The following is a 57,671-nucleotide window of genomic DNA, read 5'->3' as shown; positions in this document are numbered from 1 at the left end:
GTCTATTCTTGCCACTTTGATCAGTAGCATTACCTTTCTTGCATATCCCGGAGAAGGTTTTAAATCAAACTGGATTTTACTGGTTCAGGCAATAATGGTTGTGATAGTTTTATCAGGACTGGTCTGGTTTGTTGTTCCGCTCTTCAGAAAAGTAATAGGAATAAGTACATATGAATATTTTGAAAAGAGATTCGGGTTTTTTGCGAGAATCTATACATCACTCGCATTTACATTTACTCACTTTACTAAAATGGGAACGGTCTTTTTTCTTATGGGGCTTGCGTTATCAAGTATGACAGGAATGGATACTCTGTCAGTAATCTGGGTGATCGGAATTGTTGTAATAGTTTTAACCATGATGGGCGGAATAGAAGCTGTAATATGGCTTGATGTAATTCAGGGTTTTATGCTAATTGGAGGAGGTTTAATTGCTCTGGCTCTTATCCTGTTTATTCCGGAGGGAGGTCCCGGTGCTGTAATTGCGAATGCTATTGAGAATAATAAGATCGGTTTCGGCCCTTATGATTTTGATTTTGCAAAGCTTACATTTTTTGTAATGGTATTAAACGGAATCTTTTACGGTATTCAGAAATATGGAACCGACCAGACAATTGTTCAAAGATATCTTACTGCCAAATCCGAAAAAGGCGCTATCAAAGCGGCTTTAATGGGTGTTCTTTTGAGTCTCCCTGTCTGGGCTCTCTTTATGTTTATCGGCACGGCGCTATTTTCATTTTATCAGGTTACCGATTTTACTCTGCCGGAAGGATTAAAAGCCGATCAGGTTTTTCCCTATTTCATTACAACTCAGGTGCCTCCCGGTTTGACCGGATTGATTTTATCTGCTCTAATTGCTGCGGCTATTTCAAGCCTTGATTCCGACTTGAACTGTCTCTCTGCAGTTGGTGTAACCGATTATTATACACGATTAAAACCTGATGCTACAGACCAGCAGAAACTGAAGGTTGGAAGATGGATTGTTTTTTTCTCGGGCCTGGCTGCTCTGATAATTGCGACTGTTTATGTCTATGCGGGCGGTGAAGGAGTACTCGGAATTGTATTTGAACTTTATGCGATCTTCTCGGGTGGTATAGCCGGAATCTTTATACTCGGATTATTCAGCAGGAGAGCAAACAAGCACGGTTTGTACATCGCTATTGTAATCTGTGTAATATTTACATCTTATGCAGTCCTTACTTCAACAAAAGTTGACGGAGAGCCGATTCTCAATCTTGGCCCCATGAATTTTCCGCATCACAAATATATGCTGGGCGTTTATACTCACTTTATAATAATTATCGTCGGCTATCTGGCCAGTCTTTTTTATAAGTCGGATGTGCCGCATGAAGAACTTACTATTTACTGGTGGATAAAAAACAGAAAAGCGATCGGGAAAGCTGATCTGTAATAGATTTTCAATTTTGTTTTTCCCTTCTCTTTCTTGGTTACTATAATCCGGGAGACTCTCCCCATCTTCCGGGTACCTCTGGAATGAGCCGGTGGATTACACCGGCTCCCTCTACCGGGAAAGTTTAAAAGAAGGATATCGATGCAATTAATAAATTCGAACTTTTTACCGGGTGCTAATCTTACGAAATGATGAATCGCAAAAAAAATATTCTTCCTAGCTGCAATAATTGTTTTCAAAAAACTTGATTGCAAAAATATTCAATCAGTTATGAATAGAAGAGAATTTGCTCAAATATCAGCGTTAGCAGCATTTGGCTTTGCTCTACCGGCTTCGCTTAATGCTTTTCATAAATCCGGGAAAAGAATAAAAGTAGGAGTTATTGGTACTTATCATTCTCATACAGAGGACAAGATAAATACACTTATTTATTTGAATGATATCTACGAACTAATTGCTGTTGCTGAAGAGGATGCTGTAAGAAGAAATAATTCGATCGGGTTTTCTAACTATGGAAAAATTAACTGGATAACTAAAAGGGAATTACTAAGCCGGCAAGATTTAAATGCAGTTCTGATCGAATCTTCGATGGATGATCTACTATCAGATGCGCTTGAAGCTGTTGAAGCCGGTAAACATATTCATATCGATAATCCGCCCGGCAGGAATCTTGAAAATCTAAAATACGTTCTGAATGAAGCCACAAAAAACGATCTGGCCTTCCAGCTCGGATATTTTACAAGATATAATAATGCTGTAATTGCATTGAAAAAATTTCTGAGTGAGGGAATTATCGGAGATGTTTTTGAAATCGATGGAGTATTCAGTAAAAAAATACCCGATTCAAGAAGAGAAAGTATTAAGAAGTATTACGGCGGATCGATGTTCTTTCTCGGCTGCTATCTTATTGAACTGGTCGTTTCAATATTCGGCTTTCCGGAATCGATAAAAACGTATTGCAGAAATTCTCTCAATCAAGCTGACGGTCTTTTAGATAATCAGCTTGCAATTCTGGAATATAAAAACTGTATAGCATCACTTCGCAGCTCGCTCCTTGAGATTGATGGCGAAACAAGAAGACATATTGATTTTGTCGGTACAAATGGAACGCTCGAAATAAATCCTTTTGAACCGGGAGAATTATATTTAACTCTCGGAAAATCATCCGGCAATTATTCTGCCGGAAGAAACCGGATTGCTCTTCCTTTACAGTCCGATCGTTATTCCGCCCAATTAAAGGATTTTGCCGCAATGATTAGAAAAGAAAAACCGGTTTATTATGGAGCTCGAAAGGAAATTGAAATTCATGAAACTCTGTTGAAAGCTTCGAATTTATTTTAAGGTAATAGATGAACTCACCAAAAATAGAATATTCAAAGAGCCAGTTGTTATCCCTGGTGGTTCTTAGAGTTCTGATAGGCTGGCATCTGCTTTATGAGGGGATTGTAAAACTATTAAATCCCGATTGGTCCGCCGAATCATTTCTACGTGATTCAAAATGGATCCTTTCAGGTTTTCTAAACTGGATTGCTGATTCCAAATTGCTTTTACAAGTTACTGATTTCCTCAATGTTTGGGGATTGATTCTAATCGGTCTCGGATTGATGACCGGTTTTTTAACCCGTACATCAACAGTCGCCGGAATTCTGTTGATCGGTTTATATTATCTGGCCGCACCGCCTCTAACCGGATTAACTTATATGCTTCCGCCTGAAGGGAGTTATATGATAGTTAATAAAAATCTGATTGAAATTGCCGCCCTGGTAATTATCCTGTTTTTCCCGACGTCGGGAATTGTTGGACTGGATCGGATAGTTCAAAAAATTAAAGGTAAGAATGATGAGTGAAGAGAAGAAACAAATTGGACTCCAGCGGCGCGATTTTATTGCGGGATTGGCAACTCTTCCGGTTGCCGGATTTTTCGGAGTTTCTTTGCTGAATCAATTAGTATTTAATAAGAAGCAAAGTGAGTTTCTGGAATCCGATTTCAATTTATCCGATATGGTTTCTGAAAGTGAGGATTATTTGCATGATTCGGAAGGTGATGTGATAAGAGTAGGAATAATCGGAACCGGCAGCAGAGGGATCAATATTCTTGAATCTCTCGGATTCACCGCAACAGGAAAAAAAAATAGTTCCTATGGCGATCTTAAAATTCATCTTGCTGGTGTCTGCGATGTTTACGACTTAGCAGCAGAGAACGCGGTTATTTTATCCCGCAGTAATTCATTTGCAAAGAGTTCCGATCTTCTTCCTCCGGCAAAAAGATATAGAAATTATCAGGAGATGCTTAACGATAAAGATATTGATGCGGTGATTATCGCTACGCCAGACCATTGGCATGCGAAAATGATAATCGATGCAGCCTCTGCCGGAAAGCACATCTATGCCGAAAAATGCCTGACCAGAAATATAGAAGAAGTATATGAGATTAAAGAATCTTTGCGAAACCGTAAAATAGTGTTTCAGTACGGACACCAGAACAGGCAGCAGTTGTCCTACAAAGTGGCAAGACAAATTATAATGCAGAATGTTCTCGGCAAGGTCACACTTCTTAAAACACATACATACCGTAATACACCGCAGGGTGCTTTCATAAGGCATCTTGGAGAGAAAATAGAACCGGAGAAGATTGACTGGCAGCAATGGCTTGGCGAAACTCCTTATTACCCGTTTACAGCAAGCAGGTATTTCGGCTGGCAGAAGTTCTTTGAATATAGCGGCGGTTTACCCGCTCACATGTTCTCTCATGAATACGATGCGATCAATCAGGTGTTCAAACTCGGCATCCCAAAGTCGGTTGTGGCTATGGGCGGAATTTATTTCTGGAAGGACGACCGCAATACTCCCGATGTTTTTCAGGCATCCTTTGAATATCCGGATCGGGAATTAATTCTTACCTATGATGCAAACCTTGCAAACACTAGCACCGGCGAATATGAACGAGGAGCTAAAGTAAAAGAGATTGTAGGTAACGACGCCTGGATGAAACTTGGTCTTAATATTTCAATTTATCCCGATAAAAATTCCGAAAAGTATAAAGAAAAAATAGAGCGGGGATTGATTGAACCCGGTTCGCCTTTTCTTTCTTTCATTCCCGGAGAAGATAAAAGCGGAGTGCAGACAATTACCTCGGCTTCCAAAAAGTTATACGCAAGCAGCGGATTGGTTTCTACCTACCGGAATGGTAAAGAGGTTGATGTAACTTATCTGCACTTTCGCGAATGGTTTGAAGGAATTAGAAAAGGAATTGTTGTAAGCGGGACATTTCAAACTGCATTCGAAGACGCGATAACTTGTCATATGGCAACAAAATCATATATCGAAAAAAGAAGAGTTGAATGGGACCCGGTAAATCAAAAGGTTATTTAATTACTAATTAAACTCTGATAAATGCGGAGAAAATTATGAAAATATTTTTAAGAACTCTGATAATATCACTTTTGGTTGTAGTTTCTAATTTCGGTCAGCAGCCTGAGGGGATAAATCATACTGTCGTTGCTATTGAAAAAGGAAAATTTCACGGATGGCCTGCTAATAACGGAATCTGGATCTGGGGGAATGAAATACTTGTCGGTCTCACCCAGACAGATTATGAGGAAACTGAAAGTCACAACATTAAAAATGATTCACCTCTGCTTAGTAAACTGGCTAGAAGCAAGGATGGCGGTAAAACCTGGACGGTTTTTGATCCGGTTAACTATGTTGGAGATAATGGTAAGAAAACAAAATTAACAGAACCAATTAATTTTTTGAAAGAGGGTTTTGCTCTTCGTGTATCAAGCGATACCTATCATGGTAATAAAGACCCTGAAGGTCAGTTCTTCTATTCTTATGACAAAGGTAATACATGGAATGGTCCGTTTTATCTGGGAGAAGTTTCAAAACTTTCGCGATTCAACGGATACATCTTAACACCGCGCACAGATTATTTAGTCCTTGACGAGAAAGAATGTTTGATCTTTATTTCATCCCGGATTCCGGATACCGGAATGTCTGATAAAATTTCTGTTATTCGTACTGCTGACGGCGGACTGACTTTTCAGTCGATTGCAGACTACGTTGTACCAGCATCCGATCCTCATCGTGCAGCCATGCCGAATACCGTTCGCATCTCGGATAACGAACTTTTAATGTCTGTAAGAAGAAGAGTAATTGCCGATAACACAAAAAACTGGCTCGATCTTTATTACTCAAATGACCTGGGAAAAACCTGGGAATTCAGAAGTAAAATAGGTGATACCGGTGCTTACAACGGTAATCCACCCTCAATTGTAAAATTGAATGATGGCCGTTTATGCGCGGTCTATGGCGATAGAAACTCTAATAGAATTGTCGGCAGGTATAGCTCTGATAACGGTAAATCCTGGACTAACGAATTCATAATACGAGACGACTTCTATACCCGTGAAAGACAGGATATGAAGGATCTCGGTTATTGCCGTGTCGTACAAAACAGCAATGGTGAAATTGTTGCCGTCTATTATTGGGCCACGAAGGAAAACCCGGAACAGCATATTGCCGCTTCTATCTGGAAGCCGTGATGTAACTATTTTACTGATAAAGAATATTGAATTAAATAATTGAAATACAGGTGATACAATGAAATTAATACCCGCATTTTTTTTAACACTAATAACCATTTTCTCATTAACGAATTTGATCTTTGCCCAGCAGGTAATGCCCCCCTCGCTGGAACAGTCATTAACAGAACCAATTAAATATACTGGTCAACTTAATCCGGATAAGAGGTTTTACGATGGCAGACTTCCACATGCAGTTGGTGTTCACCATTATCAGGTATTTCGTGCCAACAGAAGCAATCCTTCAGAACCCGGAATCACGGGATGGACATACAATCATCAGCCTTACCTTTCATACTGGAACGGTACATTCTATTTACAATATCTATCCGGACTAATCGGAGAGCATACACCTCCGACCCGTATTCTTATTACCCAATCTAAAGACGGAATCAGCTGGAGCGATCCGGTTGTCGCTTTCCCGGAATACATTCTGCCGGAGATAAATGATGACGGGGAAATAATTCCAGCCGGCACTTTCGCGGTTCATCACCAGAGAATGGGATGGTATGTTGCTCCGAACGGAAAACTCCTTACACTTGGATTTGTTGGATACTGTGCGACACCGCGGCGTTCTCCAAATGCCGGCAATGGTATCGGAAGAATTGTGAGAGAAGTTAAATCAGACGGAACTTTCGGACCTGTTTATTTTATCCGGTACAACCGACATGTAGGATGGAACGAAAAAAATACAAACTACCCGTTCTATAAAGAGAGCAAGGATAAAGAGTTTCTTGACGCATGCGAGAGTCTTTTATCCGATAAATTGATTACTCTTCAATGGTGGGAGGAAGACCGCGGTAAGGACGGATTTTTTGCAATGGATCCTTCTCAGGTTCCAGACGGAGATACTTTCTCGAAAAAATCTACGACAGCAGCCGGAGCCGGTAAAGCTTTCAATTTTTATACACGTCCCGACGGTGTAATCGTCGGTCTCTGGAAAAATCAATATGCATCTTTAAGTCCAGACAAAGGAAAAACCTGGACACCGATAGTAAAGAATGAATCGATTCTTACTACGGGGGCAAAAACCTGGGGACAGCGTACTGATGATGGTAGATATGTAATTGTTCATAATCAGTCGCCCACTAAAAGAAACCGTTTTCCCATGACCGCTCTTGTTGGAGACGACGGGCATACATTCGATAGAATATTCGGATTACGCGGAGAAGTTCCGACTAGAAGATATCAGGGGATTCATAAAAATCCCGGTGTTCAGTACTTCAGGGGAATAATTGAAGGAAACGGTAATCCTCCCGGTAATGATCTATGGATGACTTATAGTGTAAATAAAGAAGATATCTGGATTACAAAAACACCAACGCCAATTGTTGGTTCTGTTGATAATGAAGTAAATGAGAATTTTGAGAATGTTAATTCAATAAGCGACTTGAAATTATGGAGCGTTTATATGCCGAAATGGGGACCAATATCAATTATAAAGGATCCGGACTTACAAAACAGTTATTTGGAATTGCGTGATGAAGAACCATACGATTATTCTTTCGTTGAAAGAATATTTCCGTCTTCATCAAAAAAAGTGATTGAATTTAAATTCCAGGGGGAAAAAATACCCCAGGGATTTGCACCAGAAGTCGAGATTCAAGATCAGAAAGGAAACCGGCCTGTTAAATTACGGATCGATAAGGACTGGCTCTCTTTCGATATCGAAAAAGTTTCTGTTGATCCTGTAAAGATCGATCCGAAATCCTGGAATCATGTTCTCCTTGAAATTGATTGTGTGAAGGGATCGTACGTTGTAACCGTAAACGGAATAAAATATCCGGACGAAATTAAATTCGGTGAAAGCACAGGTCTTGTTGAAAGGATTATTTTCAGAACCGGCCCTTACAGAAATTTTATACCGGCTCAGGTTGTCGAACGGGGTATCGGCTCTCAATCCGGTTTCGACCTGGATGATCAGCCGGGTGCTGATTATAAATCCCCTCTCATAATTCTTAATCTCGATGATATTATAACAAGGAGCTATTAAAATGATTATACGCTATTTCACTGAAGGGGAAAAACTTGATGTAGCCGGATTAAACGAAATAACAGTACTGATCGATCGGAGTGAAACTGAATTGACTGAAGTTGGATGGAATTGCTGGACTCCGAATCAGGACGGTCCGCCTCATAAACACAATGATAAAACTCAATTATTCTATGTTACCAATGGAGTCGGAAAAATTCATTTAGGGAATGATGTATATGATGCTTCACCGGGAGATCTGGCATATGTTCCAGCCGGATTAGTTCACCAGACAATTACAACCACAAGCGAAAAACTCTGCTATATGCTCTTTAATGTATTTATAAGTCAGGATAAGGAAGGTCATGCAAGTTTTGCTGACCATATTGAAAAAGTCAAACAGATCAGAAAACTCCAGGCAGAATCAGGTAAATCGGAAGTTTCAGAAGGTGATTCAATGATTGAAGTTTTACCCGGGAAATTTTTCAACAATATTTTGAGTATAAGTAAACCTGAATTGATTAATAAACACTCAGTCACATTGATACCCCGTACAAATAACATTAATCTCGAATTAAATCTTGTACGCAGATATGTCGGCGAGAACAACGAAATTGAAATGCACGATGAAAAGGAGCAGACATTTTTTATCCTTGAAGGTAGTGGAACTGTAACAGTCGGAAATGAAACAGCCCATGTAAAAGCCGGAAGCGTTATTGCAATACCAAGAAATGTTTATCATAAAGCGGAAGCCGGTAACGAGGATCTCTATTATCTCTGCCTAAATAGTTTTTCAATTACTTAACTGGTTTTATTTATAATGAATAAAATATTTTCGTTGCTAATTATTCTTACTCTATCAATCGGGATGAATCTTAATTCCGAAAATTCTTTTGTCAATTCAATCGGAATCAAAATGATCAAGATTGACAAAGGAAATTTTTTAATGGGCGATTTATCCGGTAAAGGACAGTTTGATGAATATCCAACAAGGAATGTTAAGATCAGCAGTGATTTTTATATCTCCGAAACAGAAATCACTATCGAGCAATATCGTCAGTTTAAAAGAGAATATAATGGATTTGAAAGTTACTCACCTTATGCTACTGGTATAAGCTGGTATGATGCAGAGGAATTTTGTAAATGGTTGAGTGCTAAGGAAGGGAAACATTATCGACTTCCAACCGAAGCGGAATGGGAATATGTATGCAGAGCCGGAACTACTTCAGATTTTTCATCAGGTGAAAAAAGACCCGATCATGAAACGCCAAATCAGTTCGGTATTAAGAATATGCACTCCGGTCCAATCGAATGGTGTTACGACTGGTATGGTGATTATCCGTTTATAGACCAGACAGATCCAATCGGTTTATCGTGGGGATTTTCAAAGGTTGTCCGCGGCGGTTTGCCCGATAATAAATTAAAAGTATATGACTATCCAAACGAATATTATTCACGTTCCGCAAATCGCTCATCAATAGCGCCTTCATTTAATTCATTCGTTAATAAGAGCGGTGAAAGCAGATCCGAAAAAACTATCGAAGGATATGATCAATTCATGCCCGGTTTGGTTGGTATTATTTATGATGACAAAGAAATGCAAAAACCCGTTGCCATATCCCGGATAAATGAATTGAATTCGGATCGGACTGACTGGCAGAACCTGGATGATTTTACCGCAATGTGGATCGGTCAGATCGCTTCTCCTGTTACCGCGAATGTTACAATTTCGGTTGAAGTTGATGCCGGCATCAGATTAAGAATTGATGGAATGACTATAATTGATGGATGGGGACTAGATAAAGACCGAAGCGGAGAATTTTTCTTCCGGGCCGGAAAGCGGTATCAGATTGAAGTCGACTATATCAAAATGAAAGGTCGGCATTCCTTTATGCGCTTCTATTGGAGTATTGATGACAAGTCAATGGAATCCATTCCTTCGGATGCCTTTACCTGCACGACGAATGATAATATTGAGATTGAATCCAGATTTTCAAGTATGCTTACCGCAAGATTAAACTCTGCAAGCATTGGATTCAGAGTAGTTCAAGCACCCATGCCCGATTCTAAACCGATTCAGTTTGATCCTCCGTTTAATATGCAGGGAGTAAAACAGAATTTCGATAGATCTAATTTCAGAAAAATAAATAAACCTTACTTCAGAAAAAGATTTCTTCTCCCCATTCCACCAGAAAATGTGGATAAAGAAATTCGGAATGCTGCCGGTATCGACCTTTACTTCTCGCGCCATAACCATGACCCCGGGATGATGGCTCTTCCCAACGGCGATCTTCTCTATATCTTCTACACATCAACTTACGAGGACGAACCTGAAGTAGCCCTTGCGGCAATGAGACTGAGATACGGAGCAGATGAGTGGGACTGGCCTTCACGCTTTCTCGATTTTGCCGATGTAAACGATGTTGCACCTCTCTGCTGGAATGATAACGGTAATCTCTGGCTCTTCTTCGGGAATATCCATCTCGACGGGCGGTATCCGTTTCAATGGATCAATTCGACCGATAACGGTGCTACATGGAGCAGTGTGAAGTATCCTGAAATGATAAATGAATTCGGACCTCATACACCCCAGCCGATTAACTCGGCTTTCAGAGACAAGAACAATAATATCTTTTTCGGAATGGATGGATTAGGTCCTTCATCGCTTCTCGTTACATCTGCAGATAATGGAAAAACCTGGTTCGATACTGGCGGAAGAACAGGTGGAAGACATACATCTTTTATACGTTTGAAGAGCGGGGATATTGCCGGCTACGGCGGCAAACAATCTGATATTGATGGATTTATGCCTCTCTCAGTTTCTAACGACATGGGAGTAACCTGGAAAATTTCCTCGACACAGTTTTCGACGCTTGGTACCAATCAGCGTCCGACAATCATGCGGCTTTCAAGCGGCAGATTGTTCTTAGCAAGCGATTTTCAGAGATCCGATGGATTTCAACCGCCTGATATTAAAGAGCGAGGTGCATTTGTTGCTTTATCGGATGATGAAGGAAAATCATGGCATATTAAAAAAATTCCGGGCGGTCAGGAACACGAATCAGAAATTAGAAGGATGGAAATGAAGGGCGAAACCCTCGGTTATTCTGTTGCTTCGCAAACTCCCGATGGTATGATCCATCTTATGGCTTCTATGACCCATCCCTGCCTCCACTTCGAATTTAATGAAGAGTGGATTCTTGATTCATCGTATTCTATTATAAACGAAAATGATCTTCTACAACCGAAAACAAAAAAGTTTAATGATGTAAAAAATTATAAAGAGTACTATGACAACGGTAAAATAAAAATCGAATACTCGGGCGGATTTGGTGATGATGGAAGATTTCTTCTGCATGGTAAAGAAACATGGTATTATATGAATGGAAGTAAACAGTACGAAGTTAATTATAATATGGGCAGAAAGAATGGAATGGAATCATATTGGAATTTGAACGGATTGAAACTTTGGGAGTGGAATCATCAAGAGAATAGTTTTTCTATATGGACACAGTGGTGGCCCAATGGAGTCAAAAGATCAGAATCAAATTGGAAAAATTTAAGGTGTGAAGGAAAAGCGAGAGTATGGGACTCAAAGGGAAAATTAATTAGCGATTCAGTTTTTACTGATGGTGAATTTACAAAGTAATTTATAAGAAGGTATTCAGAATTAAATAATTAGAGTGAGACTTATTATGAATAAATATTTTAAAAGAACTTTTTCCGCATTGGTTCTCATTATTTTATTGATCCTCCCCGGGACAACAGTTGCACAGTATGTTCCGCTGAAATTTATTGTTATTTCAGATATTCATATCAGCAATGATGAATCAAAGGACGAGCGCCTTAAAACTTTTATAAATGATATCAACTATGAAAAATTTTCTGATATAGATTTTCTTGCAATTACCGGCGATAATGTTTCCAGTTATTATTCCGATAGAAATGGAGGCGATGGATTTGATAACAATCGCGCCTTGAAACTAACGAGTATCTTAAAAGAACTGAAGAAACCGTACCTGATGGCTCTCGGCAATCATGATTATAAAATTGACCGTAACAAAGATTCCGATGCGCCGTTTACTGTTGATGAAATTAATGAAATTGAAAAACTCTGGAAGGAACAATCCGGATTAGAACCCTATTATTCAATTGAATTAAATGGTTACAAAATGATAGTTCTTAATAGTATGCGGGGGATGTATCTTGATAAAAGGTTCGATCCGGATCAGCTCAACTGGCTTGCCGGTCAGATGAAAGACAATATGCCACTGTTTTTATTCTTCCATCATCCGCTCCAGTCGGATAATTTCAAAATCTGGGCGAAACCGAAAGACCTCGCAACACCGGAGAATGAGGAGAAATTCTTTGCAATCCTGGCTAAGTATAAATCTAATATAAAAGGAATCTTTGTCGGTCACGGTCACATGTGGATAAGTGATACTTTGTTTAATGAGATTCCAGTTTATGAAACAGCCTCGTTCGGAGAGGGAAACGGATTAAATTATTATCTGGTATCAATTGATGAAACAGGAAAACTAACAGTAGAAAAAAATTCTAAATAATAAAGGAATATTTGATAATGAAAAAGATCTTAACCCGGATTATTATTATTCTCTTGATCACATGTGTTAATCAGATTGCGCAGACTACAGCCCTTTGGACTTTTGACGAGCAGCAGGGAATTTATCCAAGTTCGGTTATTAATGATATTTCCGATAATGATTTTCCGTTTGTAATCGGTTTTTGCGGAAAGATTGTAAAAGGGAAATTTGGTAATGCTTTAACTTATTCTCTTAAGCCGGATATTCCAATTCCGCCAGGGCGCGATCCCAAATACGGGCTGGTCAAAATGCAGAAACAAAGTGGAAGAAAAATTGAACCTCTTTCATGGTATAATGCAAATTTCTGTGCATTTATGACGAGCGGTGAAAACCATCTTCGAAAAGAAGTCGGTTTCACTAATCCTACTAAAACTAAACTTAATCTCGGAGAGTTTGAATGGACTGTTGAGTTCTGGTTTGAACCTTTTAACAATCCCGGTGGAGACGGTGTAATATTTGAGATCGGTTCCGGTCCAAGAGGCGAGAATAACAAAGTGACACAACTTCTTGTCTCAAAAGACTTGAAATCATTTGCACTTGTCAATCAGCCGTCCGGTACAAAGCTGACTATACAATCTCATATCGAAAGCGGGTGGCATCATTATGCTTTTGTCTATTCATCATCGGAAAAACAGTTGAAGCATTTTGTAGACGGAAAACTTCAGCCACTTCAGAATTCCGCAGCAATAAAATCTTTGCCGGTAGGCGAAGAAGATTATATGTGTTTAGGTACAGATGGATTGTGGCGGCAGCAAATGCCGGGTAATCTTGATGAACTCCGGTTTTCGGAAGGACAAATTTATAAAACAGATTTTAACGTTCCCGTAAGTTTTTCTCCACTCTATCAGAATATTCAAAGAACCGAACTTAAAAAAGGTCCGCCGCTTTTATTCGAAAATGAAAAACTTCCGCTGCAGCTCCTCGATAAGAAATATCTTTTCATTGATGATGCTATTGTGAAAGAGATGGAAAATGTATCGTTTAATGTTAATTCTCCGCGCTATGTTGACAGAGTTATTCCTGAAATTAAAGGTGCTTTCAGAAAACATATTAACGTAGTAGAAGATGAGAACGGATTGATCAGAATGTACATGGGTATTGAAGACGACTATCTTGGTGTCCTTGTTTCAAAAGACGGGAAAAATTTTGAAGCTCCGGATTTGGGCCGATTATATAAGGGGAAGAAAAATGTCGCTATTGATGAACCCTGTGCTATGGGAATGACATTTATTGATCCCAATGCGCCGCCTGAAGAGAGATGGAAATATATCAGTGATTATCACCGCAGAGGTATTAACATCTGGACTTCACCGGACGGATTTAATTTTACAAGAGTAAGAACACCTGTGCTTCCATTCCGTTCAGGTTCACAATCAAATATTTTTTATGATGATCAGAAACAGGTTTATGTTTCATTTCACCGGACTGATATGGGTGCTACACAGAGCGGAGATACTGAAAGAGATTTTGTTATGACACTTACAGATGATATAAAACACCCATGGCCGTTTAAGCCACTTTCACTGGAAGAGGAACTTGCACTTGCCAAAACCCGCAGAACTCACAAGTTATTTCCATGGTATCTTGATAATGGTCCTTTAACACCTGGCGGGTTCGGCCTGGAATATCCATGGATCTTTACTCCCCGCAAAGGAATTGATCCTGAAGAGACTGACATATATGTGCCTAAAGCTCATAAATACGAATGGGCCCCTGATACTTATCTGGCTTTTCCAGTAATCTATTTTCATTATGAAGATCCAACTAATCCTGCTCGTTTTACACTATTCGACGCAAAACGTAATTTCGGATCAGGACCAACCGACATCCAGCTGGAAGTCTCGAGAAACGGTGTCGACTGGAAGCGGTATCCAAACCCCACCTACATTCCAATCGGTAAATATGACGGCGATGATATTAAGCAGGTTTTTATCGGGCACGGTATGATCAGACGCGGTGAAGAAATTTGGCAGTATTTCTTTGGAGATACTAGATATCATTCGCCTTACTCTAAAGATAATGATCTTCGCGCGGTTTACAGAGTTGTTCAACGATTGGATGGGTTTGTCTCCGCGGATACTCCATATGAAAAAGAAGGAACAATAATTACTAAATCGTTTGTGTTTAAAGGTAACAGACTTGTTTTGAACATTAATACTTCAGCGGCCGGATTTACACAGGTTGGAATTCTTGATGAATCGGGTAAACCTGTAGACGGATATAGCCTTGATGATTGTGTCTATATAAATACTAATTCTGTTGAGCATGAAGTTGAATGGCTGAACAAAGGAAAAGATCTTTCTTCACTAGAAGGAAAAACTGTTCATCTTCAATTTAGAATGCGAGGATCAAAATTATTTTCGATGCAGTTTATTAATAAGTAGGGAGTTACAATGAAAAGAATTTTCCTGGCAGTATTCGTTTTCTCCTTTTTAATAGCGGCAGTCGCTTCAGCACAAACTAAAGTTATCTCATTATGGTGTTTTGACGAGCAGATCGGGCTTTATCCAAGCAGCGTTCTTGAAAATCTTTCCGATAATGATTACCCGCTGGTTCTTGGACTAGGCGGTCGGTTAGTTCCTGGAAAATTTGGTAATGCGCTTCAGCCTTTTGAACATCCGGAAATTAAGCTTCCACATGGAGAAGCTGAATTCGGTCTCGAAAAAATTCCCAAACTGAAAGGAAGAAAAGTTGAACCGCTTTCCTGGTATAATGCGGACTTCTGCGCATTAATGACAAGCGGAGAAAAACACTTAAGAAAAGAGATCGGTTTTGTACAGCCGACAAAAACTAAATTGAATTTAGGAAATTACGATTGGACTGTTGAATTCTGGTTTAAACCTGAAAAGAAAACAGGAAAGGACGGAGTAGTATTTGAAATAGGTACGGGTCCCAGAGGCGATAACGACAAAGTTACAAGCTTGATGCTGGATTCGAATTTCAAATCATTTATCCTGAAAAATCAACCGGCAAATAGCGCAATCAATATTAATACAATCGATTTCAACGGATTATCTGACTGGTCACACGTTGCATTCGTATATTCATCTTCATCAAAAACGTTACGTCACTTCGTCAATGGAAAGTTAATCTCTTCAAACAAAAATATTGGTTTCAAATCGCTTCCTGCCGGAGATGAAGACTACATGAGCATCGGCAGGGACAGTAATTGGAATCATCCGCTTCAGGGAATCCTCGACGAATTAAGATTTTCCGAGGGAACAGTTTATAATTCTGAATTTACTCCTCCGGGGAGTTTTGCTATAAATAATGACCTCAAAGATGCGGGCCTTTTAAAAGGTCCTCCATTGCTTTTTAATGATCTAGCGAAAAATAATTTACCGCTAAAACTCGGGAATCGTAAGCATCTGTTTATTGACGATTCTTTCATTTCGGAGATGAAGGATGTTGAATTCAATGTTAATCCTCCAAAGAAAGCAGAACTGGTAATCGGCAACATAGAGGGACAATTCCGTAAGCATCTAACCGTTGTAGAGGATGAAAACGGATTGATCAGAATATATAACGGTATTCACGATGACTATATGGGCGTCCGTGTCTCAAAAGACGGAATTAACTTTGAATCCCCTGATCTTGGAAAAGAGTACCGCGGACAGAGGAACATTGTAATTCACGGACCGGTTGGCGGAATGGGAAATCCGTTTATCGATCCGAATGGAAGTGGCGATACAAAATGGAAATTTATCTCAGGGTATCACAGCCGCGGAGTCTATCTCTTTACTTCACCCGACGGTTTTAATTGGAAAAGAGAAAAGATGGCTCTAATACCGTTCCGTTCCGGTACACAATCCTGCACATTTTATGATGACCAGCGTCAGGTTTACGTTACTACTCATCGCACAGGTATAATGCATACGCCTGCTTTCGCAACTCAGAGAAGTACTGTGGTTACAGAAACAAATGATTTATTCAAACCGGTTCCGTTTACTCCTATTTCTCAAAAAGAATATCATGAGCTTGACCGGAAATTGCCTCTGCGGGAACCTTTACCATGGTGGCTCGATAACGGGCCTCTTACTCCGGGCGATTTCGGTCTCGAGTATCCCAATGCATTTAATCCGGATGAAGCAGACCCTGTCGGAACAGATATTTATATAACCAAAGCTATAAAGTACCAGTATGCGCCGGATACTTACTTATCATTCCCGATTATTTTCTTTCATTACGAGAATGACGGCCCGCCAACCCGGACAGAATTGATGAACCCGGAAAGAAAACTTGGCGAAGGTCCGATCGAAACTCAAATAGCCGTAAGCCGCGATGGAATAAACTGGAAACGGTATTACCGCCCGGCCTATGTTGGAATTGGTTCGCACGAAGGTATTGATATGAAGACTGCCTACATAGCTCAGGGGATGGTTCGGCGCGGAAATGAACTCTGGCAGTACTATTTCGGTGAACCTTTCTATCACTCAGCTTATGATAAAAGTGATAAAAGAATTTCTGTCTTCCGTCTCGTTCAACGACTGGATGGATTTATTTCAATCGACAGTCCATATGAAAAAGAAGCAGTTGTTAAAACCAAGCCGTTTACTTTTGAAGGAAACAGATTGACACTTAACATTGATACAGACGCAGCCGGATATGTCCAGGTAGGATTCACTGATGAATATGGGAAACCGATTGAAGGATATTCGGTTGATGATTGTATTTATATTAACGGGGATTTCATTGAAAAAGAAATTGAGTGGCTTGGGAAAGGAAAGGATCTTTCATCTCTGGAAGGTAAAACAGTACAACTCTTATTCAGGATGAGAGGCAGTAAACTCTATTCAATGCAGTTTTTAAAAAAGTGAAAGTAGTTCTGGAGAGGAGATTTCGATATGAGAAATGAATCATTTAGCAATTCGATTAACCGCAGAGACTTTATTAAGAGATCTGCTATGGCGGCAGTAGCTTTTAATATTGTCGGGTGCAGTCCTAGAAAGGAAAAACCGAACCTGTTATTCATCTGGACTGATCAGCAAAGAGCTGATACAATGGCTATATACGGAAATAAAAAAATTGAAGTCCCTAATCTTAACAAACTTGCAAGCCAGTCTATTGTTCTGCAAAATCCTTACGTCACTCAACCGGTTTGCACCCCTTCACGTTCATCTGTAATGACAGGACTTTATCCGCATAGTAACGGCTGCCTCGATAATAACGTCCCTTTACCCGGCAATATTCTTTGTACACCTGAAATAATAAATGATCCCGATTATAGAACAGCTTATTACGGCAAATGGCATCTGGGCGATGAACTGTTTGCGCAGCATGGTTTTGAAGAATGGATTAGCATCGAAGATATATATAATCAGCACTTCAGCGAAGGACGCAATAAAAGTCTTGTTAGCGACTATTCCAATTATCTCAAATCCGCTGGATATAAACCGGATGGTGATCGCGGCGAATTTACAAGGGACTATGCATCAAAACTTCCAATAGAGCATTGTAAACCGAAATTCCTGGAAATAAAAGCCTGCGACTTCTTAAAACGGAATAAGAATAATCCATTTATCCTCTATGTTAATTTTTTAGAACCTCATCCTCCTTTCAACGGTCCTCTTAATGATAAATATGATCCGGATTATATTGACCTGCCGCCCAACTTTGATGATGATCTTGAAGAAGATGAACCATTGCGATACCGTATGATTAGAGAAAAACTATTCAATGAAAAGTATAAAGGTGAACCACTTAGAACTGCACAGGACTGGCGCAAAATGAAATCCAAATATTGGGGACTGGTATCTCAAGTGGATTTAAGTATTGGGGCAATATTAAAAAACGTTGAGGATCTTGGTCTGGCAGAAAATACAATCGTCATTTTCACAAGCGATCACGGCGAAATGATGGGAGCTCATAAACTGTTAAACAAAACAGTTATGTATGAAGAGGCGGTTAAAGTTCCCTGGCTTATGAAGTTCCCTCATCTTAACAGCAAACATCAGTTTGTGAAAGGAAGATTCGGTCATATCGATCTGCTGCCTACAATTCTTGATACAATGGATTGCAGACATAAACTTCAGGGTGAAAGTTTGATGCCCGTTCTAAATGGTTCCAGTAAACCTTTGAAGGATGTTTTTATCGAGTGGAATAATAAAGACAGAGATGATGAATTAAATACTAGAATAAAAAGTGTAACTGAAAGTGAAATCCAAAATGCCAAAAATGCTTTTATCCGGACCGTCATCACTCAGGACGGATGGAAACTTTGCTGGGCAGATAAGGACAAAAGCCAGCTGTTCGACTTGAATCAAGATCCGTATGAAACAACAAATCTGTTTTATAAACCAGATTACTCTGAAAAAGTTGTTCAGTTAAAAGAAAAAATAAGAAACTGGCAGCACGAAACGAAAGATGAATTAAAAATGGTGTAAGTATTAGAAACTGAATAGACATGAATCACTTGTAAATTCAGCTGGAAGTTTAATCTATAATCATGGAGATGGTATGAAACTGAAATTGTTAATGCTGTTTATTTTTTTTAGTGAGTTCACATTTGCTCAAATTATTGGACCCAAGACTGCAGAAGTAAAATTAAATCAGTATTCAAAGGTGGTGTATGTATCGGAATCGGGTTCGGATGCTTCCGGCAGTGGAATGAAATCTAATCCATTCAAGTCAATTCAAAAAGCTTTTTCAATTCTTGGAAAGCAATCGGCTGAAAATAGATGTGCAATATTAGTCGCTTCAGGAAAATACGGCGGGGATACAATTCAATTAGAAGAGTATATAGATCTTTATGGAGGTTTTAATCAGGTAAATTGGTTAAGAGATGTTTTTGCAAACGCTTCCATCCTCTCTGCTGATAAAGGGAAGCAGCTTTTTATGGGAGCTGATAATTGCCGGGTGGACGGCTTTAATATCCGGAACAATGAATTCAGGGGAAAAGGAGCCGCAATCTATTGCAACGGCACTTCACCGACTATTACAAATAATGTTTTCTTCAGAAATAAAACTCTTATTACAGAAAACTGGAAGCCAAAGTACCGTCATCTCGTAGCTAACGACGGTGCCGGTATTTATGCTGAGAACGGTGCTTCGCCCGTTATTAAAGATAATCTGTTTTATGAAAACAGCACGGAATGCGGTAGAGGCGCCGGCATCGCTCTTCATAAAAACTGTAACGGCATTATTTCCGGAAATGTTTTTATGAATAATGTTGTTGGACTTAATGATCCAGAACGAAGCAGCGAAGGCGCTGTCTCGGTTTTTGATTGGTCAAATCCATTAATTGAAAATAACCTGTTTCTGAATAATAGCGCATTGGCTGCTAATGATGCCGGCGGTTTATTTGTGGCACTCTGGTCTGCACCTAAAATTAAAGGTAATATTTTTGTAAATAATTCTGCAACTGACGATGCCGGTGCGCTTTTTGTGGGCGGACAGGAACACCGTTATGACTCACCACTGGACCCCATTCCTCCCAAAGAAAAATTCTTTGTGGAAATTGATCGGAATTTATTTGTAGCTAATTCAAATTCAAGCCGGAATTCTGGCGCTTTCCGTGTTACTATGGAATCAAGGGGTAGCTTTACTAATAATATCTGTGCCTATAATACAGGTGCTTATTTCCAGAGAAGTGAAATGGGAATTTATAATAATACACTATTGGAAAATTTTATTCTTATTGAAACGAAAGAAGGACTTGGGAAATCTTTTGTTTCTAATAATATTATCTGGGGCGAACTTAATATTGATGCCCCGGCAGAAATTTCGAATAATAATTCCAGAAAGGAAATTACAGGTAAAGATAATATTTCCAAGGATCCGCTTTTCATTAAAGACAGTTTCAGGATTGAACCGATTTTAACGCCGTTCAATAATATTAATCAAACTACTATGCTGCTGATATCTAATTCCAATTATAAAGAGAATGAACTTGCTGGTCGTGTTGTTAAAGCCGGAAATAAATGGAGTGTAATTAAATCAAATAAAGGAAACAGCATAGAAGTCTGGGGAGATTTATCTGGAGAGCTTGAGGTTTTTGTTCTATCATCATTTCAAGTTGATAAAAATTCTCCTTGCATCGATTCCGGGAAAAATATTGAAATGGTGAAAACAGATTACATCGGGACACCCCGCCCTGTAAAAGCAAAATCCTCTCTTAAACATGATATCGGTGCATACGAATACAAACCAGTGTCGAAAGGAGTAAAGTAACATGAGAACAGGAAAATATTTTTTGCTATTTATTATAATTGTTTCAACAAGTCAATTCTTACTTGCACAGAACACGGATTACAAACCGAAACGGATTAATAAATCGATTGAACTGCTGGCAGATAACCAGCCTGTCTATTACATAAATGCTTATGGCGGATATGAAGAAGGTAAAAAGCTTGCAAAGACCTGGGCGGATTATATTACTTACAACATGGAACACTCACCTCTCGATTTCACATTGCTTAGAGAGTTTATGAAAGGACTTGTCGATGGAGGTCCGACTCCGAGCGGTCATAGAACCCCGACGGTTATTGTTGTATTGCCGGCACTGGGACTTGATGCTCAGACAATGAAAGCGAATGTCTGGATGGCGCAGCAGGCGCTTGCACAGGGAGTCCATGGCGTTCACCTCTGCCGGGCAAGGGATCCCGAAGCTGTTAGGGTCTTTGTTCAATCATTGCGGTATCCTTTCAATGAAATCGGAGAAAATAAAATCGGCGATGGCCTTAGAGGCTGGGGAAGCTTTCAATGGGCTGCGTGGGTCTGGGGAATTGATGAGCAGGCATACCTGAAGAAAGCTGATGTTTGGCCGCTTAATCCAGACGGAGAAATTATGCTCGGTGTTAAAATTGAAGACCGGGATGCATTAAAAAATGTTGCAAAAACTTTGAAAGTTCCGGGAATTGCGTTCGCAGAACATGGTCCGCGTGATATGGGATTTTCTTACAATTATCTTGAAGGACGCGCAGATCCTCCTCTTCCAAAAGAAGTTATTGCTGCCGGTGATAAGGTGTTTGCAGAATGTAAAAAGAATGGACTCTCATTCCTCGATAATGTTCTGCCCGATAATGTAATTAAGCAGATTGAAAAAGGGGTTAGAATTCTTGCCGGCGGTAAACTGGAATCGGCGGAAATTGGCAGAAAATATACGAAGAGAGTGATGCCCTGGTAGATAACAAATATAAGTTTATTTCTTTCTGCAATTGAATATTAAGTAAGTACCGGCAAAGAATTATTCAAAAATTCGTTGTAATTAATCGGGAATAATTATTTCTAAGCAGCTAAAATATTATATAGCTCTGGGGGCACCGCCGATAAGAACCCCTGCCGATGGAACTGAAACATTTATGCGTCCGGAAGTTGGATTCAATCCTTCGTGGTTTCATAAATATTGCGGAATCGATTTCTCGGAAAAGTGGCACATGGATGTTGAATTCAGGATGAAATCTCACGAGACTATGCGCAATGAAATTAAGAAGCGCTTCCCCGGTTATAACATAGGCGGCGTTTTGAATGATGAACCCTTCGATCTGCTGACAGGTATTTACGGAATCGGAATTATTGATTCTCTATTCGGAAGACGGCTTCAATATTACAACGATAAATGGCCGGTTCCTGATAATACTATTTTAACAGATGAGGAGATAATTGATCTTAAAGTACCTGATTTCACACGTAATAAATTTTTCATGAATATTATTGACCAGATTGACCGGATATACCAATTAACCGGAAGCGCCAGAGGTTTCCTAAACTGGCAGGGAAATTTAAATACTGCTTTCAGGCTGCGTGGAGAATCAATATTTCTGGACTTAATGGACAATTCCGATATTGTTAATATTCTTCTGACAGTTATTTCCGATACTTACTTGCAAGGTGTAAAACTACTTTACTCAAAACAGAAAGAGTATGATACCATTTATAACTTCGCTACAATTGCCAACTGCACCGTTAATATGATCGGTCCGGAATTATATGAAACTCACTTACTCCCTTATGATGCTAAAATTGCAAAAGAATTTCCTGTTATCGGAATTCACAATTGTGCCTGGACTGTAACTCCATATATTGATCTCTATTCCAGAATTCCAAATGTCGCTTATATTGATATGGGAATAGAATCAGACTTGAAGAAGGCAAAGGAAGTTTTTCCAAATGCTAGAAGAAATTGTCTTTATAAATCGGTTGATCTTAAGAATAAAACTAAAGAGGAAATACGAAACGATTTTGAATATATTGCTGAAAATCTCGCTCCGTGTGATGTGGGACTGCCCGATATTGAATACGATGTGCCGGATAAGATAATTATGTTTGCTATGGATCTGTGTAAAGAGTTTTCAGATAAATACTCTGAAAAGGATAAATGAAATTCTCCGATTAGTTGTGGAGGCGGAGAAAAGTATAAACAGTGTTGCGGAAAATTATGAAGATACTCAAGATTATAAGTGGTTCATTTCAAGGGCTGGCAAAATATTATAATATCTCTTTGATAAAATACAACTTCTAAAACGGACCGGTAAATTTTCCTTTATCAATTTCACCATCTTCATCTGTAACAATGACACCGGTCGTCCGGATAATCAGGTTTTGGGTTATAGAGTTAATGACCAACAATTGAAAATTAATCACTATCCTGGTAGTCAACTAGCAATGAAGTGATCCAATTTTAAAGCTTTAGAAATACCGGATCTCGGCAATTCATTATAAGTGTTAAAAGATTTATTGATGATATCTGACTATTGATAGTCTCAATATTTTGAAAAATGTACCAAATCGAATATGTTAAAATTCTAATACAAAATGTTAACTTGAACTATGAAGTATTGAAATTATTTTTTGGAGTACCTACGGGACACCTTTAGAATTATAAAATGAGAAAAAATATTTTTTTTAGTATACTAATTTTATTGACTATTCCTTCATTCACTGTCTACGGCGGAGAATGGATTAATAAGGTTGAAACTGATAAAGCGAGATATGAACCGGATTCATCGGTGTTTTTTTTACTCTCCTTAAATAAATCCATGGAGAATTTAACTTTATCCGTAAAATATTATCACTTGGATAATGTAGTTGAATCATTTGAAATAAGTGTGAACAACCTCTTAATTATTCAATGGAAATGGAATCCCCCTTCAACAGATTACAGAGGCTATCTTGTTAAATTGTCGCTGAAGCAGAAAGATTCTCTACTTGAAGAATCATCTATTGCCGTTGATGTCTCTTCCAGCTGGATCAGATTTCCGCGATACGGTTTTTTATCACATTTTGGTCAAATATCTCCCGCACAAATTGGCCAAAACATTTCAAAGTTGAACAGATATCATATTAATGGCTTGCAGTTTTACGATTGGCATTATAAACATCACAAGCCTTTAAAAGGAAACCCGACTGCTCCAGCATCTAACTGGCTGGATATCGCGAACCGTACTATCTATTCCTCAACTGTCCAACAGTACATCGATTCTGCACGTACCCGGAATATTAATTCTATGGCTTATAATTTACTATATGGCGCTTATTCCGATGCCTCACTCGATGGAGTTCCGAATGATTGGCGTATGTTTACAAATTCTGCTGCTACAAGTCCGGACTTCCATGATTTACCCTCCGATTGGGCAAGCGATATCTATCTTATGGACCCGGAAAATTCAGAATGGCAGAATTACATAATTAATGAGATGGGAAATGCAATTTCTGCATTTAAGTTTGACGGCTGGCATAGTGATCAGCTGGGAGACCGAGGTGTACGTTATAATAAATCAGGTTCTGTAATAAATGTTACCGGCGGTTTTAAATCCTTATTAACGAAAGCAAAAAATATACTTAACTGCAATATTGTAATGAATGCCGTTAATCAATATGGTCAAAGTGATATTTCACAGGCGCCTTTAAGTTTTTTGTATACAGAAGTATGGGAGCCGAATACTACGTTTGAAAAACTCGGCCAGTTGATTCTTGAAAATGATGACTATTCTTCCGGCCGGCTTAAATCAGTAATTGCAGCTTATATCCACAAAGCCGTTTCGGGATCAGCCGGTTTTTTTAATACTCCTTCTGTTCTCTATGCAAATTCAGTAATATTTGCCTTCGGCGGCGCTCACATGGAATTGGGTGAGCATATGCTGTCGAATGAGTATTTCCCCGTTAATAATCTTAGTATGACTCAAGAACTTGAAGAGAAACTAACGGTTTATTACGATTTTCTGGTTGCCTACCAGAACCTGCTTAGAGAAGGCGGTGATATTATCCCGGAACAGCTATATACTACGGAAAATAATATTAGTTTTAATCGGTGGTCCAGAAGATTTGCAGTTTGGAACCTGGTAAGAAAAATTAATAACAAATACGTCTTTCATTTGCTCAATTTCTCCGATGCAACAACTTTGGACTGGCGTGATAATAATAAGACACAGAAAGAGCCTCAGGAAAGGAGGAACATTCCTGTCTATTATAATACAGGGAAAAAAGTATTAAAAATCTGGATTGCATCGCCTGATATTAATTATGGATTACCGCAGGTTATCGATTTTACTCAATCAATTGAAAGAGTAAATTTTTCGATACCATCTTTAAAGTACTGGGATATGATTGTAATTGAATTTGATCCCGATCCATCTGATATTAATGAAAATGATAACTGTGAAATTAATCCTGAGTTCAAACTACATCAGAACTTTCCTAACCCTTTTAACCCAGGCACACAAATCAGTTATCAGGTGACTTCTTTCACTCATGTTAGTTTGAAGATTTATGATGTTTTGGGAAGGGAAGTTGCTACGCTTGTTGATGAATACAAACTGCCGGGTACTTATACATATCAATTATCAGTTACCGACTATCAGTTAACCTCCGGTGTCTATTTTTATCGGTTGAAATCCGGCGATTTTATGGAAATAAAAAAGATGATGGTTATTAAATAATCACGTCATTTATTGGATGACATATAAAAAAATCCCGATCATTGATCGGGATTTTATTCTTAACATTACCTTAAACAGATTCCGGTTACATTAAATACTTCATGCCAGATCGAACCTGTCCAGGTTCATAACCTTGTCCCAGGCAGCAACAAAGTCGCGAACGAATTTCTCTTTCGAATCGTCCTGGGCATAAACCTCAGCGAGGGCGCGAAGCTGGGAATTTGATCCGAACACCAGGTCAACTCGTGTGCCGGTCCATTTCATCTCGCCGGTTTTGCGGTCTTGTCCTTCAAAAGTATCTCCTGCGCCCGATGTTGGTTTCCAAACTATGTTCATATCGAGCAGGTTTACAAAGAAGTCGTTAGTTAATGTCTCGAATTTCTTTGTAAATACTCCGTGTTTGGATTTACCGACGTTATTGCCGAGCACTCGCAAGCCGCCTACAAGCGCCGTCATTTCCGGTGCGCTTAGTGTAAGAAGCTGTGCCTTGTCGATAAGTAATTCTTCCGATGGTATGGAGTATTTTGTTTTCTGATAATTGCGGAAACCGTCTGCAAGCGGTTCGAGTACTTCAAATGATTCCATATCTGTCATTGCCTGCGATGCGTCAGTTCTTCCAGGAGTAAAAGGGACTTCAACATTGTAACCGGCTGCTTTAGCCGCAGATTCAACGGCAGCGCATCCGCCGAGAACAATAAGATCCGCAAGAGAGACTTTTTTACCGCCCTTTTGAGAATCGTTAAAAGATTTTTGAATCCCTTCGAGTTTTATTAAAACGGAAGCCAGTTGAGCAGGTTGATTAGCTTCCCAATCTTTCTGAGGTGCTAAACGGATACGTGCGCCGTTAGCCCCGCCTCTTTTATCTGAACCACGGAATGTTGATGCCGAAGCCCACGCTGTTGAAATCAATTCGGAAATTGAAAGACCCGAGGCTAATATTTTAGTTTTTAAATCGGCAATATCTTTTAAATCAATTAATTTATGATTAACAGCTGGAACAGGATCCTGCCAGATCAAATCTTCTGCTGGTACTTCCGGACCTAGGTAGCGTGCTTTAGGTCCCATATCGCGGTGCGTAAGCTTGAACCATGCCCTTGCGAATGCGTCCGCGAAAGCTTCGGGATCTTTGTGGAATCTGCGGGAGATCGGTTCGTAAATTGGATCGAAGCGTAATGATAAGTCAGCTGTGGTCATCATCGGTCTGTGCTTTTTTGATGGATCGTGAGCGTCGGGAATCATGTGCTCTTCTTTTACATCTTTTGCAAGCCACTGCCATGCACCGGCGGGGCTTTTAACCAGTTCCCATTCATAGCCGAACAGCATATCGAAGTAACCCATATCCCATTTAGTAGGATTCGGTTTCCATGCGCCTTCAATACCGCTTGTAGTTGTATGAACTCCTTTACCGGTTCCGAATTTATTAATCCAGCCCAGTCCCTGTTCTTCAATTGGTGCAGCTTCTGGTTCGGGTCCAACAAATTTTGGATCGCCAGCACCGTGCGCTTTACCGAAAGTATGTCCGCCTGCAACAAGTGCTACAGTTTCTTCATCGTTCATAGCCATTCTTGCAAATGTTTCGCGAACATCTTTACCTGATGCAACGGGATCAGGATTTCCATCGGGTCCTTCCGGATTAACATAGATCAATCCCATTTGAACAGCGGCCAGTGGATTATCGAGTTCACGTTCACCTGAATATCGGCTGTTCGCTTTATCACTTGTAGCCAACCATTCTTTTTCCGCACCCCAATAAATGTCTTCTTCGGGCTGCCAAATATCCTCGCGTCCGCCGCCGAATCCGAATGTTTTAAAACCCATCGATTCCAATGCGCAGTTGCCTGCTAATATCAACAAATCCGCCCATGAAATTTTATTTCCGTATTTCTGTTTAATTGGCCAGAGCAGTCGGCGTGCTTTATCCAGGTTGCCATTATCAGGCCAGCTGTTAACCGGGGCAAACCTCTGATTACCGGTCCCTCCTCCTCCTCGGCCGTCGGCAGTCCGGTAAGTACCTGCACTATGCCATGACATTCGAATAAACAAACCGCCGTAGTGTCCCCAGTCAGCAGGCCACCAGTCCTGTGAATCAGTCATAAGTTTATACAAATCCCTTTTGATTGCAGCGAAGTCAAGTTTCTTAAATTCATCTGCGTATTTGAAATCTGGATCCATCGGATTTGAAGCAGGGGCATGCTGGTGAAGAATTCCAAGATTCAACTGATTTGGCCACCATTCTTTATTTGAAGTTCCTTTGCCAACCGAGGTTCTTCCAGTTACAGGACACTTGCTTTGTTCACTCATAGTAGTTCTCCTTTTGATTATAGATTAACATCTTTTTCTTATTCAATTTTGTCTCATTATTAATACTTTTTTGTGCTGCCTTTTTTATTATTAAACGAACCTATTATCTGAAGTTTGATATCCTTCACTTTGAAATTGGGTATTTTCTTCTTCATAAAAAATTTCTGCAGAATATTATTTAACTCGTCGTCAAAAAAATCTTCAATACGTTCAGACTCTTCGCAATATAAATGATGATGTGCTTCAAGTATCGGATCATATCTCATCACATCTCTCTCAGTCTTAACCTTCTTTATCAATCCTTTTTCAACAAAAGTTTCGAGAGTTTTGTAGATTGTACCAACAGCGATGTTAGGATGATTCTTAATAACATATTCTTTTATATTGTCCGCCGTGGGGTGATTTTTCAGACTGGTTAAAGCCTCGAGAACAGCCATTCTTTGAGGTGTAACCTTTAGATTGCTTGTCTTTAAATTTATTCCGTGGGTTTCTTTTTTCATGGACAATAATTATTAAATAGGAATTATTCTTAACTAGAATAAGCATTTATACATAAATTATCAAGTAGTAGCTCTCTGAGAGTCAGTTGTTGAAACGCGGACAATATAATTGTGCTAAGTTCTACCCTCCGACAGCGGCTTCGAGTCCGTATGACCCGAAAATGGAGATAAATTCTAGTAATAATTCCTTTGCAGGCTCCTCAAGATCAGACTGATTGAAATCAAGATCAAGCTTTTTGTATTTCTGCTGTGCGATATTGTGATAGGGGAGTAGGTTTACTTTCTTTTTGGGACCGGATAATGATTTAATTAATTGTGCACTCTCTTCAATGTTTTTATAACTATCATTAATCCCTGAAACCAGTGGAATCCTTATGTTAATCTCAGCACCTGTTTCAGAAAGCTTTTTCAGATTGTAAAGGATCAATTCGTTTGGAACACCGGTCCACTTTCTGTGTTCTTCCGTATCGATCATTTTAAGATCGTACAGAAACAGATCAGTCTTTTGCGCCGCCTTAAGGATTAATTCCGTCTTTATTAATCCTGCGGTATCAACAGCGCGGTGAATCTCTTTTTTGCCGCACTTGTCTAGAAGCTCAAATAAAAATCGGTGCTGAAGCAGCGGCTCTCCGCCGGAAAAAGTGACGCCTCCTTCCGATGAGTCCATAAATACTGTTTCTTTTAATATTGCCTTAAGAATTGATTCACTGGTTTCCCATCGGCCTGAGATTTCGGTTGCAGTAGTTGGACAAACTTCGGCGCACCGTCCGCATACCACACATTTGTCCCGGTCTGTCGCAATACCATTCTGAGTAAGATAGCAGGCATCATGCTCACAAATCTCAACGCATGTAGAACATCCAATGCACCTGTTAACCGAATAGAGCTTCTGAATCTTATGCGAAATGCTTTCGGGATTATGGCACCAGGCACAGTTAAGATTGCATCCTTTAAAAAAGACTGTTACACGGATGCCGGGACCGTCATTAATCGAGTATCTTTTTATGTCGAATATTAAACCTGATTCCATAATATTTTATGCTATTTGGAGCGGAAAGCAAAATTAGAAAGATTCATTCTCAGTCCGCTCAATAATCTCCTGTTGAAGGTCGGCGTTCATATCGTTGAAATAGTCGCTGTATCCGGCCATTCGCACGAGCAGATCTTTATAATCTTCCGGCGTCTCCTGGGCTGCGAGCAATGTTGCGGTATCGACAATATTAAATTGTACGTGATGGCCTCCGAGAGCAAAATAACTTCTTATCAGTTTTCCCAGTTTCTTAATGTCGTCTTCTTTCTTTAGCAGACTCGGCAGGAATCGGAGATTTAGAAGTGTTCCGCCGGATTTGGTCTGGTCAATTTTAGAAAGGGATTTTATTACAGCCGAAGGACCGTGAGTGTCTGCACCGTGTGAGGGTGAAGTTCCGTCCGAGATCGACTTGCCCGCGAGCCGCCCGTTAGGTGTTGCCCCTAATACCTTTCCGAAATAAATATGGCAGGTCGTCGAAAGCATATTTAAATGAAATGTTTCTCCTTTAGTATTCGGTTTCCCGTCTATCGCTTTCAATAAATCATTATATACTCTGACAGCGATATCATCGGCATACGGATCATCGTTTCCAAAGAACGGAGTCTTGTTTATTATAGTCTGACGCAGGAATTCCTCTCCTTCAAAATTTCTGGCAACTGAAGTAAGTAAGCGGTCAATCGAAAAGTTCTTTTCTTCGAAGACATGTTTCCTTATCGCTGATAAACTGTCGGTTGCGGTTGCAAGACCTGTGCATTGAATATAATTTGTATTGTAACGGGGACCTCCGTCGTAATAATCTTTTCCTTTCTTAATGCAATCTTCAATTACAACCGAGAGGAATGGAGCAGGGGCATATTTGGCAAACATCCTGTCAATATAATTGCTCACAGAAATTTTAAGATTTACTATATACTCAAGCTGTTTTATAAAAGCATTGTAAAGTGTTTCATAATTGATAAATGTTCTAGGGTCTCCGGTTTCTATTCCAACCTTCTTACCTGTAAGAGGATCAATTCCGTTGTTAAGCGTGACTTCCAGAATTTTTGGAACGTTCAGGTAACCGGTTAAAATATACGCTTCTTTTCCGAAGGCGCCGACTTCAATACATCCGCTGCATCCTCCCTCGCGCGCATCCTGGAGAGATTTACCCTGAACAAGAAGTTCCTGAATGTATGTGTCGGGATTGAATACGGAAGGATATCCATGACCCTGTCTTATTACCTTTGCTGCGGCGTGAAGAAAACTATCCGGTGTTTTGGAGCTTATATGAACCGAATTACCCGGCTGAAGTATGTGAAGCTCTTCTATCACTTCAAGCAGGAGGTACGAAACTTCGCTTACTCCGTCTGTCCCGTCGGGTTTTAGTCCGCCTATATTAATATTTGTGAAATCGTTGTAAGTGCCGCTCTCTTTTGCGGTAACTCCTACTTTCGGAGGGGCAGGATGGTTGTTCACTTTTATCCAGAAGCAGGAGAGGAGTTCCTTCGCTTCATCTCTGGTAAGCGAACCTTCGGAGATTTCCCTTTCGTAAAACGGTGCAAGATGCTGATCGAAATGTCCGGGATTCATTGCGTCCCATCCGTTCAGTTCTGTAATTGTACCCAGGTGAACAAACCAGTACATCTGAATTGCTTCATGGAAATTCCTCGGTGCGTTTTCCGGAACCCAACGGCAGACATCTGCTATTTTCAACAGCTCCGCTTTGCGTTTCTGATCTTCGGTTTTACCGGCAAGTTCCTCGGCGTAATCTGCATGCCTTCTTGCGAATACAATGGCGGCGTCGCAGGCAATATCCATTGCCTTCAATTCATCGGCTTTATCGGTCGCTTCGGGATCGTTAACATAATCAAGGCGTGAAAGATGGTCTGCAATTTCTTTCTTAAAATCTTTCATCCCTTTTCTATAGATTTTACCGTCGAGAGCCGTATGACCTGGGGCGCGCTGTTCCATGAACTCTGTAAATAGTCCGGCTTCATAAGCCATTCTCCACTCATCTGGTACATGGTTGAATATTCGTTCACGTTGAGTCTTTCCATTCCAGAAAGGAATGATCTCCCTTTCATAAATTCTGATATCATTTTCTTCTACTTTGTAACGCTGCATCTCTCTGCTGTTAAGAATTTCCAGATCTTCAACGCTGTGACATGTCAGCTCGGGGAAGGTGGGTACTGCTTTCGGACGGGGACCTCTTTCTCCGACTATCAGTTCGTCATCGCCGATATAAATTGTTTTTCTCTTACAATGATCCAGAAATTGTAAAGCCCGCAGAACCGGTACAGGGAATTTCCCGTAATTCTCATTGTAAAATTCGGTCTGATGAATTGCCCTCTCGATTGATATCGATGGCTCGGTTTCATAGCTAAGTTTTCTGAGTTTTTGAATCCTCTCATTCATTCCCGGTCCGATCTTTTTTTCTACCGGGTTATAGAAGTTGCCTTCAGCAGATGCGCACCGCTCCGGTGACTCTGTGTGCTTTTTTATTTTTTCAAACATTTTAAAAATCCATTTGTTATTAATATCACTTATAAAAAAAAATAAATTCGGTTCACGGATGAACCTTGGATCTGAAATAGGAAATGGATTTTAATTATAGAAGATCAGACAGTTGTAAAGCCGCCTGTAATTTTTGAGGAAACTTGGGTGAAATTCTTCGATATGTAATTGTTGCTTTTTCATCCGACTGAAATATAGATTTTCACTTTAAGAATATCAATATCGGTTTATTTTTTAGGGATAATAAATCAAAGGATAGAAGTCCGGATCTTCTATTTGATAAGGATCAGTTTTCTGGTTTGACTAAATTTGTTCCCCGAACGGTCTGAAATATCGCTAATATCAAGTTTGTAGAAGTAGACACCGCTGCTAAGGCTGCCGCTCTCAAATACTGCTTCGTATCTACCGGCTTTTTTCTCTGTATTTACGAGTGTTGCAATTTCCTTACCGAGCAGATCATAAACCCTTAATGTTACAAATCCGCTCCGTGGAATCTGATACACTATCTTCGTTTCTGCATTAAATGGATTCGGGTAATTCTGCCGCAGATCGTATCTGCTGATACTTGTGTTGTCTTCTATATCTGAAGGAAGGTGGAATCCTTTTGCATCGGACCATTCGGACCAGCGCAGATTATGATCCCTGTATCTTACCCTGTAATAATAATTCTTTTCATGAACGAATTTAGAATTGCTTATTGTAATGCTTGTCAGATCAATCCCTTTGTTCAGATCGACCGGATTATAAGATGCGTCTGTACCGTAAATATTTTTCCAGTGAATAACAGTATCAATCACAGTATTGCCAAAACCCGGACTTTCGGAAATACTTATCTTAACCGACATTAAAGAATCTGAATTTATGCCGGAAGAAGTGAATATCACTCTTTCTTTATCGAATACCGGATTGTTTACAATTGGTTTTGAAGGTGCCGGCTGATTGATTTTACGGTACCAGCTGTCAAGTAATTCGGAATCTATTGGCCTGAGCAGATTACCCAGACTGTACATAGACGAGTTATAGGTTTTTTCTGCAATGTCAATTTCTATAATCTGAAAGTTATAATGATCCAGTGCAATGTGAATCATTTCATAGTCGTTATTGATATATGAACCCCAGTAATCAAGCGGGCCGCCTCCTCCGCCGCCGCATACAACCCTGAAATCCCATTTCTGCAGCGGTGACTCTGATTCAACAGTACTCCTTTCAAATCCGTGAGTATGGCCGTGCGAAAGCTGTGTTACCTTCGAATATTTTTTGAGAACAGGAAGGATCTGATTCCGTACATAAAATACCGCCTGGTCGTCCATTCCGTTACCCCATAACTCGGAATAGGCAATATGATGAACAAGGACAATAATAAAATCGATTCCGGAATCCGACTCAAGTCTTTTCAATTCATTATCGAGCCAGATCAATTGCTCAGAAGCCCTGGTCCCCGTCAGATTTGAATTAAGACCAATTATTCCGGTGTTTCTTATTCTATATGACCAGTATCTTTCCTGCGATTGATCTGATCCGTTTCCGCCGGTTATCTCATCATACTTGACGTATCTGTAATAATTAATGTCTTCGCCTTCATGATTGCCGGCTACAGTCAATGCCGGTATATTAGGAGAAATGACCGACATCGGTGCAAAGTATTGCTCTGTCCATTGAGTAACATCTGTACTTGAAACAACAAGATCGCCTGAGTGAAGAATTAGATTAATTTGATTATGGATGTCGTTTCCGTACAGTCTCTCAATCTTTTTGCGAGCTGCGCGCATTACCTTCATAGTCATTGTAGTATCGTTTGCATGCGTGTCACTCAATAAAAGGAATCTGATTTTACCTGAATAATTTTCATCCGGCTGAGTTCTGAACGAATACACTTGTGAAATTCCGCTGCCGCTTATTAATCTGTAAAAGTACTCGGTATTTGGGGAAAGTCCTTTTAATTTTACAGTATGCCATATGTAAGGGTGTGAGATAACTTCATAGGAACCGTCTTCGAACTGTCCGAGTGCGTTTGAAGTACCGTATTCAACTCTTGTTGATGTTTTTAGTGAATCGTGCCAGCTTACGTAAATTGAATTGGGTGAAGGCGTTTGCAAATACGGCACCAGCATATGTTGCTTAGGTGCGTGTCCGTAATCCCCGAGAGACTTAACCTGATCGGTGGTAAGTGCAAAATCCCAGATAGCTGCTTCAGCACATTCGATCTCTCCATCCTCTCCGTCCTCATCGGCAAAAAGCAGTAATAAATTGTCTAATGCGAATCTTTTATCTAGGGTCTGATAAAAACCGTTGTTAATCAGGTGTCCGTCGATGTAATACCGGTAGTGAACTCCGTTCTTAACTGATATTACTAGTCGGTACCATTCCTTGGCTTTAACAGCAAAGGTTGAATATCCGGTTGCCTGAATACCGATGTAACCGCTCGGTTTAATAAAACATTCGCCGTCATTTTTATTTTTCGGGTCGGTTTGAAATATACTTCTCCACACATTCATATCCGGGAGCCGTAAGTCGATCATAATTGTGTATTCATTTACCATAGTACCGCCGCCGTTAGGCGCTATACCAAGGTCAATTTCATAATAGCTTCCTGTACCAATTCTTATAGCACCGTTATCCGGGGAAGGTCCGTTTGTATAAGTGTGAATTCCTCTAAGTGTCAGGTCTCTTCCAGTCTGAGCTTTTAATGGATTGATGCTGTCGTCAAATTTCCAGTGCCCCTTCGGTGCCGGGGTCTGCGCTGAAATAATTGATGTGCAGATTTGAATCAGCGTGAAAAATTGTAATATCGTTTTTGTCCGGATCAATGCAAGCATAGATGGATAGTTGACAAAATAATTTAAATTCTCCTGCTAAAAATAACAAATTCCAGTATGAGGATTTGATAAAATCCTTCTTGAGCATTTAGTAGACCGGAACAAATTTGTTTATCCGCAAAGAATTTCTAGATTCATTTTACTATTTTTAACAACAAAATGCACATGTAGTTTTTCAGACTCATTCAATATACTTTGGCCAATTTACTCGGGATTTATGAATCGTACTCTCTTCACTTTCTTTAAGATTTTGACCCTCTTTTCTGTTTTCTTCTTTTACAGTTGTGAAAAAGAAGAGACGGAACCTGTCATTCCATTTAATAATCCCCCGGTAATTCAGATAACGGAATTGAAATCTGATTCATTGTTAATCGGAACAAGGACTGAAATATTTTTCGATGTAAAGGATAAAGAGAATGATTCAATTAAAATCGACTTGTCAGCTAAAAAGGGGAGCGTTCAACGGTTAACCGGTCGAAACGCTCTAATATATTTCTCGCCAAGAATTACCGGAAAAGACACGGTTATAATAAATGCCGCCGACGGTACGAAGCAGACATCAGAAATAATTGAACTGATTATTGGATCAAAGCCCGGAATACCACGGCTATTAAAACCAGAGAATAATGCCGTTGATGTGAATCTAACCGTAAAGATGAGTTGGAGCAGGATTAGTAATTCTGAATCATACGATCTGCAGATTTCAACCGACCCGGAATTTCTTGGATTCGTTTACACCCGGAATGGAATCAGGCAGAACACTCATACAGCTGCCAGTCTAAACATAAATACAATCTACTATTGGCGTGTAAAAAGCCGGAATGGATTCGGAGAATCACCCTGGTCGACTGTTTCAGCTTTCCGCACTGTTGCGCCTCCATTAGCTCCTGTTCTGGAATATCCGGCAGAATCCGAAAGAGATGTTTCTGTAAATCCTCAATTAATCTGGAAGCGGGTTACCAATGCAGAAAGTTATTTACTCCAGATTTCGAGAGATCAATCTTTTTCATCAATTCTTATTAATAAAACAGGTATAAGGGATTCATTAATAAGTATTGAGAATCTTGAATATTTCTCGGAATATTTCTGGAGGGTCGCTTCCCAGAATTCATACGGTACTTCGGAGTGGTCCGTTCCAGGTTCCTTCTCAACCACCGGAAGACCCCCTGCCGCTCCTATAGATCCGGTGCCAGCCGATGACGCCTTGAATATTCCGTTAACCGCGGAGCTGAAGTGGGGAATGGTTGAACACACTTCGCATTATACGCTGCAGGTTTCAAGTGACAGTTTATTTTTAGATCCGGTTTTTGAAAAAGACAGTTTAATCTCTGCGAGTGTCAGTGTAAGCGGATTAAAAAACTCCCGAAAGTATTTCTGGCGTGTGAAAGGAGTTAATCAATACGGCCAGTCAGAATGGTCGGCTACTTTTAGTTTTACGACTCTTTTAACAAATCCGGAATTGTCGCTTCCTTTACCGGGGACTGAAAATATTTCTCCGTCACCTGAATTTATCTGGAGAACTGTTGAAAATTCCGACTTCTATACTCTTCAGGTAGCTGAGGATAGTTCATTCCTTAACCCGGTTTATGAAGAAAGCGGTATCAGCGATACCGCTAAGAGTATCGACGGATTAAAGACGTTTACTAAATTCTACTGGAGAGTAAGGGCTGAGAACAATATTACAATTTCGGATTGGTCGCCGGTGCAGTCATTCAATGTTTCGGGATATTTTTATCAGGGCCTTGATTATGGAAACCAGTCAATCTACCACCCTGCCTATGTTCTTTTAAACGGCGGTTTCGATATGATCCAGGTTGGCAACAGGCGGGATATTAAAAATTTCCCTTATAATATCGCCATAAAGAATATCTGGAAAAATCTCTCAGAACCATTTAAACCGATCAGCAGATATGGCTGGTGGAATTTTTTTAAGGATCAGGTTTTCCCTCTGTCACTTAATAAACAGAACGCACAGTTCTTTCCGAATTATACTCTTCATTTAATCGGCGGGGGGATGGAGTATGCCGCTTTAGATGAATGGTTTGAATATAATAATTATCCGTATCCGGAATTATTTTCAGCCTTTACAGTTATGACCTATCATCTTATAAATGAAATTGCTGAAAACGGAAATTATGAAGGGGATGACGTAGACCCGATAGCTGATATCTATATTTTCGATATCGGCGGAATTCTTCTTTTCACCTCGAACAGTGTAAGAAGATTCTTTGCAGAGGACCTGAACCTTGCCGACTGGTCCCAGCAGCCCTCATTTTCGTTAAGGAACGGGGAACTTCACAACAACGGGCAATTCTTTTCTATTAAATGGAAATTCCCTTTTTTGGAAAGATGGTATGCTTTTTACTATTTCGGGACTAACGGTGTTGGAGGTCTCTCCTATAAGTTTGACGACGGCTCGGCACTTTCTGTAGGATTTGGACTCGCTGCGAGCGATCTTATTCTTCTCGATGAGAAGACTAATAAAAAAACATTAGGACTTGTAGGGAATCTCGGTGTGTTCTACGACCGGAATAACTCTCTGCTTGCAAGTCTGTCGGTTACCATCAAAACTGATTATATGATAAACCTTAATATTTATCCCGGGGTTATAAAATTCTGGGATGTTTCTCCCGGCTTATGGGGGGCATACAGCCAGGACGGAAACGTTATACTTGGATTTACATTTTCATGGCTCCCGTTCGGATTTGCCAACAGTACAAAATAAACCCGCAAATTTAATTCCAGACTGTCCTTTCCTTAAATTCTAGAGTAATTCATTATTCAGATTGAAAATTTTATTAAATGATCCATGGTTTAAAATTTTATGTATTGTTGTAACATTTATAAAAAATCAGATAGTTTGATTGTATCCGCACGCATTTCCTTTAATTGAATTATTTTCCATTTTAGAGACGGAATTAGTCTGCTTCTGAAAATATTTGTGGTTTTTAACTAAAATCGGGTTGAATTCTCATTTATTCACGGACAACCCATTTTTTTAGACTAATATTATCATTCACTTAAGACGATAATAATCTGAAGAAAGCAGGTGATCTGAAAAGAAAAGGAATTTCTCTATCTAATTCTATGCAAGACGAGTAAGAGGGCGCAAATGAAACTGGTCTCGAAAGTAAACATTATAACAGCTTTCGTTTTTGGAATGCTGGCATATCTTATAGTTGAATTTGAAATCTTCTATTATGTTTCCGGCAGCCGGCTTATCAGTGATCCTAGAGAAATATTTGTTCTGATTGGATCTGCATTTACGGGGCCTGTCGGCGGATTAATAATCGGTATTTTATCTACCTTAAGCAGTCCCGTACCGGAATTGTATACATATACCATGCTGCAGCATATTTTAGGCGGAGTTTTAACGGGTTTATTGTATAGAAAGATCTACTGCTGCAAAATCAATCTTCTGGTTTTTATTTTTCAGTGGGTTCTCCTTGTAATCAGCTATTATTTCATTTTTTATATACCTCTCTTTCTGGCAACTTATTTCTTTGATAATTCTCTTTATCAGATTATAACGAATAACGGGTATCCTGTCTATCAAGCCCTCTATGATGTTTATAAAGGATTCCTGCCTGAATTTATTATAACTACTGTTATTACCACTCTCGTAATGATTGCCTTGCCGGAAAATTACATAAAACCTTTATGGGGAAGCGCTATTTCTCCTCTGGATCAATCAACTCCTCAAAAAGAAAAAGGTTTTTTTACTTCAACTTCCTTTAAAAACATTCTCCCTGTCAGATTAATTGCCTGGTTTATTCTGCTTGCTATTATTCCAATCCTTTTTATGGCCATTACTATAAAGAAGGACGTAATTAATTCTCATCTTCAGCATGAAGCGGTCTTCAGGCATTCAATTGCCAGCAGTTACAAAGAGAAGTTTTATCAATCCAAACCCAGGGAATTAGTTGCCTTCTTTAAAGAGATTAAAAAAACTCTGGACGGCGATTTTTTTATTATTAATAGCGCAGGCAATTATGCTTTGAATACGGATTCTACCAGGAATGGCAAAAATGCCGTTATCGACTACCCGGGAAATGTAATCAATACAATAATTAATAATAAAAACGGAAATTTTATCGATTATCAGAATCTCACTAGTTACGGATTCTCAACTTATAAAGGCACGATGCACGAACTAATAATTGTTTCTGTATCCAACCGCAAAGCGATGGCCGCAATCTCGGCACAACTTGAAAACGATATTTATAACAAACTTATTATTGGTTTATTTATAATCTCTGCCGCTTTAATTTTCATTGTTTGGCTGCTGGTAAGATTACCTTTATCAAGGTTCAGCCGTGTTATTACGGCTTTCAGCAATGGTAATTTTGACATAAGAGTACCTGTGTCCGAAATGAATGACGAAATAAAAATTCTGGCCCGTTCGTTTAATGATATGGCCGATAACTTAATAAGCATCAACCGGTCGCTCGAGAATGAAATCACAGAACATAAGGCAGCAGAACAGAAATTATCTGAAAGTGAAGACAGATGGAAATTCGCTCTGGAAGGGGCCGGCGATGGCCTCTGGGACTGGGATTCTAAAACTAATGAAGTCTACTTTTCGAACCGATGGAAAGAAATGCTGGGATACAATGAAGAAGAAATCTCTAATTCGCTTGATGAATGGCTTATAAGAATCCACCCGGATGACAAAGAAAAATGCCTGAAAGATCTTAAGGACTATCAGGATGGCAAAATTCCTGCTTATCAGAATGAGCACAGGATGAAATGCAAGGATGGTTCATATAAATGGATATTAGACCGCGGAAAGGTTATTGAATGGGATCAGGAAGGAAGGCCTCTTAGAATGATCGGAACACATACTGATATCGACTGGCAGAAAAAGATTATTCTGGAACTTGAGAATAGAAATGTCTTTATACAGACTATCCTTGACAACCTTCCGATAGGTCTGGCAGTAAATGAAATTGAAAGCGGCAAAGCCAGTTATGTGAATAAAAAATTCGCCGAGGTTTATGGCTGGAGCGATCAGGACATTTCCGATATCGGCCGTTTTTTTGAACTTGTTTATCCGGATCCCGTCTACAGGAAGGAGATTTTTGAGAGAATTATGTCGGACATTGAAAGCGGTGATCCAGCTCGTATGAAATGGGATAATATTAAAGTTACAACTCAGGAGGGAAGTCAAAAATTTGTTTCAGCTGTCAATATCCCCATTCCAGAACAGAGCATTATGGTTTCTACTGTACAGGATGTTACTCTTCAGAATCTTGCTCAGCAGAAAATACTGGATAGTAATAAAAATCTGAAATCACTTCTTGAAATAAGTAATACCTTGTCGTCTTCTCTGGAACTGGATAAAGTACTCCAGGCAGTAATCGACAGTGTAATTAAAATGATCGGACTAGATAGCGGGGCAATCTATACAATAGACGGTGATCATTTATACCTCGAAGCTGCAATGCCCCCTCTCTCCCCGGAGATGCCGGATATTTTCAGACATGCAATACTCTCTGAGCATTCCCATATTCAGAAATGCGCTTACGGAAGGGATGTAATTTGTGTCTACGATACTGCTAAAATTGATTTTTCACCTGCAGAGAAAAAAGTTGTTGAAATGAGAGGATTCAAAACTCTGGTCTACATCCCGCTCATTGCTGGTAATGAGCTGCTTGCGGTTTCCATTATTGGAACAGTTAACAGGATTAAGGATTATTCGGAATCGGAAATCGAATTGTGCAAAGCATTCTCAAATATCGCTGCTTTAGCGATTTCAAATGCCGGATTGTTCGAAAGCAGTAAAAAAAATCTATTGAGCTTAAAAGAGGAGATAAAGGAAAGAGAGCTAGCTGAACTGGCCCTCAGAAAAAGTGAAAAGAAATACCGGGACTTGTTTGAATCCAACAGGGACGGAATAACAATCTTTTACCTCGAACCGCCTGATTCGGTGTCCGGTATTGTGGAGGTAAATAGAGCTTCAGCGGAGATGCTTGGTTATTCAAAAGAGGAAGTTCTTGGTTTACATCCCTCCGCCTTTGAAAAGGATGTTTCAGAGGAGGACGTTAAGTACAGGCTTAATGAAATTATGAATAATGGTTTTTGTTCATTTGAAACAATTTTAAAAAATAGAGACGGAAATGAAGTAAACGCAGAAATTACTACTATGCGCATTGATTATAATAACCGGCCGGCATTGATGAATATTGTGCGGAATATTACCGATCGCAAGAATTCGGAGAAAATATTAAAAGAGAAAACCGAGGAGCTCGACCGCTATTTTACCAATGCCCTTGACCTTTTCTGCATCGCAGATACGGATGGTTATTTTATTAGACTCAATAAACAGTGGGAAAATGTTCTAGGCTACAATCTTGATGAGCTTAATGGAAAAAAATTCCTCGATTTTGTCCACCCGGATGATCTCAATTCAACATTAGAGGCTATTAACAATCTGAAAGATGAAAAAGAAATACTTGGCTTTTCAAACAGGTACCGTACAAAATCCGGAGAGTACAGAGTTATTGAGTGGCGAGCGTATCCTTCGGGCAACAGAATTTATTCTGCCGCCCGGGATATAACCGAAAGAATACTCTATGAAGAAAAAATCACTAATTCCCTTAAAGAAAAAGAGATTCTCCTTAAGGAGGTTCATCACAGGGTAAAAAATAATTTCCAGGTAATTATGAGCCTCCTCAGCCTCCAGTCGGAATTAATTGAAGATCAGAATATTTTAAATGCTTTCAGGGAAAGCCGCAATAGAATTAAATCGATGGCATTGATTCACGAACTTCTTTATCGCGAAAGTAATTTTGAGTCGATCGATATAAACCATTATGTTAAAAACATGGTCGATTTTCTTAAAAGATCTTATACTGAAACCAAAGGAAATATTAAAATTCGATTCGATGTTGATAATATTCAAATGGATATCGATACAATTATTCCCTGCGGATTGATAATTAATGAGTTAATATCCAATTCTTTTAAACATGCATTCCCGGACGGACGGAATGGTGAAGTGTTAATTTCCTTCAAGAGAATTTCTGATGATTCAATCTGCCTGTTGTTGAAGGATAATGGTATTGGGATTACAGGTGATTTTAGAAATGAAGATCTTAAATCACTCGGTATGATGCTGGTTAATACTCTTACTAAACAGTTAAACGGCGAACTTTATATTGCTGGTAATGAAAAAGGATCCGAGTTCAGAATAATTTTCCCCGTCAGAAAATAGGACTTGGTAATAAATTATACTCCTTATTCAGCCGATTAATTAAACATTCCCATTGTTTAGTTCGATTATTATGCATAGCCCGTGATTTAAGTGGGATTAAAGAATTATATTTTTTCGGATTAATGCATTTGTTGAGCATTATGGTCAAAAATCCAGTAAAGGAAATTTGCGGGGACTAAAAAACTACTTTATGCTAACCCGGGATCGGATCGATTCGGGTAGTCGGGAACCGTTTTATGAGCTTTAAAGAATATGAGGATTCAAATCTGCTTCTGGAAATTGAACGGCTTAAAGCGGAAAATACCGGGTTGAAATTTAAATTGGATCAACTGGAATCTGTTAAAGAATCAGAATTAGCTGCCTTTGAATATGAAAATGAAATTCTTGTTGATCTCAACCGGCTTGCGCTTGAACTCGCTTACCTTCCTTATTATCAGATTTTCCCTTTCATTGTATCCAGTTTTAAAAAAATTTTCGGTGTCAGAGCTGCCTGGCTTACTATTTATAATGAATCGACTTCGGAACTGGAAATTAAGTATTCAAGCCTTTCAGATCAGGATCACGCTACAATAATCAAGATGATTGGCGAAAATATTTCGCAAAAACCAATCTATCTTTCAAAGACGGATTATGAACGTATTCGCAAAGAGACTTTCAGTAGAATCAATTCAATTAAGGAGCTTACTTTTGGGGCAGTGCCCGACTGGTTAGGTATCCCGGTACAGAAATTCTTCAATATCGAATGGTTTGCCGGACTGGCAATGGTTCACGGTGATAAGCTTGTAGGTACTATGGTTCTGGCCGGCAGCGAAGGTCAGCCATTCCCGGAAAAAGAGAAAGTACTGTTATTTGCCGGTATTGCAGCTATGGCTATTGAACGCAAAAAAGCAGAAGAGTCCCTCCGGGAAAGCGAACAGAAATTCAGAGAGTTATCGGAGCTTCTTCCCCAAACTATTTTTGAAATGGATCTTTTGGGAAATCTTACATTTGTAAACAAATCTGCGCACAGCTTTTTCGGTTACGACAGTCTTGAATTTGCAAATGGTTTAAATGCGATCGAAATGGTCGTACCTGCAGACAGAGATCGGGCTAAACTTAACATTTCAAAAGTTCTTTCAAATAAGGGTACATCATTTAATGAGTATACCGCGGTTAGAAAAGACGGTTCTACATTCCCAGTGATTATCTTCTCCAGTGCCATATATAATAATGAAAAAGTAGTTGGTATCAGGGGAATTATTGTTGATATAACAGATCGTAAAGAACTGGAAGAACAGATAAAATCTTCATTAAAGGAGAAAGAGATCCTTCTTAAAGAGGTTCATCACCGGGTTAAAAACAATCTTCAGGTAATTATGAGCCTTTTTAATCTTCAGTCGGATTTGATAGAAAATCCCGAGGTCCTTTCTGTATTTGCTGAAAGCAGAAACAGGATTAAATCGATGGCTCTGATTCATGAGCTCCTTTATATAGAGAACACATTTAATTCAGTCAATTTCAATAATTACGTAAAAAATCTGGTCGAGTTTTTTAAGGATTCGTATTTTGAACAGAATGCCAATGTGAATATAGTTGTAGATATTGAAAACCTTAATCTGGATATCGATAGAATAATTCCTTGCGGATTAATAATAAACGAACTGATTTCCAATTCTTTAAAGCATGCATTTCTGCCTGGGAGTAAAGGCCTGATAAAAATATCATTCAATAAAAATGCTGAAAATTATTTTACACTCTCAGTTGCAAATAACGGTAAAAAACTGCCGGACAACTTCGACATAAATAAACTGAATTCGCTGGGAATGCTGCTGGTTAAATCCCTCACAAATCAGATTCACGGTGATCTGCATATTAATAGCTCAGAAAAAAGCACCGAATTTAAAATTACTTTCCGAGATGCCATATGAAATTAAAAAAGCCGAAAAAGGAAGAAATAAAAATTCTTGTCGTCGATGACGAGACCATTGTTGCGCTTGATATCAGGAATACACTTCAGAAGTACGGCTATAAAGTGGTTGGAATTGCCGGTAATTCCAGCGAAGCTCTTAAAATTGTAAAGTCGGAAAAACCGAACCTGATCCTTATGGATATTATGCTGAAAGGACAAAAAGACGGAATTGAAACATCCGAGGAGATAAATAAAATTGCCGATATACCGATCATTTTTCTTACCGCTTATTCGGATGACAATACTCTTGAACGCGCCAAACTTGTTGAGCCTTACGGATATCTTATTAAACCATTCGATAACCGCGAACTATTCACTACAATTGAAATGTCTCTCTATAAACATTCAATGGAAGTGAGTATAAGGGAGAGCGAAGAAAATCTTGCAATAACTCTTAATTCGATCGGCGACGGAGTTATTTCTACAGATGAAAAGGGCATTGTTGTTAGAATGAATCCTGTTGCCCAGAAATTGACTGGATGGAAACTGGATGATGCCAGAGGGAAACACCTTGAGGAAATCTTTAATATTATCGATGCGACTACCAGGGAACCTCTTGTCAATCCTGTCGATAAAGTAATCAAATCCGGTAAAGTTATCGGTCTCTCTAATCATACTATTTTAATCTCGAAAAACGGTAAGGAAATTAATATTTCCGATAGCGCAGCTCCTATTCGGGATAATGACGGGGAAATCCGCGGTGTTGTTCTTGTGTTTTCAGATGTAACTGAATCCTATAAAGCTCGCTCGGAAGTTCAGAAAAGTGAAGAGAAGTTCAGAGCACTCGTTACACAAATGCAGCAGGGCCTCGCTGTTCATGAAGTTATTACGGATAAAAAAGGAAAGGTCGTTGACTACAGATTTCTTGAAGTTAACGATAGCTATGAAAAACTAACCGGCCTTAAAAGAAAAAGAATAATTGGTAAAACTGTTAAAGAAGTACTTCCGGATATAGAAGAATACTGGATTGAAAAATTCGGAGAGGTGGCTGTTTCAGGCGTACCCATCACTTATGAAAATTATGTTAAAGAACTCGATAATTACTATGAGGTTGTTGTCTATAGGAATCAGCCGAACCAGTTTGCGGTTATTGTTAATAATATTACGGAGAGAAAAAATACCGAGAACAAACTTAAACAGAACCAGGAAATCCTTACAGATATTTTTGAATCGGTCAAAGAAGGTCTTACCTACGCATCCTTAAAAGGGAAGATCATTTCAGTTAATAAAGCCCTGCTCGATATTCTCGAACTTAAAAAAGAAGAAGTTATCGGTGCCGACCTGAAGGTAATCGCTAAAAAAATTCTCCCTGTTAAGTCTTTTGTTACTGTCCTTCCTAAAATTATTAATATTCTAAATGGTAATGACATTGAACCCTTTGATTTGGAATATAAAAACAAGGTCCTTGAAATATCTGCTGTTTACAACAGTAATTCGGAAAGAATTATAGGAGTCTTCAGGGATGTTACTGAACGTAAAAGAGCTCAGGAACGGATCGGACTGATGGCCGACCTGCTCGATCTATCGCCGGCTTCGGTAATTGTTCATGACATGAATGGGGATATAATCTATGCGAATAAGAGGACACTTGAGATGCATGGATATACTGAAGATCAATTTCTGAAATTAAATTTGAAGGAGATTGATATTCCTGAATCTGCCGAGCTGATTGAATCCAGAATAAAAGAGATAAATAAAAAAGGCGAACTGAAATTTGAACTCGGACATAAGAAGAAGGACGGTACCTCGTTCCCGCTCCTAGTAATTACCAAGAAAGCCAGATGGGGTGAAAAAGATGTCCTGCTGAGTATATCGACCGATATTACAGAACGAAAACTTGCTGAAGAAGCACTTAGAGAGAGTGAAGAAAGGTTTGCCCTGGCAATAGATGCTTCTGAACAGGGAATCTGGGATTGGAACCTTTTAACAAATCAAGTCTATTTCTCCCCGCAATGGAAGAAAATGATTGGCTATGAAGATTTTGAAATTAAAAATGAGTTTTATGAATGGACTGATCATTTACATCCGGAGGAAAAAGAGCGGTGTTTGAAAGAAGTTCAATCCTATATTCAGAATCCAGGCAAACATTTTATAATTGAATTCCGCTTCCGGCATAAAGATGGAAGCTACAGATGGATCCACAATAAAGCTGCTTCAATACTCGATGCCGGTGGAAAAGTTATCAGAATGTTCGGTTCCCATCTTGATATTACCGAAAGAAAACTTGCAGAAGCTGCAATTAAGCTATCAGAAAGTAAATTTAATATTGCCTTTCATGCTTCACCTGTCGCAATGGCGATACAGGATGATAATGATATTTTTATTGATATTAATCAGGCATTCATCAAGTTAACCGGATATTTAAAAGAGGAGGTTATTGGTCGGCCCGGCATTGAATTGAATTTATGGATTGATCAGAGTCAACGCGATTATGTTACTTCAGAATTTGAAAAAAATAAAGTAATAAAAAACTATGAGTTTCAGTTTAGAAGAAAAAACGGCACTACTGGATTCGGCATCCTTTCCTCCGAAATGATTGATATAAACGGAATAGAAGCTGCTCTTACTACTGTGATCGATATAACCGAACGTAAGTCCGCTGAATCGGCCCTCGCGGAAAGTGAATCCAAATTCCGTTCCCTGGTTACGTCGCTAAATGATATTGTTTACACTCTCGACACCCAACAGCGTCATACTGGCGTATTCGGGGAATGGGTAACCCGAAGTGGTTTAACTCCGCAATTCTTTATCGGCCGTACTGCCCGGGATATATTCGGCGACGAGGCTTCAAGTATACATGAAAAGGAGAATCTTAAAGTTCTGAATGGTGAAAGTGTTGTATATGAATGGTCCACGGCCTCACAGAACAGGAAATTATTCTACCAGACTTCTTTAGCCCCCTTGCGCGATTCCAGTGGAAACATATTAGGTATAGTAGGTGTAGCCAGGGATATTTCCAATCTCAAAATCGCTGAAGAAAAAATTCGTGAAAGTGAAGAAAAATTTCGTTCTATTATTCAAGGGTTGAACGATTCAATAACAATTATAAGTTCTGACGGATTAATCGTATACCAGAGCCCGGCGGCAATTAAACTCTATGGCTTTACTGAGAATGAAATGATCGGTAAAAATCCATTGGATTTTATTCACCCGGATGATCACGAACTGGCCAGATTCGAAATAAGTCAGGTCTTTTCCAATTCGAATGACTTTGTTCCAACAGTTTATAGAATACTTAAAAAAGATGGATCTTTTGCCTACCTGGAAACCGTCGGTATTAATATGCTTAATAATAATTCCGTTAATGGAATAGTTATTGTTGGCAGAGACGTTACCGAAAGAATCAAAATCGATCAGGAACTTAAGAAAAGTGAATTAAAGTACAGAACTCTGGTTGAAAACCTGAACGAAGCTGTAATGCTTGTAGATAATGAAGATCGAATATTGTTTGTTAATAAAAAGTTTGAAAAACTATTGGGATATACTGAAAATGAAATTATTGGTAAAATCGGTTATGAATTTCTGCTGGATAAAAAAGACAAGCATAAAATAATTGATGCAATACAGCAGCGGAAAGAAAGAAAAAGCGGTCAATACGAAGCTTGTTTCCTTTCAAAAAATGGAGAACAGATTACATTCCTTGTAAATGGTTCTCCGGTTTTTGATTCAAATGGAAATGTGATTGGTTCGCTTGGAGCGATGACCGATATTACAGAACGCAAAAAAGCTGCTGAAGAGCTTGAACGTACGAAAATACAATTGAAAGAAACAATAATGCAATCACCTCTTCCAATGGTTCTCGCCTCGGCTGAAGATTTCAAAATAAAAGTTATAAATAAAGCTACCGAGGATTTCCTGCTCATTAAAGCAGATGATTATCTTGAAAAATCCTTAATGGAAATAGACGTTGTCTGGCAGGAATATACACCTGAAGGGAATAAAGTTGAAGCCCAGGAACTGCCTTTACCCCGTGCATTACAGGGTATAGTAACGCACAGTAAAGAAATGAGGCTCGAAAGAAAAGACGGAAGCAGCGTTTGGCAACTTGCTAGCGGCGCGCCAATATTTGATTCACAGGGAAAGCTGATTGCCGGATTGCTTGTAATGCAGGACATAACCGAACATAAGTTAATTCAAACAGCGTTAAAAGAAAGTGAAGAAAAATTCAGAAATCTGTTCAATACCATGCCTAACGGCTATTACCGTTCCACATACGACGGATATATTGTCGATGCAAATCCCGCTTTTATCCAAATGCTCGGATATGATAGTCTTGAAGAATTGAAATCAATCTATATTCCTACAGATATTTATGTTCAGACCAGTGAACGAGAAGATATTTTAACAAGTAACCCGGGATTTATAAGTAATGTTGAAACCTACCGATTAAAGAGAAAAGACGGAAAAATTATCTGGGTTGAAGATAATGCAAGATATATAAAGGACGAAAACGGAAATGTTATTTTTAATGAAGGAATATGTAAGGATATAACCGACCGTAAAAACGCACTTGATGCGCTGCGCGAAAGCGAACAGTTATTTAATACACTTGCCCAGGTTTCTCCCGTTGGTATTTTTAGAACCGATCCGCAAGGCTTAACGACTTATGTGAATCCTACCTGGAGCCGGCTTTCAGGAATCTCTTTTGAAGAGGCCATGGGCGACGGATGGATTAATGCTGTTCATCCGGATGACCGTAAAAAAGTAAGCAGCGGCTGGAAATTCTCCACTCAGGAGAATGATGTCTCGGTTGCGGAATACAGATTCCTCCGACCTGACGGGAATACTGTCTGGGTTATGGGGCAGGCTATTCCGGAATTTGACTCACGTAACAATATTGTCGGCTATGTCGGTACCATAACAGACATTACTGATAGAAAACTATCTGAAGATGCTTTGCGACAGTCTGAAGAAAAATTCAGGGCAATAACGGAACAAACTAACAGTCTTATCTCGCTTACGGATGCAAATGGAATTATTACATATGCTTCTCCGTCCGCCCTTGAGATATTTGATTATCTGCCTGAAGAAATGGTTGGCCGTCCATTTATGGAATTTCTTTATGAAGAGGATATCAAGAAAGCGGTTGATGCCTTCAGGGAAGCTGTTGATATGATCAGAGTTACAAAGAATCTAATCCTGAGGATGAAGCGTAAGGATGGTTCTATTTTTTACGGAGAACTTAACGGTTCCGATTTTCATTCCGGAGAAAGTAGAGGATCTCTTGTTGTTATTCAGGATATTTCCGAAAGAATTAAATCTGATGATGCCCTCAGAGAAAGTGAAGAAAGATTTAGAATTATTGCCGAGAAAACCGGTACAATTGTATATGACAGAGACCTAGTTACAAATAATGTCCATCGCGAAGGGGCTATTCAGGAAGTGCTTGGATATTCTAAAGAAGAATATAATTCCCTGTCAGTCGAACAGTTCAACCAATTGCTTCATCAGGAGGACAGGGTCAAAGCGGTTGAAGAGGAAGCCAAGTTATTTGACAAAGGCGGAAATATTACTCAGTTCTACCGCCTGAGACATAAAAACGGGAATTATGTTCAGATAGAGGATAATGCTGTTGTCCTTGCGGATAAAAATGGAAGGGGTATCCGGCTGCTCGGTTCAATGAAAGATATTACCGAACGTAAACATACTGAAGAAGCTCTTAGAGAAAGCGAGGAGTTACACCGCAAATTACTTTTAACCGTTCCCGACCTTATTATCAGAACAAATTTAAAAGGCGATATCATTTTTGTTAATGAATCGGTACTCCAAACTCTGGGTTATGTGCCAAAGGAAAATCTGCTTGGTAAGAATATACTGACATTCATTTCGCCAAAAGATAAAGAAAGAGCAATTAAGAATACGAATCTTATGATGGAATATTCTCTCGGTATTCAGGAATATACTCTGGTTTTTGAAGACGGAAATGCAATAATTGCTGAAGTTAATGGGGATATGATTGTCGATTCGGAATCCAATCCGATCGGCATGGTATATGTCGTTAGAGATATCACGGAACGGAAAAAAGCTGAAGAAAATTTAAGGAAACTCTCGCACGCCGTTGAGCAGAGCCAGGTTTCAATTGTAATTACAAATACCGACGGAGTAATTGAATATGTTAATCCAAAATTCTGTGAGGTTACCGGGTATTCATTCGAAGAGGCAATAGGACAGAATCCAAGGATACTGAAAAGCGGAGAATGGAAACCGGAAACCTATAAAGGGCTTTGGAATAATATTACCACAGGAAGAAACTGGACAGGTATTTTCCATAATAGAAAAAAGAATGGAGAACTTTTCTGGGAATCGGCACATATTTCCCCGATTAAGAATGAGGAAGGTTTTGTGACTCACTTTATCGCGGTAAAAGAAGATATAACAGAAAAGGTTAAAGCCGAGGAGGAACTGATTAGATATAGAGAACATCTGGAAGAAATGGTTGAGGAAAGAACGGCTCAGGTAAATTCACAAAATATATTTCTCCGTACACTTATCGATACCATTCCCAACCCGATCTTTGTGAAAGACATTTACGGTAATTACACGGATGTCAATCCGGCATTTGAAAAGCTGACTGGAAAAAGTAAAGATGAGCTTTTAGGGGCAAACCTTGATACGGTTCTTGATGGAAGGGCTAGAGAACTTGCAATTGATACTGATGAAAAACTCATTAAAGGAGAAACTATTTCCATTTATGAAGTGGAAGTGAAAAATGCTAAGGGTGTAATGATCCCGTTTATTGTTTATAAAGCTGCGTTCGGTTACTCTGAAAGTAAACCGGAAGGTATTATGGGTTTACTGGTCGATATCTCCGAACGGAAACAAATGGAGGAGAAAACAATCCTGGCACTTAACAGGGAAAGAGAACTCAACGAAATGAAAACAAATTTTATCTCTATGGCCTCGCATGAATTCAGAACGCCTCTAACTACAATCCTTGCTTCGGCCGATCTGGTTGAACTCTACCATCAAAAATGGCCGGCTGAAAAAATCCTGAATCATATTAAGAAAATTCAGGATTCTGTTAATTATATGACTACCCTTCTCGATGATGTGTTAACATTAAGCAGGGCAGACCGTGGTAAACTAAAATTCTCTCCGGATAATCTTAACTTAAGAGAACTCTGCAATGAGATTATTAAGGAGATCAGTTATCAGGCCGGTCCGTCTCATCACCTTCTGTATGATTGTAAACTGAGTAAAGATAATTACGTTCTGGATCGAAAACTTCTTACCCAGATTCTTAATAATCTTCTTTCTAATGCAGTTAAATTCTCTCCGGAAGGGGGAATCGTTTCGTTAAACATTCTTGAAAAAGAGGAGAAAATTCAATTTATTGTTGCTGATGAAGGACTCGGTATTGATCAGAATGATTTAAAGAATATTTTTGAACCGTTCTTCCGCGGTAGAAATGTTACCGATATAAACGGAAGCGGTCTGGGAATGAATATTGTTAAAAATGCAATCGATCTTCACGGAGGCGAAATTTATATTGACAGTGAACTCAATAAAGGAACAAAAATAACTTTTACGGTTAAAGCTATTTGAATAGAATATTTTTAATAGAGGATAATCCTGCAATGATAGATCTCATCAGCAATCTGTTGAAAGAGATCAATTGCGAGATTATTCATTTCAAAGAAGGCAAGTCGGCCTACGATAGTCTACCGGAACTTAAACCCGATTTGGTCCTGTGCGACTTATTTATGCCGGGTTATGACGGATTTAAATTTCTTCAGGAAGTAAAATCGAGCAGTTCTTTCAGAAGTCTCCCGGTTGTAGTGCTTAGCGCTGTTGCTGACAAAAACATTATTGATGAAGTTCTGCAAAACGGAGCCGACTACTTCTTTACTAAACCTTTTCGGGTAGCAGAGCTATATAATACAATCAGGAAAATTATAGGTGATGAATAATTATGGAAAACTCCGAAACAAAAGAAAATCCGAAAATAGTTCTGTTTGAAGACGACAAGAATGTTAAGGAATCGGTTGTCGAAATCCTGACGAGTGAAAATTATGCTGTTTTTCATCTCGATTCCGCAGTAAACCTCCGTTCGGCCCTCGACGAAATCAAGCCGGACCTGATTGTTTCCGATGTAATGATGCCTGTTAAAACCGGCCTGGATTTGATTAAGGAAATTAAAAGCATCGAGAATTATTCCGACCTTCCTTTTATTTTTCTAACAGCCAGATCAGATTATAATGATTTAAGAGAAGGAATGAATCTTGGTGCCGATGATTATCTGGTAAAGCCATTCAAAGCTAAAGACCTTCTCCGTTCGGTTGAACTAAGAATTAGAAAAGCCCAGCTTCTAAAAAAGAAAGTTGAAAGATTCTCTAAGAGTGTTGCTATAAGTGTTCCTCACGAACTACGAACACCTCTAATTTCTCTTATGGGTTATTCCGACCTCATAATTGACGATTATGAAACCCTTTCGCGAGAGGAAATTATCGAATATATAAAGAGAATTAAATTCTCTACAGGGCGCCTCCACAAGGTTATAGAAAAGTTTATTCTCTATTCCAATCTTCTTATGCTCGATCTCGATGAAGAACTTAAAAACCAGTTCCTTACGAAATATCAAGTTGATATAGAGGAACTTATATCGAAAGAAGCTTTTAATGTTGCTGAGTCATACAATCGCAAAAAGGATTTGAAACTAAATCTGACTCCGTGCAGCCTTTCAGTTAGCGAGGAACTTCTCTCGTTTGCATTGATTCAATTGATAGATAATGCGTTTAAATTCTCTGCTGAAAATTCCGATGTTAATATTACAGGAATAAATGATGGCAATCAGTATGAAATAATTATTTCCGATCACGGCATCGGTATAGAGTATGAACAATTAAAAGAACTTAATGCTTTCAGGCAGGTTGAAAGGGAAAAACTTAATCAAAGCGGCAGCGGGCTTGGTCTTGCTATTGCCAACAAATCTCTCTCTCTTATTGGAACCGGGTTCAGTCTGGAAAGTGAGCCCTTTCACGGAACTACTCTGCATATTAAAATTTCTGTCCCATGATAATTCAATTTCCGTTTACTAAGGAGAATTTCAAAATATTTTAACTGTTGCAAATCCGGCCACAATTATCCAACCTCATTATTTTTTATAGTCGCATTTTACAAAAAACAGGAATCCGGACGGATTTTGGCACATCTGATAATCTGTTTACAACAGATATTTGAATCAAATCTGTTAGATTTTAAATCATCTCTAAAATTATGCCACACCCTGTCGATAATATAAGTGTCACATTATCCGTTTATAAAAGAGGGAAAAATGGCAGCAATAAATAATATAAAACAGGAATACGACGAAATCCTTCAACTTGTCAGTTTTTTTCTTGAAAAAGAGGAATATGGCGTTGATATACTGAAGGTTAGAGAAATCAATAAGATGATGCAGCTAACCAAAGTTCCAAACGCTCCTCAATATGTTGAGGGGGTAATTAACCTTAGAGGTAAAATAATTCCAGTTGTCGATCTCCGCACTAAACTCGGTATGCCCCGAAGAGAGCCGGATACTCATTCTAGAATAATTGTTGTTGATGTGGAAGACAAAACGTTAGGATTTATAGTTGACCGGGTTAGCGAAGTTTTGCGGATTCCTGTTAGTGTTACAGAACCTCCGCCGGCAATTGTATCGGGCGTAGATACTGAATATATCACTTCGGTTGGTAAGCTGGATGACAGACTCCTGATACTTCTTGATCTCAATAAAGTTTTCAACGACGAAGAGAAGGAGAAAATCGATGCGCTTAATTAATAATAAATCCGGAAAACTCTCTTTATACTTTATAAATTTCATCTTAGTCTCACTCCTTTTCTCAACCGAATTAATTTCCCAGGAAAAAAGAAATTTCGGTATTTCTTTTGAAGGATATGTAAGAACCGATTTTATTTACGATAGCCGCGAAGTCTTAAACCTTAGGGAAGGTCATTTCCTCTTTTTTCCGCTTGAAGAGAAAAAAGATTCTGAGGGTCGGGTAATTAATGACAGGCCTTCGTTAAACATGCTTGCTATTCAAACACGTCTTGCGGGTAAAATCACCGCGCCGGATTTCCTTGATGCTAAAACAAGCGGTATGATAGAAGCGGAATTTTTCGGCCATTCGGATGGAGATATTAACGGATTCAGATTAAGACATGCTTTTGTAAAAATGGAATGGCAGAAGTCCTCTCTCCTCATAGGCCAATTCTGGCATCCGATGTTTGTTGCCGAAGTATTTCCCGATGTGGTTTCGTTCAATACCGGCGCGCCTTTTCAACCGTTTTCCAGAAACCCCCAGTTTCGATTTACGCAGAGTTTAGGTAGCTTGAATTTAATTGCAGTAGCTTATTCTCAGCGTGATTTCTCTAATATTGGTCCGTCCGGTACCTCCTCAATATATCTCAGAAATGCAGCATTGCCGGGAATTCATCTACAGACTTTGATAAGACTGAATAATCTTATTCTTGGTTTTGGAGGTGATGTAAAAACAATTAAACCAAAAACCGTTACAGAGAAGAACATTTTTACTGATGAAACAATAACAAGTTTCTCCGGTATTGCTTATGCCAAATACACTTCCTCAAATTTTTCTGCTAAGCTTGAAGGAGTAATAGGACAGAATACAACAGACCTAATGATGCTCGGGGGATTTGGTGTGTACGATAAATCGGCCGCGACCGGAATTGAAAAATATTCTGCTTTAAATTCATTCTCAATATGGTCCGATTTTTCATTCGGCAAAGAAATACAGTTCGGATTGTTTGCCGGATATTCAGGAAATCTCGGCTCGGATAAAACGGTAATTTCAAATTTTGCGCGCGGTTTCAATATCGATTATCTGTATCGCGTTTCACCAAGAATAATTTATAACAACGGGAAAATTAGGATTGCAGGCGAGCTGGAATATACTTCTGCGGCTTATGGTACGCCCGATTCGAAAGGAAAATTTGTTGATAGTGATGAGGTCGGCAATTTACGTCTGCTCGGAGCAGTCTATCTGTTTTTTTAACTCTAATTAATATATGAGGTAAATAAAATGAAAATACTGAAATTCAACGACTGGAAAGTCTTCCATAAAATAGTAGCTCTTTCATTAGCTATACTAGTAACAATATTTGCAGTCTTTTTCATATTCCTTGTACCGGTAATCGGTGATGCGCTCTATCATAACAAGCAGGAGAATGTTAAACACACTGTTGAAGTTGCATATCATATTCTCGATAACCATTACAAGATGGTCAGGAATGGAGTCCTGACGGAAGAAGAAGCCAAACAAAAAGCTGTTGAAATGCTAAAATCTCTTCGATACAATGAAAATGAATATTTCTGGATTAATGATTATTCTCCCACTATGATCATGCATCCAGTAAATTCCTCTCTTAATGGCAAGGATATGAGTGAATACAAAGATCCCGATGGAGTTCTTGTTTTTGTTAAAATGGCCGAGATTGCCAAAAGAGAAGGATCCGGTTTCGTTGAATACAGATGGAATAAACCCGGGATGAGTACTCCTTCTCCAAAGATATCTTATGTGAAAGGACTTAAAGAATGGGAATGGGTCGTGGGAAGCGGAATTTATGTTGACGATGTTGAAGAGGAGATCTTTATTATTGAAGCAGAATTCACGATAATTCTCTTAATTACTGCTCTTGTTGCAATGCTTATCGGCTTTTTTGTAGCGAGGAAAATTTCTGTCCCCGTAAAAAAACTTAGTGATGCCGCCGGTAAAGTTGCAGCCGGTGATGTTAACGTAACTGTTGACCTTAATACTAAAGACGAACTCGGCAGACTTGGAAATGATTTCAATGCTATGGTAGCGAATATTAAAAAGTCGATGAATGAAATTGAAGTAAAAAGCAAAGAGGCTGAAAAAGCTGCAAGTGAAGCCGAAAAAGCAAAGCAGGAAATTGAAAAACATCAGGAATATCTTACAAGAAATACCTCTATTCTTCTGGATAATATGCAGAGATTCGCTCATGGCGATCTGACTGTTAATCTGAAACCGGAAAAAGATAATGATGATATCGGTAAATTATTCATTGGATTTAATGAAGCAGTTATTAATATAAAGAATATGCTTGCAAGTGTAATGGAGGCAGTTCATGCAACAGCAAGTGCGAGCAGCGAGATCTCATCAAGCAGTGAAGAGATGGCAGCTGGGGCACAGGAACAGAGTGCCCAGGCAAGCGAAGTAGCATCTGCGGTTACTCAAATGACTTCTACCATACTTCAGACAACAAAGAATGCAACAACAGCAAGCGAGAACGCAAAGAACGCCAAATCACAGGCAAAAGTCGGCGTCGAGAAAATAGGGGAAGCCAAGAAGGGAATGAACGAAATAATATCTTCGGCTCAAACAACCGGCAGGATTATCAGTTCGCTCGCAAACAAGACTGACCAGATAGGCGAGATAGCACAGGTTATAGATGATATTGCAGATCAGACGAACTTACTCGCATTGAATGCGGCAATTGAAGCAGCAAGGGCCGGCGAACAGGGAAGAGGATTTGCTGTTGTGGCCGATGAAGTAAGAAAGCTTGCCGAAAGAACAACGAAGGCTACTAAAGAGATTGCTGAAACAATAAAAGCGATCCAGAAGGAAGCCAAAGAAGCGGACGACTCCATGAATGTAGCCGGAAAAGTTGTAACACAGGGGATCGAACTGAATGTTCGGGTTGAGGAGGTGCTGGTAAAGATAAACGAGAGCGCTGAAAAAGTGGCTATGGAAATAGATCAGGTTGCTGCCGCAAGCGAGGAACAATCTTCGGCGGCTGAACAGATAAGCAAGAATATCGAATCGATCAGCGCTGTTACACATCAGTCTGCATCCGGAACTCAGCAGATAGCCAGAGCGGCTGAGGATTTAAATAGGCTAACAGAAAGACTGCAGAACCTGGTAAGTCAGTTTAAGATCGATAACGAGCAAAGGAATATGTTCAAGGATAGATCCCATTTAGGTGTAAGACAGAATGGAAAGATTGTACATGTTTAAAAATTATCTTTGTGGATTGTTAATAAAGAATTAAATAGTCATTTATGTAAAGAAAATAAAACCGGTTTGCAGTTGTCAATGCTGCAAACCGGTTTAAAACCTCTCAATAATTTTTCTATTCAGTTCATTCCTAAAAAAGACTATTTTTCTCAAAGAGTTCCTTTGGATTAAAATCTTTCTTATTTTTGCCGTTAAGAATCTACTGTTTCTTGAAAGTTCAATTATCTAAAACAAACTTTACAGGTCACGTGGAAGATCTTATCCAGAATAACAAATTGACCATAATCGGGAAACTGACTGCAGGCTTGCTTCACGAAGTCCGGAATCCTTTATCAGCTATAAAGCTGAATCTTGATTTCATGAAAATGAATGAAAAAGAACTTTCCAGGGAAATGGTTGAATCGATAGATGCCTCTATCGAGGCTTTTGAGAGAATAACTCATATTATAGCCGACGTACTCGACTTTACACGGAAGTCCAATTCATCGCTTAAAGGAACATCGCTTAATCAGGTTACTGAACGCGCTATCGAAATCAGCAGCTCATCGGCATCTAAACGGGGAATTGTAACCGAAAAACATCTGGACCCCGACCTCCCGAACATTAATGTAAATGAGAATAAACTGCTTCAGGTTTTGCTTAATCTTATAAACAATGCAATTGAGGCATCTTCAAACAAGAGCAAAGTTGTAATTAGAACAGGTATTGTTGAAAACTCGGGTCAGAAAAAAGTCCTCTGGGAGGTTGAAGATTTCGGCTGCGGAATAAAACCCGATGATATTCAGAAAATACTGCACGGTTTTTATACAAGTAAGAACGAAGGTTCCGGAGTCGGACTTATGGTTTGTAAAACTCTGCTCGATGAGATGAAAGCGGAATTCTTCTTCGATTCTAAGTACGGTCAGGGATCAAAATTCTTTATAACATTTAAAGTATAAAAAGAGTTTT

General features: G+C 39.2%; 31 protein-coding genes (1 of these 31 only partly in view). 26 read left to right on the top strand and 5 right to left on the bottom strand.

Annotated features, from left to right (window positions below):
• From PLZ15_01860 to PLZ15_01785, 16 genes are all read left to right on the top strand, one after another.
• Positions 1-1,408, top strand: the 3' portion of a protein-coding gene (locus tag PLZ15_01860; GenBank protein HOI28477.1) for a sodium:solute symporter. It extends 155 nt beyond the left edge of the window; 1,408 of the gene's 1,563 nt are visible here — the last part of the coding sequence; its start codon lies off the left edge, out of view; its stop codon occupies positions 1,406-1,408.
• A 270-nt stretch (positions 1,409-1,678) separates the two neighbouring features.
• Positions 1,679-2,749 (top strand): Gfo/Idh/MocA family oxidoreductase, encoded by a 1,071-nt coding sequence (locus tag PLZ15_01855; GenBank protein ID HOI28476.1) that lies wholly within the window; start codon positions 1,679-1,681, stop codon positions 2,747-2,749.
• Positions 2,750-2,757: 8 nt separating this feature from the next.
• Positions 2,758-3,255 (top strand): DoxX family membrane protein, encoded by a 498-nt coding sequence (locus tag PLZ15_01850; GenBank protein HOI28475.1) that lies wholly within the window; start codon positions 2,758-2,760, stop codon positions 3,253-3,255.
• Complete coding sequence (locus PLZ15_01845) at positions 3,245-4,780, top strand: Gfo/Idh/MocA family oxidoreductase (GenBank protein ID HOI28474.1); 1,536 nt, start codon at positions 3,245-3,247, stop codon at positions 4,778-4,780. The genes PLZ15_01850 and PLZ15_01845 overlap by 11 nt, the downstream gene beginning before the upstream one ends.
• A gap of 35 nt (positions 4,781-4,815) precedes the next feature.
• Positions 4,816-5,952 (top strand): sialidase family protein, encoded by a 1,137-nt coding sequence (locus PLZ15_01840; GenBank protein HOI28473.1) that lies wholly within the window; start codon positions 4,816-4,818, stop codon positions 5,950-5,952.
• A 58-nt stretch (positions 5,953-6,010) separates the two neighbouring features.
• Complete coding sequence (locus tag PLZ15_01835) at positions 6,011-7,984, top strand: hypothetical protein (protein ID HOI28472.1); 1,974 nt, start codon at positions 6,011-6,013, stop codon at positions 7,982-7,984.
• A 1-nt stretch (position 7,985) separates the two neighbouring features.
• A complete protein-coding gene (locus PLZ15_01830; GenBank protein ID HOI28471.1) occupies positions 7,986-8,768 on the top strand; it encodes a cupin domain-containing protein in 783 nt (260 codons plus the stop codon).
• A 111-nt stretch (positions 8,769-8,879) separates the two neighbouring features.
• On the top strand, positions 8,880-11,612 hold the full coding sequence (locus PLZ15_01825; GenBank protein HOI28470.1) for an SUMF1/EgtB/PvdO family nonheme iron enzyme: 2,733 nt from the start codon (positions 8,880-8,882) through the stop codon (positions 11,610-11,612).
• A 46-nt stretch (positions 11,613-11,658) separates the two neighbouring features.
• The gene (locus tag PLZ15_01820; GenBank protein HOI28469.1) at positions 11,659-12,528 is read left to right on the top strand and encodes a metallophosphoesterase; all 870 of its coding nucleotides are present in this window, start codon (positions 11,659-11,661) and stop codon (positions 12,526-12,528) included.
• 17 nt (positions 12,529-12,545) lie between these two features.
• A complete protein-coding gene (locus tag PLZ15_01815; GenBank protein ID HOI28468.1) occupies positions 12,546-14,951 on the top strand; it encodes a hypothetical protein in 2,406 nt (801 codons plus the stop codon).
• A 9-nt stretch (positions 14,952-14,960) separates the two neighbouring features.
• A complete protein-coding gene (locus tag PLZ15_01810) occupies positions 14,961-17,384 on the top strand; it encodes a hypothetical protein (GenBank protein ID HOI28467.1) in 2,424 nt (807 codons plus the stop codon).
• A 27-nt stretch (positions 17,385-17,411) separates the two neighbouring features.
• On the top strand, positions 17,412-18,950 hold the full coding sequence (locus PLZ15_01805; protein HOI28466.1) for a sulfatase-like hydrolase/transferase: 1,539 nt from the start codon (positions 17,412-17,414) through the stop codon (positions 18,948-18,950).
• A 73-nt stretch (positions 18,951-19,023) separates the two neighbouring features.
• On the top strand, positions 19,024-20,736 hold the full coding sequence (locus PLZ15_01800; protein HOI28465.1) for a right-handed parallel beta-helix repeat-containing protein: 1,713 nt from the start codon (positions 19,024-19,026) through the stop codon (positions 20,734-20,736).
• A gap of 1 nt (position 20,737) precedes the next feature.
• Positions 20,738-21,691, top strand: coding sequence for an aldolase/citrate lyase family protein (locus tag PLZ15_01795; GenBank protein HOI28464.1), 954 nt, complete (start codon positions 20,738-20,740; stop codon positions 21,689-21,691).
• A 175-nt stretch (positions 21,692-21,866) separates the two neighbouring features.
• The gene (locus tag PLZ15_01790; protein HOI28463.1) at positions 21,867-22,886 is read left to right on the top strand and encodes a uroporphyrinogen decarboxylase family protein; all 1,020 of its coding nucleotides are present in this window, start codon (positions 21,867-21,869) and stop codon (positions 22,884-22,886) included.
• A gap of 504 nt (positions 22,887-23,390) precedes the next feature.
• Complete coding sequence (locus PLZ15_01785) at positions 23,391-25,442, top strand: glycoside hydrolase family 66 protein (GenBank protein ID HOI28462.1); 2,052 nt, start codon at positions 23,391-23,393, stop codon at positions 25,440-25,442.
• Positions 25,443-25,541: 99 nt separating this feature from the next.
• Here the strand turns inward: PLZ15_01785 and katG are convergent, their stop codons facing one another.
• From katG to PLZ15_01760, 5 genes are all read right to left on the bottom strand, one after another.
• Positions 25,542-27,743: a catalase/peroxidase HPI gene (gene katG, locus PLZ15_01780; GenBank protein HOI28461.1), complete on the bottom strand. Its 2,202-nt coding sequence runs from the start codon at positions 27,741-27,743 to the stop codon at positions 25,542-25,544.
• A gap of 59 nt (positions 27,744-27,802) precedes the next feature.
• Positions 27,803-28,243: a transcriptional repressor gene (locus PLZ15_01775; GenBank protein HOI28460.1), complete on the bottom strand. Its 441-nt coding sequence runs from the start codon at positions 28,241-28,243 to the stop codon at positions 27,803-27,805.
• A gap of 121 nt (positions 28,244-28,364) precedes the next feature.
• Entirely contained in the window at positions 28,365-29,273 is a 909-nt protein-coding gene (locus PLZ15_01770) for a glycyl-radical enzyme activating protein (protein ID HOI28459.1), read from the bottom strand.
• A 33-nt stretch (positions 29,274-29,306) separates the two neighbouring features.
• Positions 29,307-31,766 carry a glycyl radical protein gene (locus PLZ15_01765; protein HOI28458.1) on the bottom strand — a complete coding sequence of 820 codons (2,460 nt, stop codon included), beginning with the start codon at positions 31,764-31,766 and terminating at the stop codon, positions 29,307-29,309.
• 272 nt (positions 31,767-32,038) lie between these two features.
• Complete coding sequence (locus PLZ15_01760) at positions 32,039-34,582, bottom strand: fibronectin type III domain-containing protein (GenBank protein HOI28457.1); 2,544 nt, start codon at positions 34,580-34,582, stop codon at positions 32,039-32,041.
• Between the two features lie 217 nt (positions 34,583-34,799).
• On the opposite strand from PLZ15_01760, the gene PLZ15_01755 reads away from it, so the two are divergent.
• The 10 genes from PLZ15_01755 (at position 34,800) to PLZ15_01710 (ending at position 57,661) form a co-directional block, all read left to right on the top strand.
• A complete protein-coding gene (locus PLZ15_01755) occupies positions 34,800-37,307 on the top strand; it encodes a fibronectin type III domain-containing protein (GenBank protein ID HOI28456.1) in 2,508 nt (835 codons plus the stop codon).
• A 387-nt stretch (positions 37,308-37,694) separates the two neighbouring features.
• Entirely contained in the window at positions 37,695-41,798 is a 4,104-nt protein-coding gene (locus PLZ15_01750; GenBank protein HOI28455.1) for a PAS domain S-box protein, read from the top strand.
• Positions 41,799-42,034: 236 nt separating this feature from the next.
• The gene (locus PLZ15_01745) at positions 42,035-43,705 is read left to right on the top strand and encodes a histidine kinase dimerization/phosphoacceptor domain -containing protein (GenBank protein HOI28454.1); all 1,671 of its coding nucleotides are present in this window, start codon (positions 42,035-42,037) and stop codon (positions 43,703-43,705) included.
• Positions 43,702-51,291, top strand: coding sequence for a PAS domain S-box protein (locus PLZ15_01740; GenBank protein ID HOI28453.1), 7,590 nt, complete (start codon positions 43,702-43,704; stop codon positions 51,289-51,291). Before PLZ15_01745 ends, PLZ15_01740 begins: the two co-directional genes overlap by 4 nt.
• Positions 51,288-51,656: a response regulator gene (locus tag PLZ15_01735; GenBank protein ID HOI28452.1), complete on the top strand. Its 369-nt coding sequence runs from the start codon at positions 51,288-51,290 to the stop codon at positions 51,654-51,656. Before PLZ15_01740 ends, PLZ15_01735 begins: the two co-directional genes overlap by 4 nt.
• Before the next feature lie 2 nt (positions 51,657-51,658).
• Positions 51,659-52,762: a response regulator gene (locus PLZ15_01730; GenBank protein ID HOI28451.1), complete on the top strand. Its 1,104-nt coding sequence runs from the start codon at positions 51,659-51,661 to the stop codon at positions 52,760-52,762.
• A 258-nt stretch (positions 52,763-53,020) separates the two neighbouring features.
• Complete coding sequence (locus tag PLZ15_01725) at positions 53,021-53,506, top strand: chemotaxis protein CheW (GenBank protein ID HOI28450.1); 486 nt, start codon at positions 53,021-53,023, stop codon at positions 53,504-53,506.
• Entirely contained in the window at positions 53,493-54,740 is a 1,248-nt protein-coding gene (locus PLZ15_01720; protein HOI28449.1) for a hypothetical protein, read from the top strand. The genes PLZ15_01725 and PLZ15_01720 overlap by 14 nt, the downstream gene beginning before the upstream one ends.
• 27 nt (positions 54,741-54,767) lie before the next feature.
• The gene (locus PLZ15_01715) at positions 54,768-56,723 is read left to right on the top strand and encodes a methyl-accepting chemotaxis protein (GenBank protein ID HOI28448.1); all 1,956 of its coding nucleotides are present in this window, start codon (positions 54,768-54,770) and stop codon (positions 56,721-56,723) included.
• A gap of 209 nt (positions 56,724-56,932) precedes the next feature.
• Positions 56,933-57,661: an ATP-binding protein gene (locus tag PLZ15_01710; GenBank protein ID HOI28447.1), complete on the top strand. Its 729-nt coding sequence runs from the start codon at positions 56,933-56,935 to the stop codon at positions 57,659-57,661.
• The last annotated feature ends 10 nt before the right edge of the window (positions 57,662-57,671 follow it).

The sequence above is a fragment of the Melioribacteraceae bacterium genome, assembly GCA_035362835.1.
Classification (GTDB): domain Bacteria; phylum Bacteroidota; class Ignavibacteria; order Ignavibacteriales; family Melioribacteraceae; genus DSXH01.
Note: the sequence above shows the minus strand (reverse complement) of the source record. Positions and strands in the feature narration are given on the sequence as shown.

What these genes read in the sequence shown, in the direction of transcription:
- PLZ15_01855 (HOI28476.1), top strand. Translation starts at nt 1,679, where the DNA reads ATGAATAGAAGAGAATTTGCTCAAATATCAGCGTTAGCAGCATTTGGC.
- PLZ15_01850 (HOI28475.1), top strand. Translation starts at nt 2,758, where the DNA reads ATGAACTCACCAAAAATAGAATATTCAAAGAGCCAGTTGTTATCCCTG.
- PLZ15_01845 (HOI28474.1), top strand. Translation starts at nt 3,245, where the DNA reads ATGATGAGTGAAGAGAAGAAACAAATTGGACTCCAGCGGCGCGATTTT.
- PLZ15_01840 (HOI28473.1), top strand. Translation starts at nt 4,816, where the DNA reads ATGAAAATATTTTTAAGAACTCTGATAATATCACTTTTGGTTGTAGTT.
- PLZ15_01835 (HOI28472.1), top strand. Translation starts at nt 6,011, where the DNA reads ATGAAATTAATACCCGCATTTTTTTTAACACTAATAACCATTTTCTCA.
- PLZ15_01830 (HOI28471.1), top strand. Translation starts at nt 7,986, where the DNA reads ATGATTATACGCTATTTCACTGAAGGGGAAAAACTTGATGTAGCCGGA.
- PLZ15_01825 (HOI28470.1), top strand. Translation starts at nt 8,880, where the DNA reads ATGATCAAGATTGACAAAGGAAATTTTTTAATGGGCGATTTATCCGGT.
- PLZ15_01820 (HOI28469.1), top strand. Translation starts at nt 11,659, where the DNA reads ATGAATAAATATTTTAAAAGAACTTTTTCCGCATTGGTTCTCATTATT.
- PLZ15_01815 (HOI28468.1), top strand. Translation starts at nt 12,546, where the DNA reads ATGAAAAAGATCTTAACCCGGATTATTATTATTCTCTTGATCACATGT.
- PLZ15_01810 (HOI28467.1), top strand. Translation starts at nt 14,961, where the DNA reads ATGAAAAGAATTTTCCTGGCAGTATTCGTTTTCTCCTTTTTAATAGCG.
- PLZ15_01805 (HOI28466.1), top strand. Translation starts at nt 17,412, where the DNA reads ATGAGAAATGAATCATTTAGCAATTCGATTAACCGCAGAGACTTTATT.
- PLZ15_01800 (HOI28465.1), top strand. Translation starts at nt 19,024, where the DNA reads ATGAAACTGAAATTGTTAATGCTGTTTATTTTTTTTAGTGAGTTCACA.
- PLZ15_01795 (HOI28464.1), top strand. Translation starts at nt 20,738, where the DNA reads ATGAGAACAGGAAAATATTTTTTGCTATTTATTATAATTGTTTCAACA.
- PLZ15_01790 (HOI28463.1), top strand. Translation starts at nt 21,867, where the DNA reads ATGCGTCCGGAAGTTGGATTCAATCCTTCGTGGTTTCATAAATATTGC.
- PLZ15_01785 (HOI28462.1), top strand. Translation starts at nt 23,391, where the DNA reads ATGAGAAAAAATATTTTTTTTAGTATACTAATTTTATTGACTATTCCT.
- katG (HOI28461.1), bottom strand. Translation starts at nt 27,743, where the DNA reads ATGAGTGAACAAAGCAAGTGTCCTGTAACTGGAAGAACCTCGGTTGGC.
- PLZ15_01775 (HOI28460.1), bottom strand. Translation starts at nt 28,243, where the DNA reads ATGAAAAAAGAAACCCACGGAATAAATTTAAAGACAAGCAATCTAAAG.
- PLZ15_01770 (HOI28459.1), bottom strand. Translation starts at nt 29,273, where the DNA reads ATGGAATCAGGTTTAATATTCGACATAAAAAGATACTCGATTAATGAC.
- PLZ15_01765 (HOI28458.1), bottom strand. Translation starts at nt 31,766, where the DNA reads ATGTTTGAAAAAATAAAAAAGCACACAGAGTCACCGGAGCGGTGCGCA.
- PLZ15_01760 (HOI28457.1), bottom strand. Translation starts at nt 34,582, where the DNA reads ATGCTTGCATTGATCCGGACAAAAACGATATTACAATTTTTCACGCTG.
- PLZ15_01755 (HOI28456.1), top strand. Translation starts at nt 34,800, where the DNA reads ATGAATCGTACTCTCTTCACTTTCTTTAAGATTTTGACCCTCTTTTCT.
- PLZ15_01750 (HOI28455.1), top strand. Translation starts at nt 37,695, where the DNA reads ATGAAACTGGTCTCGAAAGTAAACATTATAACAGCTTTCGTTTTTGGA.
- PLZ15_01745 (HOI28454.1), top strand. Translation starts at nt 42,035, where the DNA reads ATGAGCTTTAAAGAATATGAGGATTCAAATCTGCTTCTGGAAATTGAA.
- PLZ15_01740 (HOI28453.1), top strand. Translation starts at nt 43,702, where the DNA reads ATGAAATTAAAAAAGCCGAAAAAGGAAGAAATAAAAATTCTTGTCGTC.
- PLZ15_01730 (HOI28451.1), top strand. Translation starts at nt 51,659, where the DNA reads ATGGAAAACTCCGAAACAAAAGAAAATCCGAAAATAGTTCTGTTTGAA.
- PLZ15_01725 (HOI28450.1), top strand. Translation starts at nt 53,021, where the DNA reads ATGGCAGCAATAAATAATATAAAACAGGAATACGACGAAATCCTTCAA.
- PLZ15_01720 (HOI28449.1), top strand. Translation starts at nt 53,493, where the DNA reads ATGCGCTTAATTAATAATAAATCCGGAAAACTCTCTTTATACTTTATA.
- PLZ15_01715 (HOI28448.1), top strand. Translation starts at nt 54,768, where the DNA reads ATGAAAATACTGAAATTCAACGACTGGAAAGTCTTCCATAAAATAGTA.